A 53,393-nucleotide genomic window follows, 5' to 3' on the forward strand; every position below is an offset into this window, starting at 1 on the left:
CGCTTTTCTTCTCTTCGCCATGCGACAAAGAGGACGTATCCGGTCTTAGCTTTCGTTTCCGAAGGTTATCCCGGTCTTGAGGGCAGGTTGCCTACGTGTTACTCACCCGTCCGCCGCTAAGCCGTTCCCGAAGGAACAACTCCGCTCGACTTGCATGTATTAGGCACGCCGCCAGCGTTCGTCCTGAGCCAGGATCAAACTCTCCATAAAAGTTACTCTATAGATCGTTCTCTTAAGCTCATTACTTAACACTTGCGTGTTGTTTGTGCGTCCTCCGAGCTGAAGCCCGAATTCTGCGTCCTATCCACTCGTTGTTCAGTTTTCAAAGGGCACTTATGCGATCGTCGCTCCCGTCTCAAGTTGAGTCAGAATCAAGCGCCGACTTTTATAATATACCACAGCCCGTTACTGCTTTGCAAGTCTTTTTTTCGAAGATTTGCGTTTTGACCGTGATGGCCGCCTTCACCAGAAAGCTTAGCCGTGAAAGGGCGAGACTTAATGTACCACAGGGCTTGTCCGGAAGTCAAGACTTTATCGCTATTTTCTTTAGGAACGGACCTTGCTTCTGGCATATCGCGAGATTTCCTGGGGCGAAGCGAGCCTGGCGTACATGCGGAAGATCACTTTGTACCGTCCTTCCACCGCCGTTCGAATTTCCCGATTCAACTGATCGTCCTTCAGGTCATACATCATTTCGTCCATTTCCTTGCGGAGCATGTACTCCAATTCGCGGCATTCTCTCTCGTTGAACAAAAAACCGAGCATAACCCGACTGTCCCCTTCCGCCCTAATGATAACGCAGGTGAGGCTGCCTTATAGTTATGCTCAAGATTGGCAAATTTTATGAGCCCCGCTGCGAACATTTCACGAGGACAGGAACGTTTCCAGCGCCGTGCCTGCCAGGAGCAGCACAAACAAGACGCCCATGAGAGGGATCAGCACACGAACATACTGAATCAGGTTTGTTTTAACCCGCGCCCTGCCCTTGGCACTCAGGAAGCTGAGGAGCCCGTCCAACAGCAGGAATCCGAAACGGATGCCATAAGCGGAGGCGAGAACCATCGCCGGCCACTCAAAGATGCCGCTCGGCAACAGCTGGGCAATATAAGATAGCACAGATCCGTTGGCCGCTTCCTGAACGCCCGAGTACCCGATGGCCATACCGTTCATCATGAGAAAATAAATCGGTACGATCCCCAGGACGACTCCGCCGTAGAGAACCGACGCGAGCGCGCTCAGATTATTGAGCAGGAGAAGTGTGAAAAGGCCAAGGTGATAGCTGGGCCATTGTTCCGCCGATTTGGTCAGATCGGTCATGCTTTCCAGGGTAGTCCGCATGACTTCCTCATACCGGTTGGTACACCCCAGAAGGATTCCAAGCGCAAACACCGCTGCCGCTACCACTAGGTATTTGCGCATCCCCTTCAAATGCTGATAAAGCCGCCGCAATCCCACGTCATGCTCGCTTCCTTTCGTTTCTTATGCTGGTCTATGGAGATCACTGTCATATCCGCCGGGTACAAGCATACACTTGGACTACAAGCGAACCGCCCGCCGGGCTTTAGGAGGTAGAACCTATGAACGGGTTTTATGTATGGAACGGCCGCAAAATCAAACAAGCTTTGGTGATTGCCGTGGCGCTTCTGTTCGGTGCCGGAATCATTTACGCGGAAAAGGAAAACTTAACGGTATTCGCCCAGAAGCAACCCCTCGCCGTCTATAACGTCAAGACGGACCAAAAAGCCGTCGCCCTCACCTTTGACGTCAGTTGGGGAGACAAGCTGCCCGATCCGATCATCGATTTGCTGAAGGACAAGGGAGTGGATCAAGCCACCTTCTTCCTGTCCTCCCCCTGGGCCAAGACTCATCCCAAGGTGGTCGATAAGCTGGTGAAGGACGGCTACGAAATCGGCAGCCATGGCCACAAGCACCTCAATTACACCACGCTCAGCGAAGATGAAATCCGCAACCAGTTGCAGACGGCTCATGCCATTTTGACCGACGTCACCAAGAAACAACCGGAGCTGCTTCGCCTGCCCAACGGCGATTTCGACAAACGGGTGCTGAAGATTGCCGATGAGCTGGGCTATACCGTCATTCAATGGGATACCGATTCCCAGGACTGGATGGATAAAAGTGCGGACGCCATCGTCAACCGGGTCGTAAGCCGCGTTCATCCGGGAGATATCGTGCTGCTCCATGCCAGCGATTCCGCCAAGCAAAATCTGGAGGCCCTGCCGGCCATTATCGACCAACTCCGAGCCAAAGGATATGAATTCGTATCCGTGTCCGGTCTGATTCATCAAGCGGACTTGAAGGAGGAGCCCGTTCAGGACCACGCGTCCAAGTCGCTGCCCGCCGCTTCACCGTCCGCTTCTCCCACCGCTTCCCCGGCGTCCCCGGCGAAACGGTAAGATCCTCCCCGCTGCGAGCCGGTTTGGTCGGCTCCGGCGGGCTTTTTTTGCCTTCGGCGGCCTCTTGCTAATTGTACCAACGTTCTCAGAAAAAAGCGATCCAATCCCGTGGTGAAAGCCCGCCGCCCGGCCCATACTACGGGTACGGCAAACGGACGAAAGGAGCGCAGACTTTCATGTTGGGCATATCGAAAAAAGCGACAACCGCCATGCTGACGCTGCTCCTTGCCAGCGGCTGCACCGCCCCTGCCCAATCTTCCTCGGATCAGGGGCAGAGCTACAAGGACACGAAGACCATGGTAATGGATATCCTCAAGAGCGACGAAGCCATGCAACAGCTTCAGCAGTCTTCCGGAAAAAGCTCCAGTATGCGGCTGCTTGCCTCCCAGCAAGGGGGACAAATCCAGGAAACCGTGAAGAACGTGCTGACCGGGTCCGACGGAGTTAAACTGCTTCAGGAAACCTTTACCGATCCGGCGTTTGCGGCCGACTTCGCCAAGGCGCTGCAGGAGAACAACAAACAAATTCAAAAAGACTTGATGAAGGATCCCGAATACCAAAAGCAGGTCGTCCAACTGATGAATGACCCGGAATACACCAAGATCGTCGAAAATGTCCTGAAAGGACAGAGCTTCCGCCTCACCATGATGACGGTAGTCAAGGAATCGCTCTCCTCCCCCCTGTTCCGTGCGGAAATGGTTAAACTGATGGGAGAAGCGATCGAGCAGGAAACGAAACCGAAGAACGTGAAGGATCTCAAGGCGCAGGATCAGGAAGGACAGAAGAAATCCGAACAGAGCAAGGGCGGGGAGGATAACAATCAACAAGGGCAAGGCCAGGGCCAAGGCGGCTCGAGCAGCTAAAAAAACTAAAAAACAGGACCCTTCCGCTCTTGGGGAAAGGTCCTGTTTTGAGGTTAAGCTTCCAGTTTGTTTGTCACCCGCAGAGCCAACTCCTCATACAGTCGTCCAGCCGGAGTTTCCGGCTTATACACGGAAGGAGAGTAATCGGGATCGGCGGCGGCGTTGTCCGGTGCTCCCAGCGGGATTTGGGCCAGCAGTTCGGTGTGAAGCTCCTCGGCGAGCTTGGCTCCGCCGCCTCTTCCGAACACATATTCGACTTCGCCCAATCGATTTACGTAATGCGACATGTTCTCGACGACGCCGATGATGGCATGCCCCGTTCTTGCGGCCATAGCGCCCGCTCTGGCGGCCACAAAGGCCGCTGTGGCATGCGGTGTTGTGACGATGATCTCCTGGCTTGCCGGCAGCATTTGATGCACGTCAAGAGCCACGTCGCCCGTCCCGGGAGGCAGGTCGAGCAGCATGTAATCCAGTTCTCCCCACTCCACCTCGGCGAAGAAATTTTGCAGCATTTTGCCGAGCATCGGTCCACGCCAAATAATCGGAGCATTGTCTTCGACAAAGAACCCCATGGAGATGACTTTGACTCCGAACCGCTCTACCGGGATGATCTTGTCGCCGGTTTCGGAGGTGCCCGGCCGCTCTTCGATACCCATCATATCGGGTACGCTGAACCCGTAGATGTCGGCATCGATAATTCCGACTTTGCGTCCCAAGCGCGCGAGCGCCGATGCCAGATTGACGGTCACCGTCGACTTGCCGACGCCGCCTTTGCCGCTTGCGACTGCGATGAACTTGGTCTTGCTGTCCTCGGCAAGCAGGGAGTTCTGCAGCGGGCTGCGTCCCGGCTTGTCCGCCTGCGGGCGTTCCGCTGCGGCATGTCCTTGCGGAGAAGCCCCGCCGTTCAGCTTCGCTTCCAGCGCCTCCCGTTCGTATTCCGTTATCGGGCGGAATCGGATGTGGGCGGAGGCCACGCCGACGGACCGCAGCGCTTCCTCCAGCTCTTGGCGGTACAAGGCGGTGTTGGCTCCCTCCTCGGTCACCACATACGTCAGATTGACACCGCTTTCTTTGACAACCACATCTCGAATCAAACCGAGCTCAACGGCCGACCGATGGTATCCGCCGTCGTAGAAGCCAGTCAGGACTTCAAGAATCTGTTCTTTGGAAATCATGCTTATGCACCTCGGATAGATAGGGATGATGCAGCAATCCCTTTTATCACCAGTATAGCATATTTATAATCCGGGATTGGAGCTCCCTTCCGGAAGGGCGGAAGCCGGAGCTTTTTCTCCCGATACGTAGCGTAAAATTCCCTGATAGACCGCTGCGGCCAGCTTTTGCTGATAACTCGGCTGGCTCAGGCTCCGCGCCTCTTCCGGATTGCTCAGGAAGCCGAGCTCCACCAATGCGCTTGGGACCTGCATCATTTTCAGCAGGTAGACGGTTTTGTCTACCCGCTTTGCCACCCGCTCGGTGTTGGCCAGGTTGCGTTTGATCTCATCCTGAATCAGAGCCGCCAAGGCGGCGTTGTCCGGATGGTTTGCCGTATAGAACGCTTGGGCTCCCGACCATTTGGGGGAGGGAATGCTGTTCATGTGCACCGTGACAAACAGGTCGATGCTCCGGGCGTTCAGCGCTTGCGCCCGTCTCACCAAATCCTCGGTCTTGCGCTTGCTGTATCCTTTGGTCCCGCTGTCCGCCAAATCTTTATCGGTCTCCCGGGTCATGACGACGAGCGCTCCCGCCTGCTGGAGATAGTCCCTCAAGTATAAGGCGACGGCGAGGTTCACGTCCTTCTCTACGACCCCGCTGTCGCTGATCGCCCCCCCGTCGGGTCCGCCGTGGCCCGCATCGATGGCAATGACTTTCCCGGACATAGGGAGGCTCCAGGAGGAGGTTGTGGGAGTGGCAGGCAGCTGATAGCCGAATACCAGGACCATCAAAAAAAGCAAAACAAGAGATGCCGCGATCTTGATTTTACCGGGCAGCGTCATCCAGACGACAATTCTCTTGCGGAATATGCGCATAAAAAAGTCCACCCCATCCCCTAGATTTCACTTTCATCTTATGGGACAGGATGGATGAATATGACAAGCCGGCGTGTCTATCGCGGGGATCTAAACCACCGGCACTTCCGGCTCCTGTATGCCCTCGATCAGCACGCGCGCCACCTCGGGACGGGTAAACTCGGGCGGCGGACATTCTCCCGAACGCAAGAGAGCCCTCACCTTGGTTCCGGAAAGCGTCATGTGGCGGGATTTATCGTGCGGACACGTCTTGCTGGACGCCATATTGCCGCAGGCCGTGCAGTAGAAGCTGTGCTCGAAGAAAAGCGGGGTAATGCCGATATCCTCCGGCGGGAACTCGCGAAAGATTTCCTGGGCCTCATACGTGCCGTAATAGTCCCCCACGCCGGCGTGGTCCCGTCCGACGATGAAATGGGTGCAGCCGTAATTCTTGCGGACGAGGGCATGGAATATCGCTTCCCGAGGGCCCGCATAGCGCATGGCGGCCGGAAAGACGCTGAGCTGCACCCGGTTCGAGGGATAATAATTCTCCAGCAGAACGAGGTAGCTTCTCATTCGCACGTCTGCCGGAATATCGTCGGACTTGGTCTCGCCCACAAGCGGATTGAGAAATAAGCCATCCACGATCTCTAGCGCGCTCTTCTGGATATACTCGTGGGCCCGGTGGACCGGATTGCGGGTCTGGAAGCCGACGATGGTCTTCCATCCCTTCTCCTCGAAAATCCGCCGCGTCTCCGCAGGATCCTGATAAAACTCGCCGAACCGGTCCGGCTGCTTGCGGTTCAATACCCAAACAGGCCCTCCCGCATAGACCGACGAGCGTGAGCGCAGTTTTTTGACACCCGGATGAGCGTCATCCGTCGTTTTGAATACCTTTTCCGCTTCGTTGGCATGATCAGCCGTGTATAGCGATGTCAGCTCCATGACCGCATAGATGACCCGGTCCTCGGCGCCCTGCAGGGCGACACGATCTCCCGGTTTCAGTCTTTTCGCCTGAAGAGGATCGACCGGCAGCGTAACCGGAATGCTCCAAACCAGGCCGTTCTCGAGCCTCATGCGTTCCACGACCGAGCGGTAGTCCGCTTCGTTGAGAAATCCGGTTAACGGGGAAAATCCCCCGACCGCGATTAAATCCAGATCGGATATCGTCCAGCTATCGATCGGGATCACCGGCAATTCGGAAGCCTCGTCGAGCAAATGTTGGCGTTCCGGGCCTTCCGCCAGGCGGTTGACCAGCGTGCCCCCGTGGGCTTTGATGGTTTCGGGCATGTCAATCCTCCGCTCTATCGCTTAAATTATTTGTGCAGGCCGCACTCGGTCTTCTCGAAGCCGGACCAACGCCCCGCGCGGGGATCTTCGCCGGCCAACACTTGGCGGGTGCATTTCTCGCAGCCGATGCTGGGGTAATTCCGGTCGTGAAGCGGGTTGTAATACAGGTTGTGCTCACGGATATAAGCCCAGACATCCTCGGCGGTCCAATCGGCCAGCGGGTTGAATTTGACGAGTCCGAACTTGGTGTCGTATTCGACCTTGCGGGCATTCGCTCGGGTGGGCGCCTGGTCGCGGCGGATTCCGGTGATCCAGGCCTCGTAACGGCTTAAGATGTCCGCAAGCGGGCTCACTTTACGGATGTTACAGCAAGCGTTGGGATCAACCGTCCACAAGTTGTCCCCAAACTGCTCCGCTTGTTCATCCAATGTCAATTTGGGCAGGACTCGTATAAAGGTTTTACCATATAGCTCTTCCAGCCGATCCCTCGTCTCATAGGTTTCGGCAAAATGCAGGTTGGTGTCCAGGTAGAACACATCTGCATCAGGCTTGACCTTATGGAGCAGGTCCACAAGAACCACATCTTCGGCTCCGAAGCTGCAGGCAAGAGTTAAGCGGGGAAAGCTCTGTACCGCTGCCCGGATGACATCCTCCGCCGTTTGCGAATCAAGCGTCTGTGCCGCCTGCGTGATCCAAGCTTCCTTTTCAAGCAGATTCATACCCTGCCCTCCTATTTCACACTATTCTTATGTGTTTTAACGATTTACTTTATTATAGAATGGCACAACGATTTGTCAACTGTTCCCGGCGCATCTCCTCCCGTTTATCATGATATTCCGCTTGCACTGTCCCGGGTGACGGAAGGAGTGCAAAAACAATAAAGACCCTCAAGTCCTAAGGACTGAGGGCCTTTCTCAAGGGTATACCGAATAACGCGCTGGTTGGATCGGTATTTATTTCACATCCGGCTTGAAGATAAAGGTCCCGTCCAACAAGGATTCCCATTGCTCGAGCACTTGCCAGTCGTCTTCGCCGTTCTCTGCTTCCGTTGCGAAGCTATAACGGGATCGAAGCGTTTTCACAAATTCCGTCCGGTCCATTTCCCGGAAATCCTGTTCCATGTTGAACCACCCCCGTTCCCTATATGCTCACTAGCAGTATATGTAGGGGAGTTGGTTCTCAAACGGCGCTGCGCCCGCCAATTATGATCAATTTGGAACAATTGCAGTCAAGGGGTGCCCAAAAGGTGGTTGTTCTCTTCACAGGATAATTCCCATGTGCGAACTTCGTACGTCTCCGTACCCGACGCAACAAACGGATCGCGCTTGGCGATCTCTTCCGCCTCCTCTCGCGATTCCGCTTGGACGATTACCATTCCGCCGGCATAATCCAAAAAAGGGCCGCATAAAACCAGCTTTCCCGCCTGGTCCAGCTTGCGCAGATGCGCCACATGCGCCTGAATCAAGTCCTGGGTAAACTTTCGGCCTTCGTTCATGTTGAGCAGGATGACATACCTTGTGAATTGGTCCGTTTCCGCCATCGGTCTATTCCTCCTTGGTTCCTTCCTGAATTCTTCCAGAGTCTATTCCCCGTTCTCCCGTGAATTCCTCCTCCCTGGAATGAAAAAAGCCTTCGACCCAGACGGGCCGAAGGCTTGATGTATCCCTTGCGGGAAGTGACGATTAACGCTTCGAGAACTGCGGAGCGCGGCGAGCGGCCTTGAGGCCATACTTCTTACGTTCCTTCATCCGCGGGTCGCGGGTCAGGAAGCCGGCTTTCTTCAAGGAACCGCGGAATTCCGGGTCGGCCTTGAGCAGGGCGCGGGAAATGCCGTGACGGATGGCTCCGGCTTGGCCGGACATGCCGCCGCCATGGGTAATGACCAACACGTCATACTTCGACGCAGTTTCGGTCAGGTTCAGCGGTTGCTTGACAATCAGCTTCAACGTTTCCAGACCGAAGTACTCGTTCAGGTCCCGCTTATTGATTACGATGCGTCCTTCACCCGGTACAAGGCGCACACGCGCTACCGAATGCTTGCGACGACCGGTTCCATAGTATTGCACTTGTGCCATGAAACTGTCCTCCCTTTATTATCCGCGAAGTTCCCAGACTTCAGGATTTTGTGCTTGATGCGGATGCTCGGATCCGGCATACACTTTAAGCTTCGTTTTCAGAGCATCTCCGAGGCGGTTCTTCGGAAGCATGCCATGAACGGCGAGTTCGATCATACGCTCGGGCTTGTTCTTCAGCATGTCCTGAGCGGAAGTCACTTTCAAACCGCCGGGATAAAGAGAGTGGCGGTAGTACATTTTCTTTTGAAGTTTTTTGCCGGTCAGTACGACCTTGTCGGCATTGATGATGATGACAAAATCCCCGGTGTCGACGTGCGGAGTGAACTCCGGTTTGTGCTTGCCGCGGATGATGCTCGCTGCTTCGCTCGCCATACGCCCCAAGGTCTTGCCTTCTGCATCAATCACGTACCATTTGCGCTCAACTTCGTTCGGTTTCGCCATATATGTGGTACTCATTTGCGTATCCTCCTAAACTTCGTTAAAGACCCGGCAACGGGTCCTTGCGGTTCGTAAAGATGAGCGGTAATTCCAACTCGGGGCCGTGGGAAGCCAGTCGAAACACCAATGATTATCATACTATACGTCCGACTATTAATCAAGCCCGGTTTGAAAAAACTCGTACTCCACGTTCCACAGCGTCAAACCGTGGGCCACGGCCGTTGGACCGGCCAGCTCGCGGTTTCTTCCCTTCAGGATAGCGTCGATCCCCAGCGGGTCCCGCTTCCCTTCTCCCACCTCGAGCACCGTTCCCGCGATGATGCGAACCATGTTGTACAGAAATCCGTTGCCGGTCACCTCCAGGTGGATCACACCTGCGTCGCCATCGTCCGGATCTTGATAGGGCTCATAGAGGAGCCTCGTCCCGAATATGGTGCGCACGTGTGATTCAACCGGTGTTCCCACGGAACAGAAGGATGTGAAATCATGCTCTCCGACGAAAGCAGCCAGCGCCGTCCTCATCGTGTCTACCGCCAGCTGGCGGGGATGATGAAAGCGGGTCGTCCGGTGAAAGACATCCGGAAACTTGGACCGCTGAATGGAGTACCGGTAGGTCTTTCGCTTGGCCGAGCGCCTCGCGTGGAACGACTCAGGAACCTCCCGGGCCGACCGCACGACGATATCGTTCGGCAGACGCGAATTGAGAGCCAAGCACCACCGCTCTACCGGCACCCGCGAGTCGGTCAGGAAGTTGAACACCTGCCCGCGAGCGTGAACGCCTGCATCCGTGCGTCCCGATCCGGTGATCTTGGTTCTCTCGCCGGTTAACTGCCAAATTCCGGCCTCCAGCTTATCCTGAACGGTGTTGCCGTCCGGCTGGGTCTGGAAGCCGTTATAGCCCGTTCCGTCATAGCTCACCAGCATGGCGATGTTGCGCATGGGCTTCACCTCGAAATCCGGAACAAAAAAAGGGCTTCAGCAGAATCCGGAGATTCTGTCCACCCTTTCCCGTTGTTCGACTTAGGCTTCGTCCTTCACCAGTTCCAGGTAGACCATGGGCGCAGCGTCTCCGCGGCGAGGTCCCAGCTTGAGGATCCGGGTGTATCCGCCTTGCCGGGTGGAATAGCGCTCTGCCAGTTCCGTGAACAGCTTCTGAATGGCGTCCTGGTCGCCGGCGGATTCGCGGCGAACGAAGGCTGCAACTTGACGGCGAGCGTGCAGGTCTCCCCGTTTTGCCAGGGTGATCAGCTTCTCGGCGATGGAGCGCAGTTCTTTCGCTTTCGCTTCCGTCGTCTGGATGCGTTCGTAAATGAACAGATCGGTCACAAGATCGCGGAACAATGCTTTGCGCGCGCTTGCGTCACGACCCAATTTTTGATATGCCATGAGGTTCCCTCCTCCTCTACGTACTGATTATTCTTCGCTGCGAAGGCTGAGTCCGAGCTCGTCGAGCTTCTCTTGAACTTCCTCCAGGGACTTGCGTCCCAGGTTCCGCACCTTCATCATGTCTTCTTCGGTCTTCGTGATCAGCTCCTGGACGGTGTTGATCCCGGCCCGCTTCAGACAGTTGTAGGAGCGAACGGACAGATCGAGCTCTTCGATGGTCATTTCGAGGACCTTTTCTTTCTTGTCCTCTTCCTTTTCCACCATGATCTCGGCATCCTTCGCTTCGTCGGTCAGACCGACGAACAGATACAGATGCTCGGTGAGAATTTTCGCGCCGAGGCTTACCGCTTCTTCCGGACGAATGCTCCCGTCGGTCCAAACTTCCAGCGTGAGCTTGTCGTAGTTGGTCACTTGACCGACCCGGGTATTTTCCACGGTGTAGTTGACGCGCGTAATCGGCGTGTAAATGGAATCGATCGGGATCACGCCAATCGGTTGGTCATCCCGCTTGTTCTTGTCCGCCTGCACGTAACCGCGGCCCCTGTTGGCATGAATCCTCATGTGCACACGGGCGTCCGGGGAAAGCGTTGCGATATGAAGGTCCGGGTTCAGGATTTCCACGTCGCTGTCGGCACGGATGTCGCCGGCAGTAACGCGGCCTTCGCCTTCGGCGTCGATCTCCAGAATCTTTTCCTCGTCGGAATGAATCTTGAGCGACAGTCCCTTGAGGTTAAGGATTATTTCCGTAACGTCCTCCATGACTCCCGGAATCGTCGAGAATTCGTGAAGAACCCCGTCGATCTGCACGGAAGAAACAGCGGCGCCCGGAAGCGAAGAAAGCAGGATGCGGCGCAGGGAGTTTCCCAACGTGGTGCCATAGCCGCGCTCCAGCGGTTCTACGACGAATTTGCCGTAGTTGCCTTCTTCGTTCACCGTTACGGTTTCTATTTTCGGCTTTTCGATTTCTATCATGAAACTGAACCCTCCTTCGAAACGTCGTTTCCTCGGGATTACTAACGGATAATAACCGGGTAGTATGCCCATCCTTCTCCAGTTTGAACCGGAAACCGGATAAATATACTACCGAGCGATCCTTGGGTTACACGCGACGACGTTTCGGAGGACGGCAGCCGTTGTGGGGAATCGGGGTGACGTCCTTGATCAGGTTCACTTCAAGGCCAGCGGCTTGCAGAGAACGGATAGCGGCTTCGCGGCCGGATCCCGGTCCCTTAACCATGACTTCAACAGACTTCATGCCATGCTCCATGGCGGCCTTGGCTGCGGATTCCGCGGCCATCTGCGCAGCGAACGGGGTGCTCTTCCGGGAGCCCTTGAAGCCCATGTTGCCGGAGCTTGCCCAGGAGATCGCGTTGCCGTGCGGGTCGGTGATGGTGACGATGGTGTTGTTGAAGGTAGAACGGATATGAGCAACGCCGGATTCAATGTTCTTCCGGTCGCGGCGTTTGGTACGGGCGATCTTTGCTTTCGGTTTAGCCATTAGTGGTTTCCCCCCTTATTATTTCTTCTTATTCGCTACGGTACGACGCGGACCTTTACGCGTACGAGCGTTGGTCTTCGTGCGCTGCCCCCGAACGGGCAGGCCGCGGCGGTGGCGAACACCGCGATAGCAACCGATTTCGACCAAGCGCTTGATATTCAGCGAGATCTCACGGCGCAGATCGCCTTCCACCTTCAGATTCTTGTCGATCGCATCGCGCAGACGGCTAACTTCGTCTTCCGTCAGGTCGCGTACGCGGGTATCGGGGTTTACTTCGGTCATGGCAAGAATCTTTTGCGACGTGGTTTTGCCGATACCGAAGATGTAGGTCAGGGCAATTTCCACACGTTTGTCACGGGGTAAGTCTACTCCAGAAATACGAGCCATTCTAGGCTACACCTCCTTGTTATCCTTGTTTTTGTTTGTGCTTCGGGTTTTCGCAGATGACCATGACGTTGCCTTTGCGCTTGATGACCTTGCACTTTTCGCAAATCGGCTTGACCGAAGGTCTGACTTTCATGGGTATGCCTCCTCTTCAAGCTTTTCGGCGCAGCTTCGCCTGCGGGAAAGCTTATTCGTAGTTACGTATGCTTCCCGGCAAGGGAAAGCCCGTCGAACCGTCCGCTTGGACCAGCGGCTATGGGATACTTCCATACAGGAAGGGATGGTTGCAGCTTATTTGTAGCGGTAGGTAATCCGGCCGCGCGTCAAATCGTAAGGCGACAGCTCGACCGTCACCTTGTCGCCGGGCAGAATGCGGATGAAGTGCATCCGGATTTTGCCGGAGACGTGGGCCAGAATCTTATGCCCGTTCTCAAGCTCTACGCGGAACATGGCGTTCGGCAAAGGCTCGATGACGGTGCCTTCGACTTCAATCACATCATCTTTGGCCACTTTCATTCTCCTCTCTCATACGCTTCGCGCTGAAGGTCCGCTTTCTTCCGGAAGGAAAGAATGGCGTGCCTCAGCTTTCCGTTGGTAACACGTCCCGTCTCGTTCAGGCTGTCCGCCACTTCCCGGCTAACCTCGTCGAGGAGCTCGAGATGGAGGACATTCTTCTTCTTGGGCTGGTCAAACTTGCGTTTGTCGCCGTCCGCCACCCAAACGAAGCGGGCATCTTCGATGCCGATAATGACAGCAATCTGTTCCAGGCCGCGGCCCCGCAGGATTCGCACGAGCTGGCCGATCTGAGCCTTGCCCATTTTGTCTGTCACCCGGCTTTCGTCAGGATCTCATACCCGTCCGCCGTAATGGCGATGGTGTGCTCGAAGTGAGCGCAGAGAGATCCGTCCACCGTAACCACCGTCCAATTGTCCGCAAGCGTCCGAACGTAGCGTTCGCCTGCGTTCACCATCGGTTCGATCGCCAGCACCATTCCCGGCTTCAGCCGCGGTCCCCGGTCGGCTGGGCCGAAGTTGGGGATCTGCGGTTCCTCGTGCAGCTCCGTTCCGACTCCGTGTCCGACGTATTCGCGGACGATGGAAAAGCCGGCGCTTTCCGCATAGGTCTGAATCGCATGGGAGATGGTGAACAGCCGCGCGTCCGGCTTCGCTTCCGCGAGTCCGGCGAACAAGGCGCCTTCGGTGACTTCAAGAAGACGTTTCGCCTCGGGTGAAACCTCTCCGACCGGATAGGTCCAGGCCGAGTCGCCGTGGTAGCCTTTGTACTGCGCGCCGATATCGATGCTGATGATATCGCCCGTGAGGAGCGTACGGTCGCTGGGGAAGCCGTGTACCAATTCATTGTTGACGGAAGCGCAGATGCTGGCAGGAAAACCGTTGTAGCCTTTAAATGATGGTACTGCTCCCTGACTTCGGATGTACTCTTCCGCGATCCGGTCAAGCTCCCGGGTGGTTATACCCGGTTTAACCGCTTGGGCCAGGAGACGGTGAGTCTCTCCGACGATGCGGCCCGCCTCGCGCATCCATTCAAGCTCTGCTTCGGTTTTGCAGATGATCATTCCGCCTGCCCCCGCAGGATCGAATGAATCTCCTCCGTCACCGCGTTGATATCCTGTTCGCCGTTCAGCTTGCGCAGCTTGCCCTTCGCCTGATAATAGTCGAGGAGGGGAGCGGTCTTGTTGATGTACTCGTCAAGCCGGGTACCCACCTTCTCCACGGTATCATCGGCGCGTTGGTACAGCTCGCCGCCGCATTTGTCGCAGACGCCCTCCTTGGCGGGAGGGTTGAACAGAATGTGATACGTCGCCCCGCAGGAGCGGCAGATCCGCCGGCCGGTGATCCGGGCGAGCAGCTTGTCGCGGTCGACATGAAGGTCGATCACATGGTCGATTTCTCTTCCCATGGCCGTCAGCATGCCGTCCAGCGCTTCGGCTTGCGAGATCGTCCGGGGAAAGCCATCGAGGAGAAATCCGTTCTCACAGTCTTTCTCCTGCAGCCGTTCGCGGACGATTCCGTTCGTGATCTCATCGGGAACCAGCAGCCCTTGGTCCACGTAACGCTTGGCTTCCAGGCCCAGCGCCGTTCCCTGCTTCATGGCCGCCCGGAAAGCGTCGCCGGTCGAGATGTGCGGAATGCGGTAGTTCTCCACGATCCGCTCCGCCTGCGTCCCTTTGCCCGCTCCCGGGGGTCCCATAAATACGATGTTCACGTGTATGCCACCTCCCCGTGGGTGTTTGGCAAAACCCGGTTCGTGCTTACTTATTGATGAAGCCCTTGTAATGGCGTTTGATCAGTTGGCTTTCGATCGTCTTCATCGTTTCGAGGGCGACCCCGATCAAGATGAGAAGCGACGTACCGCCGATCTTCAGGCTGGCCGGTAAGCCGACGAGGTCCGTAAAGATCAGAGGAAGCACCGAGATCGCGGCCAGGAACAAGGCTCCGGCGAGCGTCAGCCGCGTCATGACCCGCGTCAGGTAAACCTGCGTGGTCTTGCCGGGGCGGATGCCCGGGATATAGCCGCCATTCTTCCGCATGTTCTCCGCCATTTGCTGCGGGTTCATCTGAACGAACGTGTAGAAGAACGTAAAGCCGAGGATCAAGAGGACGTACAGCGTGATGCCGATGCCGGCCGGCTCTTGAATCGTAATGTTGTGCTGGATCCAGTTGGCCCATGCCTTGCCGCTCCAGAACTGGGCAATGGTTGCCGGGAACATGAGCAGCGAGACAGCGAAGATAACCGGGATAACGCCAGCGGCGTTGACCTTCATCGGGATGTGCGTCGATTGACCGCCGTACATCTTCCGACCCACCACGCGTTTTGCATATTGAACCGGGATCTTGCGTACGCCCTGCTGGACGTAGATGACGCCGGCTACAATGGCGATGACCACGATGACGAGCACGATAAACTTCACGATGTTCAGGAACAGCTTGTCGCCGGCGTCGATGAACATCTGCTGGGTCAGCTGACGCAGACCCGTCGGAATGTTGGCGACGATGCCGGCAAAGATCAGAATCGAAATCCCGTTGCCGACTCCCTTCTCGGTGATCTGCTCACCGAGCCACATCAGGAACGCAGTACCTGCCGTCAAAACGAGGGCGATCAGCGCATAGGTGGAGAACTTCGGATCGATAACGACCTGAGCCGCTCCGCCGGTACGCAGCAGGTTGTTGAAGCTGATCGCGGTGCCGAAGCCTTGGATCAGACCCAGGACGATCGTGCCGTACCGGGTAAACTGAGCCAGTTTCCGCCGACCGCTCTCTCCTTCCTTGGCCCACTCCGCGAACTTCGGAATGACATCCATGGAAAGGAGCTGAACGATGATCGACGCGGTGATGTAAGGCATAATCCCCATCGCAAAAATGGAGAAGCGGAACAGAGCTCCGCCCGAAAAAGTGTTCATCAGGCCGAAGACGCTGCTGCCCTGTTCGTCCAGAGCTTTCAGCGCTTCGGAATTGATGTTTGGTGTTGGAATAAAGTTTCCGATCCGATAGACGATCAAACAAAGAAGAGTAAAAATGATCTTTTTGCGGAGATCTTCTACCTTCATAATGTTGGACAATGTTTTGAACATTAGATCACCTCGGATTGACCGCCGGCAGCTTGGATTTTCTCGACTGCGGAAGCAGAGAACTTATTCGCTTTGACCGTCAGCTTCACGGTCAATTCACCATTGCCCAGAATCTTGATTCCGTCCTTCGGGTTTTTGACCAAGCCGGTTTCCAACAGCAACTCGGGGGTTACCACGGTTTCCGCTTCAAACGCGTTCAGGTCGGCCAGGTTGATCACGGCGTATTCCACGCGGTTGATGTTCTTGAAGCCGCGCTTCGGAAGACGACGGTACAACGGGTTTTGTCCACCTTCGAAGCCGGGACGAACACCACCGCCAGAACGAGCTTTTTGGCCTTTATGACCTTTGCCCGCCGTTTTGCCGGTACCGCTGCCGAGACCGCGGCCGATGCGCTTGCTGACATGGGTCGAACCCGGAGCCGGGGAAAGTTCATGGATTTTCATCGCTCAAGCACCTCCTTGTATGTCTTTTCTATACCAGCCTGATCCCAGGCTTTGCTGCGACTTAAGCTTCGACTTCGATGCATTCAACCAAGTGCTTCACTTGTGCGACCATGCCGCGAATAGCCGGATTGTCCTGCTGCAGCACCGTTTGGTGCATTTTGTTGAGACCCAGCGTCTTAACGGTGATGCGCTGCTTCTCCGGACGTCCGATCAAGCTCTTCACGAGGGTGATTTGCAGTTGCTTTGCCATGGTTAACCCTCCTTAACCCATCAACTCTTCAACGGTTTTACCGCGAAGCTTGGCGACTTCTTCTGCCCGTTTCAGGCGCTGCAAGCCTTCCAACGTAGCGTTGACCATGTTGATCGAGTTGGAAGAGCCGAGCGACTTCGTCAAAATATCGCCTACGCCGGCCAGTTCCAGAACGGCACGAACCGGGCCGCCCGCGATTACGCCGGTACCTTCGGAAGCCGGCTTCAAGAGAACGCGGCCTGCGCCGAAGCGACCGGTGACCAGGTGAGGAATCGTCGTTCCGACGATCGGGACATGGATCAAGTTCTTCTTGGCGTCTTCGATGCCCTTCTTGATCGCATCGCCGACTTCGGAAGCTTTGCCGATCCCGGCGCCAACCCAGCCGTTGCCGTCGCCGACGACAACCAGTGCGCTGAAGCTGAAGCGGCGTCCGCCTTTGACTACTTTCGCTACACGGTTAATGTGTACGGTTTTGTCTTTCAATTCAAGTGTATTCGGATCTACGCGCAAGTCCTTAACCTCCTTATTGACAAAATGGATCAGAATTCGAGTCCGCCTTCGCGGGCTGCGTCGGCCAGAGCCTTGATGCGTCCATGGTACAGGTATCCGCCGCGGTCAAATACGACCTTTTCGACTCCTTGCTCTTTGGCACGCTTGGCAATCAGGTTGCCGACTTGCACAGCAGCTTCTATGTTGCCGCCGTTTGCGACATTCTGCAGTTCTTTATCTTGAGTCGACGCCGCTGCCAGGGTCTTGCCGTTGACATCGTCGATGATCTGAGCGTACATGTGCTTGGAAGACCGGTAAATGCTCAGGCGGGGACGTTCCACCGTTCCCTGGATTTTCTTACGCACACGCAGGTGCCGTTTCAAGCGAGCTTCGTTCTTATCGCCTTTGGTGATCATGGGGAACACTCACTCCTTTCAGCTTATCTTGGACACGGTCTTTGCCGTATCAGGCTGCTTCCTTACGGATTGTCGGCTTACTTCTTCTTACCGGCTTTGCCTTCCTTGCGGATGATCCGTTCTCCTTCATACTTGATGCCTTTGCCCTTGTAGGGTTCGGGTTCGCGTACGGAGCGGACTTTGGCAGCCGTTGCGCCGACGAGTTCCTTGTCGATGCCGCGGACGATGATCTTGTTCTGAGCCGGAACTTCAAACTCGATGCCGTCTTCCGGGGTGATTTCAACCGGGTGGGAGTAGCCGACGTTCAAGACCAGCTTGTTGCCGTTCTTGTTGGCACGGTAGCCGACGCCGACGAGCTCGAGGGATTTGCTGAATCCTTCGGTAACTCCGCTCACCATATTTGCAACCACGCTCCGGGTCGTTCCGTGCAGGGAACGGTGCAGCTTGTTGTCGGAAGGACGCTCAACGGTGATGACGTTCTCTTCCAGGTTAACCTTCATATCTTTATGCAGTTCGCGGGACAAGGTGCCTTTCGGACCTTTGACCGTGATCAGCGTGTTGTCGAACGATACGGCAACACCGCTGGGGACTGCGATAGGTTTACGACCAATACGGGACATGTTTACACCTCCATTCGTTCACGTTAGCCGATTACCAAACGTAGCAGAGAACCTCTCCGCCTGCTTTGGATTGACGAGCTTCTTTATCCGTCATGACGCCCTTGGACGTCGAGATGATCGCGATGCCCAGTCCACCCAGTACGCGGGGGATCTCCTGGCTTTTCGCATAGACGCGCAGGCCCGGCTTGCTGATTCTCTTCAGACCGGTAATGACGCGTTCGTTGTTCGAACCGTATTTCAGGAACAGGCGGATGATGCCGTGCTTGCTGTCCTGAACATATTCCGCGTCACGGATGAAGCCTTCCCGTTTCAGAATCTCGGCGATTTCGCGTTTGATCTTCGAAGCGGGGATTTCCACGGTTTCGTGACGGACGATATTGGCATTGCGGATGCGCGTAAGCATATCGGCAATAGGATCAGACATTACCATGTAGCGAACCTCCTTCCCGTAAGCGGGGTGATTACCAGCTGGCTTTCTTTACGCCAGGGATCTGGCCTTTGTATGCTAATTCACGGAAACAAATCCGGCAAATCTTGAATTTGCGCAGGACGGAATGGGGACGCCCGCAGCGTTCGCAACGGGTGTACGCCTGGACCTTGAACTTCGGAGCGCGTTGCTGCTTGATCTTCATCGAAGTTTTTGCCACTAGATTACACCTCCATAGTAGAAATTACTTGGCGAACGGCATGCCGAGCTGCGTGAGCAGTTCACGGGACTCTTCGTCCGTCTTGGCGGTCGTGACGATGACAACGTCCATACCGCGGATCTTATCAACCTTGTCATATTCGATTTCCGGGAAAATCAATTGTTCCTTGAGACCCAGCGTGTAGTTTCCGCGGCCGTCAAAAGCCTTGGAAGAAACACCGCGGAAGTCGCGAACGCGGGGAAGGGCCACATTGAACAATTTGTCCAGGAAGTAGTACATACGATCGCCACGGAGCGTGACTTTCACACCGATCGGCATGCCTTCGCGAAGCTTGAAGCCGGCGATGGATTTCTTGGCGCGGGTGATGACCGGTTTTTGACCGGCGATCAGCTGCAGATCCTGAAGCGCGGAGTCAAGCACTTTGGAGTTGGCAACTGCGTCGCCTACGCCCATGTTGATAACCACTTTCTCCAGCTTCGGAACTTGCATAACCGTCGTATACTCGAACTTCTGCATCAGAGCAGGAGTGATCTCGTTGAGGAAACGATCTTTCATTCTTGCCGTCATGGTAAAGGGTCCTCCTTTCTTGCGGTTTCTTATTCGATAACTTCTCCGGAGCGCTTGGCTACGCGGACTTTCTGGCCGTTTTCGAGAACTTTATAGCCAACGCGGGTCGGCTTGCCGCTCTTCGGATCAGCCAGCATAACATTGGACACGTGGATCGGGGCTTCCTGGTGAAGGATTCCGCCCTGCGGGTTCTTCTGGGTCGGCTTGGCGTGTTTCTTCACCATGTTGACTCCTTCGACCAGCACGCGGTTCTCACGGGGATAAGCGGCGAGGACGCGGCCCTTCTTGCCTTTATCTTTACCGGTAATGACAAATACCGTGTCGTCTTTTTTCACATGAAGCTTGTTGCTGTGCGATTCCAGCTTCTTCTTTGCTTTCGGCATCTCTGGTTACACCTCCTAGTGGCGGATAAAAGGTCCCTGTCTTAGATAACTTCCGGAGCCAGGGATACGATCTTCATGAAATCGCGGTCGCGGAGCTCGCGGGCAACCGGTCCAAAAATACGGGTTCCGCGGGGGCTCTTGTCGTCCTTGATGACGACGGCTGCGTTTTCGTCGAAGGAAATATAGGAGCCGTCTTTCCGGCGAGCACCGAACTTCGTACGGACGATAACAGCCTTCACTACATCGCCCTTCTTGACAACGCCGCCTGGTGTTGCTTCTTTGACGGAGCAGATAATCGTATCACCGATATGTCCAACGCGACGACCGGTTCCGCCCAGCACGCGAATGCACATCAGCTGCTTTGCGCCCGAGTTGTCGGCGACATTCAAACGGGATAAAGGTTGAATCATGGGGATACCCTCCTTTCGGCTTCGTTAGGCCCTTAGATGATAACGGCTTTCTCTACGATTTCGACCAGTCTCCAGCTCTTGTCCTTGGACAGCGGGCGGGTTTCCATGATCTTCACCGTATCGCCGATCTTGGCCTCATTCTGTTCATCATGAGCCTTGAACTTCTTCGTATATTTAATCCGCTTGTGGTACAAGCTGTGCTTTTTGTAGGTTTCAACGGCCACGACGATGGTTTTGTCCATCTTGTCGCTGACGACCTTACCGATTTGAACCTTGCGTTCGTTGCGTTCTGCCATGCTTCATCCTCCTCTCTGAACTTGGACCGGATTAACCGATGCCGAGTTCCCTTTCGCGCAAAATGGTTTTGGCCCGTGCGATTTCCTTGCGCACGTTGCGGATTTGAGTCGGGTTATCCAATTGGCCGGTGGCCAGCTGGAAACGGAGGTTGAACAGCTCTTCCTTGAACCCGGCCATCTTTTGCTCGATTTCGGCCGAGGTCAGGTTGCGGAGATCGCTAGCCTTCATTCTGCTTCACCACCCAGTTCTTCACGTTTTACAAACTTCGTCTTGATGGGCAGTTTGTGAGCGGCGAGACGCATCGCTTCACGGGCAATCTCTTCGCTTACGCCTGCCAATTCGAACAGGATCTTGCCGGGTTTAACAACGGCAACCCACTTCTCCACGTTACCTTTACCGGAACCCATGCGGACTTCAAGGGGCTTCTGGGTAATCGGCTTGGAGGGGAAAATCTTGATCCAAACTTTACCGCCGCGCTTGATGTAGCGGGTCATGGCAATACGAGCGGCTTCGATCTGGCGGTTGGTTACCCAAGCCGGTTCCAGAGCTTTCAAGCCGTATTCACCGAAGGATACTTCGGTTCCGCCCTTGGCGTTACCCTTCATCGTACCACGGTGCTCCTTGCGGTGCTTGACGCGTTTAGGTACCAACATGATTAGTTTCCTCCTTCCCGAACAGCTTTCTTCTTCGCCGTAGGAAGAACCTCGCCGCGGTAGATCCAGACTTTTACGCCGATCCGACCGTAGGTGGTATGAGCTTCAGCGGTGCCGTAGTCGATGTCCGCACGCAGCGTGTGCAGCGGTACCGTGCCTTCGCTGTAGCCTTCAGTACGGGCGATTTCCGCTCCGCCCAGACGGCCGCTTACCGAGGTCTTGATTCCTTTGGCTCCCGAACGGATCGTGCGCTGGATCGCTTGCTTCATCGCGCGGCGGAACGATACGCGACGTTCCAACTGCTGAGCGATGCTTTCGGCGACGAGGATCGCGTCGAGCTCGGGGTTCTTGATTTCGGTGATGTTGATGTGAACCTTCTTGTTCGTCAGCTTGGACAGGTGCGTGCGGATGTTCTCCACTTCCGAGCCGCCCTTGCCGATGACCATACCCGGCTTCGCCGTATGGATGGTTACGTTGACGCGGTTAGCCGCGCGTTCGATATCGATATGGGAAACGGAAGAATCCTTCAGCTTTCCCTTCAGGTATTCACGAATCTTGACGTCTTCCATCAGCAGCGTGCCGTAATCCTTGCCGGCGTACCATTTGGATTCCCAGTCACGGATAATGCCGATACGAAGTCCGATCGGGTTTACTTTTTGACCCACACGTTTTCCCTCCTTATTTTTCGGATACCACCAAAGTGATGTGGCTCGTGCGTTTATTGATGCGGCTTGCGCGACCCATGGCGCGCTCCCGGAACCGTTTCATCGTCGGGCCCTGGTTGACATAGGCCTGGGAGATGACCAGTTTGTTCGGATCAAGCGAGTAGTTGTGCTCCGCGTTGGCGATTGCCGAGTTCAGAAGCTTCTCGAGAATCGGGGATGCGGCGCGCGGCGTGTTGCGCAGAATGGCGATCGCTTCGCCCACTTCCTTGCCGCGGATCAGGTCGATGACCAGCTGCGCCTTGCGGGGAGCGATGCGAATGAACTTCGCATTTGCAGTTGCTTGCATGGGGTAAACCTCCTCTCATACCGTTGAAGTCGATGTGTTCGGCGTCGGTAAAACCGGTCTGAAGAAAGACCGGTTTTTAGCGCTTGCCGGTCTTCTTGTCGTCGCCCGCGTGTCCTTTGTACGTACGCGTCGGGGCAAACTCGCCGAGCTTGTGTCCTACCATGTCTTCCGTAACATACACGGGAACATGCTTTCTTCCGTCGTACACCGCGAACGTATGTCCGATGAACTGCGGAAAAATCGTAGAACGGCGCGACCAAGTCTTGATGACCACTTTACGGGTGGTGGTATCACCGGCCTGTTCGACTTTCTTAAGCAGGTAGCTGTCCACAAAAGGTCCTTTTTTCAAGCTGCGTCCCATTGAAGATCCTCCCTTCCATAAGCCTTATCTCGTACGATCTTACTTCGTGCGGCGACGAACAATGTACTTGTTGGAAGCCTTGTTCTTCTTGCGGGTCTTGTAGCCGAGGGTCGGTTTGCCCCAAGGAGACAAAGGCGATTTGCGGCCGATCGGAGCGCGGCCTTCGCCGCCGCCGTGCGGGTGGTCAACCGGGTTCATGACGACACCGCGGACTTCCGGACGCTTGTTCATGTGACGGGCACGGCCAGCTTTACCGATCTTGACGAGCTCATGGTCGCCGTTGCCGACCGAACCAATCGTCGCGCGGCAAACCTTCAGCACGCGGCGAACTTCGCCGGAGGACAGGCGGATCGTAACATATTCTTCTTCTTTACCGAGCAACTGAGCTTCGGTGCCGGCTGCGCGAACCAGCTGGCCGCCTTTGCCGGGTTTCAGCTCGATGTTGTGGATAACGGTACCGACCGGAATGTTTTCCAACGGCATGGCGTTGCCCACTTTGATGTCGGAGCCTGCACCGGACGTGATAACGTCATCGACTTTAAGGCCCTTCGGGGCGATGATGTAACGCTTTTCCCCGTCGACATAATGAATCAAAGCGATATTGGCCGAGCGGTTCGGGTCATACTCGATCGTAGCAACGCGACCGGGTATTCCATCTTTGTTCCGCTTGAAATCGATGATACGGTATTTGCGCTTCGCGCCGCCGCCTTGATGGCGTACCGTGATCTTGCCTTGGTTGTTGCGGCCGGCCTTCTTGCTCAAGGGCGCAAGCAAGGATTTCTCCGGTACGTTCGTGGTGATCTCTTCAAACGTCGAGACGGACATCGAACGACGAGCCGGCGAAGTCGGTTTGTATTTTTTTACGGGCACTTGGATTCCCTCCTTACTCGAAAGATGGTGGTCTTACACGGTTTCGAAGAATTCGAGTTCCTTGCTGTCCGGGGAGAGGGCCACGACGGCTTTCTTCCACTCCGGACGGAAACCGGAATAACGGCCGTAGCGCTTCGGCTTAGCCGGCATGCGGAGCGTGTTCACGCTGACAACCTTCACTTTGAAGATCGCTTCAACCGCCTGCTTGATTTCGGTCTTGTTGGCGCGGATGTCCACTTCGAAGACATACTTCTTCAGGGCCATCAGGTCGCTGGTACGTTCGGTAATGACCGGGCGCTTGATTACATCGCGGGGATCCTTCATTACGCCAGCACCTCCTGTACTTTCTCGACCGCTTCCTTGGTGATGATCAGCTTGTCGTGCAGCATGACGTCGAGGACGTTAATGCCGGTTGCGCTGACGAACTTGACGCCCGGAATGTTGCGGGCGGACAGAGCGACGTTCTCGTTGAATTCCCCGGTGACGACCAGCGCGCGGCGGTCAGCCTTCAAGTTCTTCAGCAACGAAACGATTTCCTTCGTCTTCGGTGCGTTCAGGGTCAGCTGATCCAGAACGAGAATGTTGTTGTCGATCACTTTAGAAGACAGTGCGGATTTGATTGCAAGACGGCGAACCTTCTTCGGCAGCTTGTAGGAATAGCTGCGGGGAGTCGGTCCGAATACAATACCGCCGCCCTTCCATTGGGGAGCGCGGATGGAGCCTTGACGGGCACGGCCGGTTCCCTTCTGTTTCCACGGCTTGCGTCCGCCGCCGCGTACTTCGGAACGACCCTTGGTGCTGTGCGTGCCGGCGCGCAGGGAAGCCTGCTGCATGACGACAGCCGAATGGAGCACGTGTACGTTCGGCTCGATGCCGAATACGGATTCGGACAGTTCGATTTCTCCCACTTCCGACCCGCTGACGTTGTAAACTGCTACTTTAGGCATGATGATCCTCCTTTCCGCTTTCTTACTTTTTGACTGTCAATTTGACAGAGACGTAGCTATTTTTAGGACCCGGAATGGAGCCCTTAACGAGCAGAACATTGCGTTCCGTATCGACCTTCACAACCTGCAGGTTCTGCAGCGTGACGGTTTCGACGCCCATGTGTCCCGGAAGGTGCTTGCCCTTCGGTACGCGGTTCGCTTGGATCGAACCCATGGAGCCCGGACCGCGGTGATAGCGGGAACCGTGAGCCATCGGGCCCGTGTGTTGTCCCCAACGCTTGATGTTACCTTGGAACCCTTTACCCTTGGAAGTGCCCGTGACATCAACGAATTCGCCTTCGGAGAACACGTCGGCCTTCAGTTCCTGGCCAACTTCATAATCAGACAAAGTTACTCCGCGGAATTCCTTAATGTAGCGCTTAGGGGCCGCGCCCGCTTTCTTCGCATGGCCCAGCTCAGGTTTGATGGCGTTCTTCTTCTTATCGTCAAAGCCGAGCTGGATCGCTTCGTAGCCGTCGTTCTCCAGGTCTTTCTTCTGAAGGACTACGCAGGGACCGGCCAGAATGACGGTTACCGGAATAACCGTGCCATCGGCAGCAAAAACTTGAGTCATGCCCAGTTTTTTACCTAAGATACCTTTTGTCATGTTGACACCTCGTTTCATTCACATGTGGATAATTCGTTTCTACTATTAAAGCTTGATCTCAATGTCCACACCGGACGGCAGGTCCAAACGCATGAGAGCGTCGACCGTTTGCGGGGTCGGGTTGACAATGTCGATCAAGCGCTTATGTGTGCGCATTTCGAATTGTTCCCGCGAATCCTTGTACTTGTGTACCGCACGAAGAATCGTGATGACCTGTTTTTCGGTCGGCAGCGGAATCGGTCCCGATACACCTGCACCGGTACGTTTTGCCGTTTCAACGATTTTCTCTGCGGACTGGTCAAGAATCCTGTGATCGTATGCCTTCAAGCGGATACGAATCTTTTGCTTTGCCATATGAGTCCCTCCTTCTATCGCCCAATTTTGTAATCGGACATACTCCGCGGAAATTCTCCGATCGCCCTGCCAATGGCAAAGGGGCCGGGTGTATCGGCAACCTCCCGCATCATCGCAACGTCACAGACCAACGTTCACTATTATATAACAACGCCCAGATAAAAAGCAAGAAAAAGATATAACATTTTCACTCCAACTTAAAAAGGAGCTTCTGTCCAGGACAGAAGCTCCTTTTTGACAAAGTCGGATGCTTATTTGGAGATGGAAACGACGGATCCGGCGCCAACCGTGCGGCCGCCTTCGCGGATCGTGAACTTCGTTCCTTCTTCGATAGCAACCGGAGCGATCAGCTCGACGGTAACGGTGATATTATCGCCAGGCATAACCATTTCGGTGCCTTCCGGCAGTTGGATAACGCCGGTTACGTCAGTCGTCCGGAAGAAGAACTGCGGACGGTAGCCCGTGAAGAACGGCTTGTGACGGCCGCCTTCTTCCTTGGTCAGAACGTAGACGGAAGCGGTGAAGTTCGTGTGAGGCTTAACGGAACCCGTCTTCGCCAGAACCTGTCCGCGTTCGATGTCCTTGCGGTCAACGCCGCGAAGCAGTGCGCCGATGTTGTCGCCGGCTTGAGCGGAGTCAAGCAGCTTGCGGAACATTTCAACGCCCGTTACGACGGTCTTGCGGGTTTCTTCAGCGATACCGACGATTTCAACTTCGTCGCCAACCTTGACCGTACCGCGCTCAACACGGCCGGTAGCAACCGTACCACGACCGGTGATCGTGAACACGTCTTCGACCGGCATCAGGAAGGGCTTGTCGGTCTGACGTTCCGGCAACGGGATGTAAGCTTCGATTTCGTTGAACAGTTCAACGATCTTCTCAGCCCACGGACCGTCCGGGTTCTGCAGAGCTTCGCGAGCGGAACCGCGGATGATCGGCGTGTCGTCGCCCGGGAATTCGTATTCGCTAAGCAGGTCACGGATTTCCATTTCAACCAGTTCGAGCAGCTCTTCGTCTTCTACCATGTCGCACTTGTTCATGAAGACAACGATGTAAGCTACACCTACCTGGCGAGAAAGCAGGATGTGTTCGCGGGTCTGCGGCATCGGGCCGTCAGCAGCGGATACAACCAGGATAGCTCCGTCCATCTGAGCAGCGCCGGTGATCATGTTCTTGACATAGTCGGCGTGTCCCGGGCAGTCAACGTGAGCGTAGTGACGGCTGGCCGTTTCATATTCAACGTGAGCCGTGGAGATCGTGATGCCGCGTTCGCGTTCTTCCGGAGCTTTGTCGATCTGGTCGAAAGCTACGGCTGCGCCGCCGTATTTCTTGGAGAGAACGGTGGTGATCGCTGCCGTCAGAGTCGTTTTACCATGGTCGACGTGACCGATGGTACCGATGTTCATATGCGGCTTCGTGCGTTCGTATTTAGCTTTAGCCATTGAAACGATTCCTCCTTAATTTAACTGATTATGATGGTTATGCACCTTTGTGCTTGGCCACGATTTCTTCGGAAATGGACTTCGGCACTTCTTCGTAATGGGAGATTTCCATCGAGTAAACGCCGCGTCCTTGCGTCCGAGAACGCAGAGTCGTGGAGTAACCGAACATTTCGGACAGCGGTACCTTCGCACGGATGATCTGGGCGCCGTGACGGGCGTCCATCCCTTCAATGCGTCCGCGGCGGGAGTTCAGGTCGCCCATAACGTCGCCCATGTACTCTTCCGGAACGGTAACTTCCACTTTCATGATCGGCTCGAGCAGGACAGGGTTGCACTTGTCCTTGGCGGCTTTGAGTGCCATGGAGCCGGCAATCTTAAACGCCATTTCGTTCGAGTCGACGTCGTGGTACGATCCGTCGAAGATCGTTGCTTTGATATCGACAAGCGGGAAGCCGGCCAGAACGCCGTTCTTCATCGATTCTTCGATACCGGCCTGAACCGGAGCAATGTATTCGCGCGGAACGACGCCGCCGACGATCTTGTTCTCGAAGAGGAAGCCTTCGCCCGCTTCGCGCGGTTCGAACTCGATCCAGACGTGGCCGTATTGGCCGCGGCCGCCGGACTGACGAACGAATTTGCCTTCCACCTTGGCCGAGGAGCGGAACGTTTCGCGGTAAGCAACCTGGGGCTTGCCCACGTTGGTCTCTACCTTGAATTCACGCAGCATGCGGTCGACGATGATTTCGAGGTGGAGTTCGCCCATCCCCTGGATAATCGTCTGGTTGGTTTCTTCATCCGTGTAGTACCGGAACGTCGGATCCTCTTCCGCCAGCTTGGAGAGGGCGATGCCCATCTTGTCCTGGTCGGCTTTGGTCTTCGGTTCCACGGCGATGGAGATAACCGGATCCGGGAAGTTCATGGATTCCAGGATAACCGGGTGTTTCTCGTCGCACAGGGTATCCCCGGTGGTCGTGTCCTTCAAGCCGACGGCAGCCGCAATATCGCCAGCGTAAACTTCCTGGATTTCTTGACGGCTGTTGGCGTGCATCTGAAGAATACGGCCGATGCGTTCGCGCTTGTTCTTCGTAGCATTCAGGACATAGGAACCGGAGTTCAAGATCCCCGAATAGACACGGAAGAACGTCAGGCGGCCCACATACGGGTCCGTAGCGATTTTGAAGGCAAGCGCAGAAAAGGGTTGGTCGTCCGCGGATTTACGGGCGACTTCCGTGCCGTCTTCCAGATGACCCCGGATATCCGGAACGTCGATCGGAGCGGGCAGGTAGTCGACGACGGCGTCCAGCATCGGCTGAACTCCCTTGTTGCGGTAAGACGAGCCGCAGATAACCGGGAAGATCTTCACTTCGCAGGTACCCTTGCGGAGGGCCGCTTTGATTTCCGGAATGGAAATCTCTTCGCCTTCCAGGTACTTCATCGTGAGCTCTTCATCCAGCTCGGCGACTTTCTCGACGAGCTCCAAACGCAGCTCGGCGGCTTTGTCTTTCATATCGGCCGGGATTTCAACGGTGTCGTAATCTTTCCCAAGGTCGTCGTGATAGACGTGAGCCACATTTTCGACCAGGTCGATGATTCCGACAAAGCCGCTCTCGGCTCCGATCGGAAGTTGAATCGGCACGGCATTCGCTCCGAGCTTCTCGCGCATTTGCTGCACGGCTCCGAGGAAGTCGGCACCGATGATGTCCATCTTGTTGACGTAAGCGATGCGGGGTACTCCATAGCGGTCGGCTTGGCGCCATACCGTCTCGGATTGCGGTTCAACGCCTTCTTTGGCACTGAACACACCCACTGCTCCATCCAGAACGCGCAGGGAGCGTTCAACTTCAACGGTGAAGTCAACGTGTCCCGGGGTGTCGATGATATTGATGCGGTGTCCCTTCCACTGAGCAGTGGTCGCGGCAGACGTAATCGTAATGCCGCGCTCTTGTTCCTGCTCCATCCAGTCCATCGTGGCGGCACCTTCGTGCACTTCCCCGATCTTGTGGGTACGGCCGGTGTAGAACAAAATCCGTTCCGTCGTGGTGGTCTTCCCGGCATCAATATGAGCCATGATCCCGATGTTACGCGTATCTTTCAAGGAGAACTCTCTTGCCATAGGGTATTCTCCTTTCGTTTAACCCGGTTGTACCGGAGGGTTTACCAGCGGTAGTGGGCGAACGCTTTATTGGCTTCCGCCATCTTGTGCGTGTCTTCGCGTTTCTTGACGGAAGCGCCGGTGTTGTTGCTGGCGTCGATGATCTCGGCGGCCAGACGTTCTTCCATCGTCTTCTCCCCGCGGAGGCGAGAGTAGTTCACCAACCAGCGGAGTCCGAGGGTGGTGCGGCGTTCCGGACGAACTTCTACCGGAACCTGGTAGTTGGAGCCGCCGACGCGGCGAGCTTTGACTTCCAGAACCGGCATGATGTTCTTGATGGCGGCTTCGAATACTTCCATCGGATCCTTACCGGTGCGTTCTTGGATCGTCGTGAACGCATTGTACAGGATCTTCTGGGCGGTTCCCCGCTTGCCGTCGATCATGATGCGGTTGATCAGACGGGTGACCAGTTTGCTGTTGTATATGGGATCAGGCAGCACGTCTCTGCGTGTGACAGGACCTTTGCGCGGCATAGTTATCCCCCTTTCTTACGGAATCATTCACTTCGGATTCGGCCGTCTTACTTCTTGGCGGCTTTGGGACGTTTCGCTCCGTATTTGGAACGGGCTTGTTTGCGGTTGTTGACACCAGCGGTATCAAGCGCACCGCGAACGATGTGATAACGAACACCAGGCAAGTCCTTGACACGACCGCCGCGAACCAGCACGACGCTGTGCTCCTGCAGGTTGTGTCCGATCCCCGGGATATATGCGGTCACTTCGATCCGATTGGAGAGACGTACACGAGCGTACTTGCGGAGAGCAGAGTTCGGTTTTTTCGGCGTCATCGTACCGACACGAGTGCAGACACCACGCTTTTGCGGTGCGCTCAGGTCGGTTTCTTCCCTCTTCAGTGCGTTGAAGCCAATTTGCAGAGCCGGCGACTTGGACTTGACCACCTTGGCTTTGCGGCCCTTACGAACCAATTGATTGATTGTCGGCATTTCAGCACCCCCTTCCAGTCATTCTTGAAACCTCGTATTGCAAGCCCACAGATCCAGGTGAGTCGCAAACGGACAAAGGAAACGTTTTTGCCGCCGGCTTCCCGGCAACAAAAACGGAAAGGTCCTTTATTCGGTTGCAACTGCCGCCACGGCGGCTCCCACTTCGATTCCGCAAGCTTTTCCAAGCTGCTTCATGGAATCGACATAAGTAACTTTCACTCCGCGTTTGGCGCAGAGGTTGACTACTTTTCCGGTGAGACGCGGATCCGCATCTTTGGCAACGAAGACCTCAGTCGCTTCTCCAAGCTCGATCATTCTTGTTGCCTGCTTTGTACCAATCCGAATCTTTGAAGCCTGTTTCACTTTATCATAAGACATAAAAATCATATCCTCCAAAGCACAGGAAAAACATTCGATTTTGGCACACTCCGACATAATATCATTTCACCGAAACCGTGTCAAGAAAAGTTCGAACTCTCCACACGGAGAATTGAACTTTTCTTGACTTCGGCAAGGAGTTATCCCCTTGTGGATCGGTTTACTGCACTTCCACCGCGTCGGCTTGCTCTGCGGCTTGCGCTTCCTGTTCGGTCTCTTCCGGCTCGCCGATGAAGCCGTTGGCATCGCTCAGACGGATGCTGCGGTAACGGGACATCCCGGTACCGGCCGGAATCAACTTGCCGATAATAACATTTTCCTTCAGGCCGAGCAGCTGGTCCACCTTGCCCTTGATCGCGGCATCGGTAAGAACGCGGGTCGTCTCTTGGAAGGAGGCCGCCGAAAGGAAGGAATCCGTCTCGAGCGAAGCCTTGGTAATCCCGAGCAGTACCGGTTTGGCTACCGCCGGCTCATCGCCGTTCAGGAGCGCCTCCAGGTTGGCCGCTTCGTATTCGTGCATGTCGACGAAGGAACCCGGCAGCAGCGTCGTGTGGCCCGCATCGATGACGCGGATCTTGCGCAGCATCTGGCGGATCATGACTTCGACGTGCTTGTCGTTGATTTCAACGCCCTGGTTCCGGTAAACGCGCTGAACTTCCTGGAGGATATAGTTCTGCACGCCGCGGATGCCCTTGATGCGAAGCATATCCTTCGGGTCGATCGAGCCTTCGGTCAATTCGTCGCCGGCTTCCACCTGCTGGTCCTTGAACACGCGGATGCGGGAGCCGTAGGTGACGGAGTAGACCTTGGACTCGGCTTCGCCCTGGATTTCGATCTCGCGGCGATCCTTCGCTTCGCGGATATCCTTGACGACGCCGTCGATTTCGGAAATGATCGCCTGCCCCTTCGGATTCCGGGCTTCGAACAATTCCTGAATACGCGGCAGACCTTGCGTGATGTCATCGCCGGCGACGCCGCCGGTGTGGAACGTACGCATCGTCAGCTGGGTTCCCGGTTCGCCGATGGACTGGGCAGCGATGATGCCGACCGCTTCGCCGATCTCGACGTGGTCGCCCGTTGCCAGATTGCGGCCATAGCACTTCTTGCAGACGCCATGGCGGGCGCGGCAGCTGAGTACGGAGCGAATCTGCACCTTCTCGATGCCGGCCTTGATGATCTCGTCGGCAATCTGCGGCTCGATCAGGTCGTTGCGGCGGACGATGATCTCGCCCGTCTGCGGGTGCTTGACGGTCTCGAAGGCGTAGCGGCCTTCGATCCGGTCGTACAGGTCCTCGATGACTTCCTTGCCGTCTTGAATCCGGCTTACGGAGAAGCCCTTGTCCGTACCGCAGTCGTCTTCGCGAACGATAACGTCCTGCGCGACGTCGACGAGGCGGCGGGTCAGGTAACCGGAGTCGGCGGTACGAAGCGCCGTATCGGCCAGACCCTTACGGGCACCGTGCGTCGAGATGAAGTACTCGAGTACCGTCAGGCCTTCGCGGAAGTTCGAGATGATCGGCAGCTCGTAGATGCGTCCGGTCGGCGTGGCCATCAGGCCGCGCATGCCGCCGAGCTGGGTGATCTGCGATTTGTTACCGCGCGCTTTGGATTCGACCATCATGTTGATGGAGTTGAACTTGTCGAGCGACTTCATCAGGATGTCGGTCAGTTCGTCCTTGGTGCGGCTCCAGATGGCGATGACGCGGGTATAGCGTTCTTCGTCGGTGATCAGACCGCGGCGGTACTGGTTGGTGACCGTGGCGACCTTCTCATTGGATTCGGCGATGATCTGCGCCTTGTTCGGCGGGATCGTCACGTCCGAGACGGCGATGGAGATCCCCGCTTTGGTCGAATACGTGAAGCCGTTCTGCTTGATCCGGTCGAGAATGACCGACGTTTCCGTCGTCCTGTAGCGGCGGAAGCATTCGGCGATGATCGAACCGAGGTATTCCTTGCCGACGCCCTTCGGTTCCGGAGCGTTCTTGATCCGCTCCTGGATATCGGCGCCCTTCTCGAACACGAAGTGCTTATCGGAGATGCCGTTCAGCAGGTTCTCCTTCGTCGCTTCGTTGATATACGGGAAATCGTCCGGGTAGATTTCGTTGAAGATGATCTTCCCAATCGTCGTGATCAGCATAGCGTTCTGTTGTTCCGGGGTGAAGCTCGTCTTGTGCAGAATGCGGGCCGGAACGGCCACAACCGCATGCAGGGAAGCGATGCCCCGTTGGTACAGGGAGATGGCTTCGTGGATCGATCCGATCACGGCGCCCGTGCCTGCGGCGTTCTTATCGGCGACCGTCAGGTAGAAGCTGCCGAGAACCATGTCCTGGGAAGGCGTGACGACCGGCTTGCCGTCCTTCGGGTTCAGGATGTTGCCGGAGGCGAGCATGAGCAGCCGGGCTTCCGCCTGGGCTTCGGCCGACAGCGGAACGTGAACGGCCATCTGGTCGCCGTCGAAGTCGGCGTTGTACGCCGTACAAACGAGCGGATGCAGCTTGATGGCCTTGCCTTCGACGAGGATCGGCTCGAACGCCTGAATCCCCAGACGGTGAAGCGTGGGGGCACGGTTCAGGAGAACCGGATGCTCCTTGATGACCTCTTCCAGAACGTCCCATACCTCGGCGCTGCTGCGCTCGACTTTGCGCTTCGCGCTCTTGATGTTGTGGGCGAGGCCCTTGTTGACGAGCTCCTTCATGACGAACGGCTTGAACAGCTCGAGCGCCATTTCCTTCGGAAGACCGCATTGGTACATCTTCAGGTTCGGGCCGACGACGATAACGGAACGGCCGGAGTAGTCGACGCGCTTGCCGAGCAGGTTCTGACGGAAGCGGCCCTGCTTGCCCTTCAGCATATGGGACAGCGACTTGAGCGGACGGTTGCCGGGACCCGTCACCGGGCGGCCGCGGCGGCCGTTGTCGATCAAGGCGTCGACAGCTTCCTGCAGCATGCGCTTTTCGTTCTGGACGATGATGTCCGGCGCGCCCAGATCGAGCAGCCGCTTCAGGCGGTTGTTGCGGTTGATGACGCGGCGGTACAGGTCGTTCAGGTCGGAGGTGGCGAAGCGGCCGCCGTCCAGCTGAACCATCGGACGAAGCTCCGGCGGAATGACCGGCAGCACGTCCAGGACCATCCAGTCGGGCTTGTTCTTCGAGTTACGGAACGCCTCGATGACTTCCAGGCGCTTGATGGCGCGATTGCGGCGCTGGCCCTGGGCCGTACGCAGCTCTTCCTTCAGCATCTCCAGCTCGCGGTCGAGATCGATGTCCTGCAAAAGCTTCTTGACGGCTTCCGCACCCATGCCGGCCTGGAACGCATAGCCGTATTTTTCGCGGTAGCTGCGGTATTCCTTCTCGGACAGCAGCTGTTTCTTCTCCAGCGGCGTGTCTCCCGGGTCGGTCACTACATAGGAGGCAAAGTAGATGACTTCCTCGAGCGAACGGGGAGACATGTCGAGAGCGAGGCCCATGCGGCTCGGGATGCCCTTGAAATACCAAATATGCGAAACCGGAGCGGCCAGCTCAATGTGGCCCATGCGCTCGCGGCGAACCTTCTGGCGGGTGACTTCGACGCCGCAGCGGTCGCAGACGACGCCTTTATAGCGGACACGCTTGTATTTGCCGCAATGGCATTCCCAGTCTTTGGTCGGCCCGAAAATCTTTTCGCAGAACAGGCCTTCCTTTTCCGGCTTCAGCGTGCGGTAATTGATCGTTTCCGGTTTTTTGACTTCGCCGCGGGACCAGGAGCGGATTTTCTCCGGCGAGGCGAGGCCGATTTTCATGTACTCAAAATTGTTTACGTCGATCAAGGAGCAACCCTCCTCAAGATTGAAAAGCATTGGGAAACGGAAATGACACGGCGGCTTGCCGAAGGCCCCGGCTTCGGCAGGCGAATTCCGGGGCGCATCTTCGAGCAAGCGATCCATTATGCGACAGTCCGATTAGGACTGCAATCTGTGACAACCGGGAGTTATTCGACGCCGTATTCTGCGCCTTCGAGGTTGAGGTTCAGCTTATCTCCGCTGACGTCGTCCTCGTCGTCGAGCTCTTTCATTTCGATCTCCTCTTCGTTCTCGGAGAGGATCTTGACATCCATGCCAAGACTTTGCAGTTCCTTGATGAGAACCTTGAAGGATTCGGGCACGCCCGGCTCCGGCACGTTCTCGCCTTTGACGATGGATTCGTAGGTCTTGACGCGGCCGACCACATCGTCGGACTTCACGGTCAGGATTTCCTGCAGCGTGTAAGCCGCGCCGTAGGCTTCCAGCGCCCATACTTCCATTTCCCCGAAGCGCTGACCGCCGAACTGGGCTTTACCGCCCAGAGGCTGCTGCGTAACGAGCGAGTACGGACCGGTCGAACGGGCGTGGATCTTGTCGTCGACCATGTGAGCCAGCTTGATCATGTACATGACGCCGACGGTGACTTCTCGTTCAAACTCTTCGCCGGTGCGTCCGTCATACAGCTTGGTCTTACCGTTGCGCTGCATGCCGGCTTCGACCATGGTATCGAAAACGTCATTCTCGTGCGCGCCGTCGAAGACGGGAGTCGCTACGTGAATGCCGAGGCTGCGGGCCGCCATACCGAGGTGGACTTCCAGCACCTGACCGATGTTCATACGAGACGGAACGCCGAGCGGGTTCAGCACGACCTGGACAGGCGTGCCGTCCGGCATGAAGGGCATGTCTTCTTCCGGCAGAATCCGGGCGACAACCCCCTTGTTGCCGTGGCGTCCGGCCATCTTGTCGCCTTCGGAGATCTTACGCTTCTGGGCGATGTAGACGCGAACCAACTGGTTGACTCCGGGCGGCAACTCGTCGCCGTTCTCGCGGGTGAACACCTTCACGTCGACGACGATGCCGTCGGTGCCGTGGGGCACATGCAGCGAGGTATCGCGCACTTCGCGCGCCTTCTCGCCGAAGATGGCGTGCAGCAGGCGCTCTTCCGCCGTGAGCTCGGTCACGCCCTTCGGGGTAACCTTGCCGACGAGGATATCGCCTGCGGCGATCTCGGCGCCGACGCGGATGATGCCGCGCTCGTCGAGGTTCTTCAGCGCTTCTTCGCCGACGTTCGGGATGTCGCGGGTGATTTCTTCCGGTCCGAGCTTGGTGTCGCGGGCTTCGGACTCGTATTCCTCGATATGAATCGAGGTGTAGACATCTTCCTTGACCAGCTTCTCGGATAGCAGAATGGCATCCTCGTAGTTGTAACCTTCCCACGTCATGAAGGCGACGACTACGTTGCGGCCGAGCGCAAGTTCGCCCTGTTCGGTGGAAGGTCCGTCGGCGAGGATGTCGCCGGCCTGGACGATCTCGCCGCGGAAGACGAGCGGGCGCTGGTTGATGCAGGTGCCTTGGTTAGAGCGCTCGAACTTGTGCAGCTTGTATTTGTCCAGGTTGCCGGTGACGAGCTTGCCGTCGACGGTTTCCTGGCGGCGTACCCAGATTTCGTTCGCAGAGGCCCGTTCGATCACGCCGCCGTGCTTGGCGACGATGCAGACGCCGGAGTCCTTTGCGGACTTGTGCTCCATGCCCGTTCCGACGAACGGAGAGCGGGGCACGAGCAGCGGCACCGCTTGGCGCTGCATGTTGGAGCCCATCAGCGCGCGGTTGGAGTCGTCGTTTTCCAAGAAGGGAATCAGCGCGGTTGCGACCGAAACGACCTGCTTCGGCGAAACGTCCATGTAATCGACGCGTTCGCGCGGCAGCGTCAGGATCTCGTCCTTGAACCGGACGATGACACTCTCATCCTGGAAGCTGTTTTCTTCCGTCAGCACGGCGTTCGCCTGGGCAACGACGTAGTTGTCTTCCTCGTCGGCCGTCAGGTAATCGATATGCTCGGTGACGACGCCGGTCTTCGGATCGACACGGCGGTAGGGAGCTTCGATAAAGCCGTACTCGTTGATGCGGGCGAAGGTCGACAGCGAGTTGATCAACCCGATGTTCGGACCTTCCGGCGTCTCGATCGGGCACATCCGGCCGTAGTGGGACGGGTGAACGTCGCGCACTTCCATGCCGGCCCGTTCGCGGGTCAGACCGCCCGGACCGAGGGCGGACAAGCGGCGCTTGTGCGTCAATTCGGCCAGCGGATTAGTCTGGTCCATGAACTGCGACAGCTGGGAGCTGCCGAAGAACTCTTTAATCGAGGCGATGACCGGACGGATGTTGATCAGCGCCTGCGGCGTGATGACATTGGCGTCCTGAATCGACATGCGCTCGCGAACCACGCGCTCCATGCGGGACAGCCCGATGCGGAACTGGTTCTGCAGAAGTTCGCCCACGGAACGCAGACGGCGGTTGCCGAGGTGGTCGATGTCGTCGATGTTTCCGATGCCGTGCAGCAGGTTAATAAAGTAGTTAATGGACGCGATGATATCCGCCGGCGTGATGTGCTTGACGGACTTGTCGATGATCCCGTTGGAGATGACCTTGATGACCTTGCCGTCTTCCTGAGGCGAGTAGACGTTAACCACCTGCAGCGGAATGTCATCCGTATCGGACACGCCTCCGGCGACCGGGAATGCCTTGCCGTTCAGGTTCTGCTCCAGATGCGGCAGAATCTGATCCAGGAGGCGGCGGTCAAGCATCTGACCGGCTTCGGCCAGAATCTCGCCCGTTTCCGGATCGATCAGCGTCTCGGCCAGCCGTTGGTTGAACAAACGGTTCTTGATATGCAGCTTCTTGTTGATTTTATAGCGGCCGACATTGGCCAGATCATAGCGCTTTGGATCGAAGAAGCGCGCTACGAGCAGGCTCTTCGCATTGTCCAGCGTGGGCGGTTCGCCCGGACGCAGACGCTCGTAGATTTCGATCAAAGCTTTTTCGGTAGAGTCGGTGTTGTCCTTATCCAGGGTGTTGCGAATAAACTCGTCGTCCCCCAGAAGATCGAGGATTTCCGCATCCGAGCCGAAGCCCAATGCGCGCAGCAGCACCGTCACCGGAATCTTGCGCGTGCGGTCGATCCGTACATAGATGATATCCTTCGCGTCCGTCTCCAGCTCCAGCCAGGCGCCGCGGTTCGGAATCACCGTTGCCGTAAAGGTCTTTTTCGCATTTTTATCGGTTTTCGTGCTGAAATAGACGCTGGGGGAACGAACGAGCTGACTGACGATAACGCGTTCTGCGCCGTTGATAATAAAGGTGCCGGTCTCCGTCATAAGCGGGAAATCGCCCATGAAGACTTCCTGCTCCTTGACTTCCCCGGTCTCCTTATTGATCAGGCGGACTTTAACCCGAAGAGGAGCCGCATAGGTGACATCGCGTTCCTTGGAATCGTCGACCGTATACTTGGGTTCACCGAGGCTGTAATCGATAAACTCCAAGACCAGATTGCCCGTAAAGTCCTGAATTGGGGAAATATCCTGGAACATTTCCCGCAGGCCTTCATCCAGAAACCATTGATAGGATTTCTGTTGAATTTCAATCAGGTTCGGGACTTCCAAGACTTCGTTGATCCGCGCGTAACTTCTGCGTGTGCGTCGTCCGAATTGTACAAGATGACCTGCCAACTTTTCTTCACCCCTTGTGTCTACTCAATGAAACGATCGGCTATTCGAAAATTCGTTTCCGCGTTCCCGGGAAGCGCCCTTTCGAACAGCGATAAAACAAGAAAAAGCTTCACGGATGAAGCCTTCCGCGACTTCACCTGCCGGTATCCGGGGCACAAGTCTTCCTTCGATGTGCGGCCGAAAGACTTCCGAATTCCCGCACAAGCGGGCCGCCGAAAGAGAAACGTATCGACAGACCGTCGGCGAAACGCCTCAAGCCCAACGATAACAAAACGGCCGAGTCTCCTACTTAAGTAGATATTGCCCAAAAAACGATTATTATACGCCGTTTGGACAAACTTTATGCGCAAGCCTCCTTTGCCCGATTCATTACGCCGGCCGGCTGCAATCAGAGCAACGAAAAAGTCTTGACATTTTAGTCAACTAAAGACATGGAGCCCATTTTATACTGACATTTAATTATGATACCACAAAACAAATAGAGAGTCAACCAAAAAGATGACTCCCTCTCGGGCCTGCTAGACTTTGTTACTTCACGCAAACAATGACCCGGTACCCTTTGTCCTTTTCCGCTTCGCGGACCGAGGAAAACAGCGTTTCCAGCTTGGCGACGGCGGATGGCGCGCCTTGCTTTTTCTGAATCACGACCCACAGCTTGCCGCCGGGAACCAGGCATTCCGCCGCCTCCTCGAAGATGGCGTGGACGGTCTCTTTTCCGGCCCGGATGGGAGGGTTGGTCAGGATGCAGTCAAAGCTCTGCCCGCGTACGGCGGCCAGCTTGTCGCTGACGAACGCCTCGACGTTATGCGCTCCGTTTCGCTGTGCATTCTCCCGGGCCAGTTCTACGGCCCGTTCATTGACGTCGAGCAGGGTGACGGTGCAGGCGGGGGCCAGCTTCGCCGCGGTGATGCCGATCGGCCCATAGCCGCAGCCGACGTCGAGCACGCGACCGGCAGCCGGAATCTCCATCGAACGGATCAACGCTTTGCTGCCGTAGTCGACGCCGCCCTTGGAGAATACGCCCGCGTCGGTCCCAAACGCCAGGTCCATGCCGCGCAGCGTCTCCGCAACCGTCCGCATGTCGTGCTTAACGGTCGGCTTGTTCGTATAATAATGCTCGCTCATGCGGTCTCTCCTGCCTCTTCCGTGATGGGAGAAAAACCCCCTTGAAGGCAACCTTCAAGGGGGTTTGGTCAAAGGGTTAACCTTACTTGACTTCGACGGTTGCGCCGGCTTCGGTCAGCTTGGTCTTGATGGCTTCGGCATCGTCCTTCGATACCTTTTCCTTGATCGGCTTCGGAGCGCCGTCGACCAGGTCCTTGGCTTCCTTCAGGCCGAGGCCGGTGATTTCGCGGACAACCTTGATCACGTTGATCTTGGATGCGCCAGCGTTCATCAGGATAACGTCGAATTCGGTTTGTTCTTCGACTTCGGCTGCAGCTGCGCCGCCGCCTACCATAGCTACCGGAGCAGCTGCGGTTACGCCGAATTCTTCTTCGATGGCTTTCACGAGATCGTTCAGTTCCAGAACGGTCATGCCTTTGATGGCTTCAAGGATTTGCTCTTTGCTCATGATGGAACCTCCATAAAAATGTATTTGGGCTTCGTACGAAGCGGTTGGTCTTGCGGTTATGCGCTATACGGCGTGTGCCGGAAGCTTACGCTTCCTGAGCGCCGCCTTCTTGCTTCTCGGATACGGCCTTGACTGCGAGCGCGAAGTTGCGCATCGGAGCCTGCAGCACGGAAAGCAGCATGGACAGAAGTCCTTCGCGGGAAGGAAGATCCGCCAATGCCTTGATCTGGTCGAAGCCGACGACCTTGCCTTCGACGACGCCGCCCTTTACGCTCAGCTTGTCGTTCTTCTTGGCGAAGTCGGACAGGATCTTGGCCGGTGCTACCGCGTCTTCTTTGCTGAACGCGATGGCGGTCGGTCCCGTCAGGTATTGGTCAAGCTCGGACAGCTCGGCTTCCGCCGTAGCGCGGCGAACCACGGTGTTCTTCAACACTTCGAATTCCACGCCGGCTCCACGCAGCTGCTTGCGGAGCTCGGTGACCTGCGCCACGTTCAAACCGCGGTAGTCCACCACAACGGTCGTGGTGCTTTCCTTCAGCTTGCCGGACACTTCCGAAACCTGCTGTTGTTTGCTTTCCAGAACTTTTGCGTTTGCCATCGTTACACCTCCTGTTACATTCATTCTGCCTGGAGAACGTTTGGCCCGATCGTAAATGAAAGGACCTTCGCGCTTCCGCACGAAGGTCCGTTAATCCGATGCTCATCATGAACAGTCGAACTGTATTCGAACGCCTCGGGAGGAAATTAAGCCCGGCGAGCGGGCACCTACTGTCTACGGCAGACTATTCGATTCCAAAAACCTTATCCAGCTTAGCAGACGGAGCAAGCCCTGTCAAGCTTAGCGGAAGGATTGCAAATTCAGCTTAACGCTCGGTCCCATGGTGGACGCAACCGCAGCACCCTTCAGGTATACACCCTTAGCGGCGGCAGGCTTCGAACGAACCAGGGCGTCGATCAGCGAGCGTAGGTTGTCGACCAGCTGTTGTTCCGAGAAGGACGCCTTGCCGATCGGGGCATGAATCTGACCCGCGCGGTCCAGACGGTACTCGATCTTACCAGCCTTGATTTCCTGCACAGCCTTCGTTACGTCAAACGTAACGGTACCGGCTTTCGGGTTAGGCATAAGGCCCTTGCCCCCGAGCAGACGGCCCAGTTTACCGACTTCGCTCATCATGTCCGGCGTAGCTACGCAGACGTCGAAGTCGAACCAGCCCTGCTGAATCTTGTTGATCATGTCCTGATCGCCGACAAAGTCAGCGCCGGCTTGTTCCGCTTCTTTGGCCTTGTCGCCCTTCGCGAACACGAGCACGCGCTTCGTTTTACCGGTTCCGTGCGGCAGTACGACGACGCCGCGGACGGCTTGGTCTTGTTTCTTCGGGTCAACGCCGAGACGCACTGCCACTTCGACGGTTTCGTCGAACTTGGCCGTCGCGTTCTTCTTGACCGCGGTCACTGCATCGAGAAGCTCGTAGAGAGCATCCTGATCGATGGTCTTGACCGCTTCAGCATATTTCTTACCATGCTTCGGCACGTCTTGTTCCTCCTTTGTGGTGTTAACGGAATATCCTCCCACATACGGCTCCTGGGGAGCCGATATCCAAATGGTAAACGGAATGTCTCCGCGAACGGAGAACGAATCGGTTTCGGGAAGCTTGCATTTGGATGACTGCTGCGAACGCGCGGACGATTAGTCGGCGATCGTGATGCCCATGCTGCGGGCGGTACCTTCGACCATGCGCATTGCGGCTTCAACCGACGCTGCGTTCAGGTCTTCCATCTTTTGCTCGGCGATTTCGCGAACCTTGTCGCGCTTAACCGTAGCGACTTTCTTCTTGTTCGGTTCGCCGGAGCCTTTCTGGATGCCGGCAGCGACGCGAAGAAGAACAGCGGCGGGCGGAGTCTTCGTAACGAACGTGAAGGAACGGTCTTCGAACACGCTGATGACGACCGGGATAACCAGGCCGGCTTGATCGGCGGTACGAGCGTTGAATTCCTTACAGAACGCCATGATGTTCACACCTGCTTGACCGAGGGCCGGACCGATAGGCGGAGCCGGATTCGCTTTCCCTGCGGGAACTTGCAGTTTGACCATTTTGATAACTTTCTTAGCCATGAGGGACACCTCCTTGCTGGAATGTGGTCGAACGGGATAAACCCTCCCACCTAAGGCAAACGGCCGGTTTCACACGGCGGACGAATCCGCCGGCGTCATAGCCGGTAACCGCGGGGCCGGACCGAAGAATCGGCCGGCATCCATGCTTCGTCCGGGGGACGAGCGTTCGCGAAACTCCAAGAGGACGGCATACCGGTGCCAACAGAGCCCGGCGTGTCCTATAATTTCTCGACCTGGGTAAAATCCAGCTCCAGAGGAGTTTCCCGCCCAAACATGTTCACGTGCACCTTCAGCTTGTTCTTGTCGAAGAGAATCTCTTCGACCGAGCCCACGAAGTCGGCGAACGGTCCAACCTTCACGCGAACGGTTTCCTTGAGTTCAAAGTCGATCCTCGGTTTCGGCTCTTCAATGCCCATATGGCGCAGAATTGCCTCAACTTCCTCGGCCAATAGCGGAGTCGGCTTGGAACCTGAACCGGTGGAGCCCACAAATCCGGTAACGCCCGGCGTGTTGCGGACCACGTACCAGGAATCGTCGGTCTGGATCATTTCCACGAGAACATAGCCCGGATAGACCTTGCGCATGACGGTCTTCTTCTTGCCGTCCTTGCTCACCACTTCCTCTTCCATCGGAACGAGGACACGGAAGATCTTGTCCGTCATGTTCATGGACTCGACACGTCTCTCCAAGTTGGCCTTTACTTTGTTCTCATACCCGGAGTAGGTATGGACAACATACCATCGTTTCTCCATGATTGTCTCCTTGCGTCACTCTTATTTAGTGACCAATCTCACGATCTCGGAAATGATCAGATCCAAGACCGTAAAGTAGATTCCCACGAAAATGACCGTGGTGATAACCACGATCGTGTAGCTGGTCAATTCCTTGCGGCCCGGCCATTTGACCTTGCGCAGTTCCGCCCAACTTTCCGCGAAGAAGGAGAACGTGGAGCTGAATCCTTGCTTCATTCTGGCTACGAATCCCACAACAGCACCTCCGTATTACCTTAACGGGTCTCGCGATGAAGCTGATGAGAATTGCAGAATTTGCAATATTTCTTCTTCTCCAAGCGGTCAGGGTTGTTACGCTTGTTCTTGTTGGACGTGTAGTTTCTTTGTTTGCAGCTCGTACAAGCCAACGTGATAATAACCCGCATGGATCACACCTCCCGAGACAACCTGAATTAAAGAACCCCGATTGTCCTGAGCAGACTCCGACAAATAGGGTTACCTAAAATAATTTAGCACACCGTCAAGCCTCTGTCAAGAAAAAGGTTCTCGTTTGGGAAACTCGCAGCCCCTTGCATCGCTAGGAAAAGAGAACCTGCGCGGACAAGTTCTCTTTTTCAGTATGGTCCGGTTTGCCGCCGCCCAAACCCGCTCCCCGGCGTATTCGGCAAAAAAGCGCCCATCCCTCGCGGGAGGAGCGCTCCGATTTTCGTAGGTTAGGGCAAATCCCGGGCTTCCAGGTATTTCTCCAGCTTGCGTTTAACCCGCTGCAGGGCATTGTCGATCGACTTCACGTGGCGGTCCAGGTCGACTGCGATTTCTTGATACGAACGGCCGTCGAGGTACAGCATGAGCACGCGGCGCTCCAGGTCGCTCAAAATCTCGCCCATCTTGTCCTCCAGGCCGGAAAACTCCTCCTGGTTGATGATCAGCTCCTCCGGGTCCGTCACCTTCGGACCGCAGATCACGTCGAGCAGGGTCCGGTCGGATTCCTCGTCGTAGATGGGCTTGTCCAAGGAAACGTAGGAGTTCAGCGGGATGTGCTTCTGACGGGTGGCGGTCTTGATCGCCGTGATGATCTGACGGGTGATGCACAGCTCCGCGAACGCCTTGAAGGAAGCGAGCTTGTCCCCGCGGAAATCCCGGATCGATTTGTACAGGCCAATCATGCCCTCCTGCACGATATCCTCCCGGTCCGCCCCGATCAGGAAATAGGAGCGGGCTTTGGCGCGGACGAAGTTCTTATATTTGTTGATCAGGTGCTCCAGCGCTTCGCCGCTACCTGCTCGAACCGCCTCGACATTGTCCTCATCGGATATAAGGGCATAGTCCTGCTTTCTTAACTCATTGAGGTCAATACCCACGAAAATCCCTCCGGATTGGCCTGTCAGGCAGCGAATGCAATTCGCAGAAAAATGGGAAAATAAGCAAACATATGAAACAAGTATACCCGATGTATCCGATTATCGTCAACCTGCATCCGGTTCCCAAACGGCCGACGGGACGCGGAGCGGCGCGCCTTTTACTCCCTGCGCCACCTTTCCAGTTTCTCCCGCTGCTCGTCGCTCAGCCGGCTGTCGAAGGTATTTCCTCCCCGCTTCGACTCCTCTTCCAGCCTCTTGCGGACTTCCTTGCGGCTCTCTTTGACCTTCGTCAGCAGTTCACGCGCCGGCAGCCGCAGCGCGCCGCGGCCGAACACCACGTGCTGCTCCGCCATGTCGGAGGTGGCCACATAGACCTGACGGCGGCGCCCCGTAAAGTCGGAGACGAGCCGCTCGATCAGCTCATCGGCCGTCTCCTTCTCCTTGGTGTAGACCACCTGCAGCCGGCTCTGCTCGTACTTCCCCCCGGTCCCCGGCACCTGATGGGCGTCGAACACCAGGTAGACGTTAAGTCCGGAAAAGGCCTGGTAGTCGGACAGGATGTCGATCAGCCGGTCGCGGGCGTCCTCCAGCCGGATGTCGCGCAGACGGGCGAGCTCCGGCCAGGCGCCGATGATGTTATAGCCGTCGACGATCAGATAGTCCTTCATCGCGGGCCTACTTGACGATCCGGCGCTGGCGTACGACCTCGTACATGAACAAGGAAGCGGCGACCGAGGCGTTCAGCGAGTTGATGCTGCCGAACATGGGCAGCTTGACGAGAAAATCGCACTTTTCCCGGATCAAGCGGCCCATCCCCTTGTTTTCGTTGCCGATGACGAGGGCGAGCGGCATGCGAAAATCGGTGCCATAGATGTCCTGCTCCGCACTGCCGTCGGTTCCCGCCACCCAGATGCCCTTCTCCTTGAGCTCATCGATGGTCTGGGCGAGGTTGGTCACCTTGGCTACGGGCACATATTCGATGGCTCCGGCCGAGGTCTTCGATACGGTCGCCGTCAACCCGACCGAGCGGCGCTTCGGGATCACGACGCCGTGCACGCCGGTGCATTCCGCCGTACGGAGAATGGAACCGAGGTTATGCGGGTCTTCGATCTCGTCGAGCAGGAGGAGAAACGGCGGCTCCCCGCTCTCGGCGGCGGTCCGCAGAATGTCGTCGAGCTCGGCGTATTCGTAAGCCGCCACCTGGGCGACCACCCCTTGATGCTGCACGCTCCCGGCCATCTGGTCGAGCTTGCGCTTGTCGGCCGTCTGCGTGACGATGCCGAGCGCCTTCGCCTCCGCGGCAATGGGCACGACGAGGTGCTTCTGCGCACCCTCGGCGAACCAGATCTTGTGAATGGGTCGCCCCGAGCGCAGCGCCTCCAGGACGGAGTGCTTGCCGGCCAAATATTCTTCCATGGTCCTTCTTCCTCTCTGTCGTTGCTTAGCCGATGATATCGGGATATGGGGTCACGCTGATCATCAGAAGATCGTGCAGCCGTTCGTGCTGCTGCCGGTAATACAAGTAGCCGATCAGGCATTCGAAGGCGGTGCTGTGCCGGTAGACCAGAACGTCCGTATTCTTCGGCACGGTGCCGCTCTTGGCATTGCGTCCCCGCCGCACTACCTCTTGCTCCTCCTCGCTGAGCAGCGGCAGCCATCGTTCGAGCGCCCGGGCCTGGGCCTTCGCGGATACGAACTTGCTCGCCTCCCGGTGCAGATGATGGGGGCGGTGATTGGGCTGCGCGATGACATACTGCCGGACGAACAAATCGTAGATGGTGTCGCCGATGTAGGCCAGCGCGAGCGGATTCATCAGCTTGGGGTCCTTGGCAGGCGGAATAAACAACGGTTGGGTTTCCATAGGAGGCCGCTTCATTTCCGCCGCCAGCGGACGCCCTGGGCCGTATCTTCCAGGAGAATCCCCCGCCCGGCAAGCTCGTCGCGGATTTCGTCGGCCCGGCCGAAGTTGCGCGACCGGCGCGCTTCCTGCCGCTCTTCGATCAGCCGCTCGATCTCGGCGTCCTCGCCGGTATCGGCCGCATTCATCAACAGCCCCAGCACCGCGTCCATCCGTTCGAACGCCCGTTTCAGCGCCTGAAGCACGTCGATCGAGGCATGGTCGACAAGCAGGTATTTGTTCGTGGCGGCCGTCAGATCGAACAGGGCCGTGATGGCATCGGGCGTGTTGAAATCGTCGTCCATCCGCTCGCCGAACCGTTTCAGGGCGAGCGCCGATTCCCGCAGGGCTTCCGCCTCCGCCGTCTCCGCGCCCCGTTCCTCGTCCGCAAGGCCGGCGGTCTGCAAGGCCTCGGCTAGCTGCGCGTCGAGCTTCTCGGCCGTGAACGGCTGCCACCCGGTCTTCGCCTCCGTCAGGATACGCAGCCGATGGATGAGGTTGCCGTAGCTGTTGTTGATCCGCTCGATTCCCGCTTCCCCCTGGCGAAGCGATTCGTCGCCAAAGTTGATCGGGCTGCGGTAATGGGCTGAGAGAATGACGAAACGAACCGCCTCTGGCTTGGCCGATTGCAGAATGTTGTGGACGGTCAAGCCGTTGCCGAGCGATTTCGACATTTTTTCACCGGCGATGTTGAGGTAGCGGTTATGCATCCAGTAGCGGGCGAGCGGCTTGCCGGTCAGCGCCTCGGACTGGGCGGCCTCGCACTCGTGGTGCGGGAATTCCAGATCCTCGCCTCCGCCGTGGATATCGATGGTCTCGCCGAGGTACTTGGCCGCCATCGCCGAGCATTCGATATGCCAGCCCGGACGGCCCTCGCCCCAGGGGCTGGGCCAACGGATCTCGCCCGGCTTCGCCGCTTTCCACAGCACGAAGTCATGCGGGCTTTCCTTGCGCTCGTCCACGTCGATGCGGATGCCGTGCTGCAGCTCGTCGAGGTTTTTGTGGGACAGCTGGCCGTACTTGGGGAACGCCTTGGTGCGGAAAAAGACATCGCCGCCGCTTTCGTACGCCGCCCCCTTTTCCACCAGTCCGGCAATAAACGCCACAATTTCGTCGATGTTCTCCGTCACCCGCGGATGGAGGGCCTTCTCCGCCCCGAGCGCCCGGGCATCCTGCAAATAGGCGTCGATAAACGTATTGGCAAGCTCCGGCACGGGAACCCCCCGTTCCAGGGAGCGCTTGATCAGCTTGTCGTCCACGTCGGTGAAATTGACGACATAGTTCACTTCATAGCCGACATATTCCAGGTAACGGCGAACCGTATCGAAGAAGATCAGCGGGCGCGAGTTGCCGATATGGATGTAGTCGTAGACGGTCGGTCCGCAGACGTACATGCTTACTTTGCCCGGCTCGATCGGACGGAACTCCTCCTTGGTCCGGCTCAGGGTGTTGTAGATTTGTAAGGTCATCGTTTTGGCTCCTCTGTGTATTCGAGTACCTCGCACGGCTTCCGCCTCTCCAGGGAAAGCACCGCCTTCAGTTCATCAATCTGCTCCTGCAGGGAGCGAAACATCTCGCTCGAAGGGTCCGGCAGGTCGCCGTGATTCAGTTTATTCACCCGCATCCCGTCGCGACGCACAATGCGGCCCGGATTTCCGACCACGGTACAGTTGGCGGGAACCTCCTGAAGAACGACCGCGTTCGCGCCGATGCGCGAATTGTCTCCCACTTTAAACGAGCCGAGCACCTTGGCGCCCGAGCCCACCACCACATTGCTGCCGATCGTGGGATGGCGCTTTCCCTTCTCCTTCCCCGTCCCGCCCAGGGTAACCCCTTGAAACAGCACCACGTCGTCGCCGATCTCGCAGGTTTCCCCGATGACGACCCCCATGCCGTGGTCGATGAACAGCCGGCTGCCGATGACCGCGCCGGGATGAATCTCGATGCCGGTCATGAAGCGGCCGAACTGCGAGATGGCCCGGGCGAGAAAGAAGCAGCGGCATGTATAGAACCAATGGGCGATCCGGTGAAGCCAGATCGCATGGAGACCGGAATAGGTAAGCATGACTTCGATCGCGGACCGGGCTGCCGGATCGTTGTCGAAAACGGCCGAGATATCCGCACGAATGCGCTGAAACATGAAACAACCCCCTGCAATCCCCAGATTGACGGTATTCGCCCTCTCTCAAACGATGAAAAAACGCCTCCACAGCCTTGCGGCTGCAGAGACGTTGATCACGCGGTTCCACTCTGCTTGAAGACTTGTCCGTCGGGCACCGTAAGCCCGAATACCGTCTTCCCCTTGGCGTCCGTATCGGGGACGTAACCGGCGGGATCTACGGTGAACCATTCGATCCCGCTGCTCCCGGGTGCATTTCCCGGCCGGGGGAAGGAACGACTCGCAGCCGGGATGCCCGAAGCGGGCATCCGGTCGTTCTCTCTGCAGCTTCCCTTGCGGCGGTACTTATCCGGTCATAGCGTTCGCATCATGTCGGAATTTCTTCCGAATTTGTAATCAGTATATCCCACTGCACCGGCTTATGACAACAAGGCGGCGATCCGGGAGACGGTTTTTTCGCGGCCGAGCAGGGAGATCGTCTCGTTCAGGTCCGGACCGTGCATCTGCCCGGTGACGGCGACACGAATCGTCATAAACAGCTGCATGCCCTTGTAGCCGGTGGACTTCTGCACGCTCTTCAGCATGGCTTTCACCGTCTCCGGCGCCAGCTCGCCGCCTTCGGCCGCCTGCAGCTCGTTCAGCATCCCGCCGAGCACGACCGGGACGTGTTCGCCGGCCAGCACCGCTTTCGCTTCTTCGTCCGTCTGAACGGCGTCCTCGAAGAACAGCCGGCTCTGCTCGACGATGTCGGCTCCGCAGGTCAGCTTGTCCTGGAACAGGCGGATCAGCCGCTCCGCCCAGGCGCGTTGCGCTTCGTCCAGCTCTTCGGGCAAGTGTCCCGCTTCCTGCAGAATCGGCAGGCAGAGGGCTACGATCCGCTCCGGATCGGCGTTCTTGATGTACTGGCTGTTCATCCACGCCAGCTTATGGGTGTCGAACATCGCCGGGCTTTGCGACAGGCGTTCGGGGTTGAAGGCCGCAATCAGCTCGTCCTTGGTAAAAATTTCGTTCTCCCCTTCCGGCGACCAGCCGAGCAGGGCGATGAAGTTCATCAGCGTCTCGGGAAGGTAGCCCAGCTTGTCGTACTGGGAGATGAATTGGACGATCGATTCGTCGCGCTTGCTCAGCTTCTTGCGGTTCTCGCCGACGATCAAGGTCATATGCCCGAAGACGGGCGGCTGCCAGCCGTACGCTTCGTAGATCATAAGCTGCCGGGGCGTGTTGGAGATATGCTCCTCGCCGCGCAGCACATGGGAGATCTTCATCAGATAGTCGTCGATGACGACGGCGTAGTTATAGGTCGGGATGCCGTCCTTCTTGACGATGACGAAATCGCCGATCTCCTCCGTCGTGAAGGTAATCGGCCCTTTGACCATATCGTCGAAGGAATAGGAGCGGCCCTCGGGAACGAGAAACCGCACGCTCGGCACGCGCCCTTCGGCTTCCAGTGAGGCGCGCTGATCCGCCGTCAGATGACGGCATTTGCCCGAGTAGCGCGGCGTCTCGCCCTTTTCCTTCTGCTCCTCGCGCTCGCTTGCCAATTCTTCCTCGGTACAGTAGCACGGGTACGCCAGGCCGCGGTCGAGCAGCTCCTGCCAGTGGCGCTTATATATGTCGAGGCGTTCCGTCTGCCGGTAAGGGCCGTACGGGCCGCCGATGTCCACGCTCTCGTCCCATTCGATGCCGAGCCATTTCAGGTAATGCAGCTGGCTCTCCTCGCCGCCGGCCACATTGCGCTTCAGGTCGGTATCTTCAATTCGGATGATGAACTGGCCGCCGGCATGGCGGGCAAACAGATAATTGAACAGGGCCGTCCGGGTATTGCCGATGTGCAGGTGCCCGGTTGGGCTCGGCGCGTAGCGGACGCGGACTTGTTCCGTCATGGTCGTTCCTCCGTTCGTTCTGGAAAACAAGATTACATGCTATGATAGCACATTCGCAAAAAGACAAACAACTGCCTGCGCGGCGATTCCTTCCTCGCGTCCCGGAAAGCCGAGCTTCTCGGTGGTCGTCGCCTTCACGTTGATCTGGCCCGGCTCTGCGCCGAGCGCCTCCGCCAGAATCTCCGCCATGCGCGGAATGTACGGGGCCATCTTCGGCCGCTGCGCGATGATTGTCGCGTCGAGATTCCCGAGCCTGTAGCCTCGTTCTTCGGCCAGGGCCCAGACATGCTTCAGGAGAAGCAGGCTGTCCGCATCCTTGAAAGCCGCATCCGTATCGGGAAAATGCTTGCCGATGTCGCCGAGCGCAAGCGCGCCGAGCACGGCGTCGGCCACGGCGTGCAGCAGCACGTCGGCGTCGGAATGGCCGAGGAGGCCCTTCTCGAACGGAATGTCCACTCCCCCGATGATGCACTTGCGCCCTTCGGCAAACGCGTGAACGTCAAAACCTTGTCCGATCCGTATCATGGTCGTGTCCCTTCCCGCCGTCTCCCGGCGGGCGAGATAGGACTCCGCCCACTCCAGGTCCTCCGGCGTGGTGATTTTGATATTGTCGTAGCTGCCTTCCACCAGTTGCACCGGAGCGCCCAGCCGTTCGACCAGGCTGGCATCGTCCGTGCCGGTGAACGCCTGCCGCGCCGCCGCCTCGTGAGCGGCTTCCAGCAGGCTGCGGCGAAAGGCCTGCGGCGTCTGCACCGCCCAAAGCGTGCTGCGCTCGGGCGTGCCGGTGACGCGCCGCCCGGCGTCCGCCGTCTTGATGGTATCCTTCACGGGAACGGCGAGCACCGCCGCGCCGGTTTCGCACGCGGCGTCCAGGCAAGCCGCGATCTCGGGCTCCGCCGCGAACGGCCGGACGGCGTCGTGCACCAGCACGTACGCCAGCTCCTCCGGCAGGGCGGCAAGTCCCCGGCGGACGGAGTCCTGCCGCTCAACACCGCCTGCGACGATGGCGGCAACCTTGCTCAACCCGCAATCGTGCACGATCCGGCGGCAGCGCTCCAGGTCTTCCTGCCCGGTGACCAGCACGACGCTCGCCACCTGCGGCAGCCGTTCGAACCGCTCCAGCGTGTGCGCCAGGATCGGCTTGCCGGCGAGCGGCAAAAACTGCTTGCTGACGGAGCTTCTCATGCGCGAGCCCTTGCCCGCCGCCACGATCACCGCTCCGAAGGCTATTGTCGGATTCTTCATTCCAGCTTCCATCCCTTGCATCGCTATGCCCCGCTACGAAAAAAAACAGCCGGATGACGGCGGGCATCTCCATGCCCCCGCCCCGCCGGCTGTTTCTATCATAATCGTTTTACTGCGCTTTTTCCAACAATTTAGGCTTGGCGAAGATCATCCGGCCGGCCGACGTCTGCAGCACGCTCGTCACCATGACCTCCATGGTCGTTCCGATGTAATCGCGGCCGCCTTCGACCACGATCATCGTGCCGTCATCCAAGTACGCCACGCCTTGGCCGTGCTCCTTGCCGTCCTTGATGACCTGGACGACGATCTCCTCGCCCGGCAGCACCACCGGCTTCACCGCGTTGGCCAGGTCGTTGATGTTGAGCACCGAGACGCCCTGCAGCTCGCAGACCTTGTTCAGGTTGAAATCGTTGGTCAGCACCTTGCCGCCCAGCACTTTGGCCAAGCGAACCAGCTTGCTGTCCACCTCGGCGATTTCCTCGAAATCGCCTTCGTAGATTTCCACCTTTACGTCCAGTTCCTTTTGGATTTTGTTCAGAATGTCGAGCCCGCGGCGGCCGCGATTGCGCTTCAGCAGATCGGACGAATCGGCGATATGCTGGAGCTCCTCCAGGATAAAGCCCGGTATCACCAGCGTCCCTTCAATGAATCCGGTCTTGCAAATATCGGCGATTCGGCCGTCAATGATGACACTGGTGTCGAGGATCTTGCGCTCCTCCCATGCATCGCCGGCTTCATCCGGCTCGGTTCGCCGCCCTTCCTTAAGCGCCTTCCACAGCTCGCCCCCCTTGGAGCGGGCCAGCCGTCCGCCATACCCCACCGCGAACACGGTGAGCGCGAGCGCAAGCACCGGGCTGCCCCCGGCCAGCGCGGTCATCAGCGGGTAGAGCAAGGCCGAGAAGACGAGCCCCGCCGTTACCCCGGCCCCCAGCATGAGCAGCTCCGGAGCCTGCATGTGTTTCAGGGCCGCTTCCGCACGCTGCAGGGTCCGCATCAGCCATTCTCCGCTAAGTACGGCGGCCAGCAGGAACACGAGCGCGACGACGCCGGTGCTAAGCAGATCCCGGCCCCCGTCCGACAGCCGATCGAAGCCCATTCCCCCCATCCGGGCGAGCAGCCTACCTACGTCAAACCGGTTCTGATAACCGACAAAAAAGCCCACGAGCAAGGCAACTGCTTGAATTCCTTTTTTCATTCTCCATCACCTCCGTTAAGACTGATCTTCCCCGGAATTCCTTCCTGTTTCTGGTAGGGATCTCCGTGTTAACCAGTATGGTCGAAAGCAAGGGGGTCTAAACCTTCCGGCGCCGCGCCTTCCCGAGTTCGCCGCGGATTTGCAAATTGAATTGTACTGAACGTTCCGATATAATGGCCTTAAGTGCTTATGAGCCTATCCATAGTTGGGGTGAAGAGAGAATGAGTTCGCTTAGCCTAACCCAGTTTCAGAATCAGGTATCGGATCTCCTGCTTCGCCACCGCAGCCTGCTCGATGTCTTATCCAAAACGACCCAATCGAACGCGGCGGTCAGCCGTACCGTTACCAAGGCCGTAACCGAATGCGGCTGTGTCCAGGTTCATGCCGGCAAGCAGCATTATTCCACGGAAATGACCATCGAGGATGCGAAGAAGCTGCTCGACACTCACCTCTCAGGCGAACTGTGCGAGAACTGCACCGAAGCGGTCTCCGCCGAGCTCGGCCGCAATCTGTTCTACCTCGCTTCGCTGTGCAACCTGCTCGGCATCGACATGCAGCAGGTGGTCGAGGACGAATCGAAGCGCTGCTCCACGCTCGGCTTCTTCAACATGTCCTGACCAAGCTGCCTTTTCTCAGCGTCCATCCCATTCCATAACGAACGAAAAGACCGTCGGGGTTTCCCGGCGGTCTTGTTGCATGGATCGATAAGTTGTCCAGCTCGGCAACCCCAAGGACGTCTCGTTAACGCTTGCGTTTAAAGCCCATGAACGTTCCATAAAGGGCATAGACGACCAGCGGCACGAAGATGAGCCGCGACAAGTAGTTGGGGAACGCGATGACTGTGATCAGCGCCACCGCCACGCAGAGCAGAGCGACGAGCGCGGCTTTCTTGGTGAGGCGGACCTTCTTGAAGCTGGGGTATTTGACCCGGCTAATCATGAGGAACGAGAGCAAGAGCGATGCCGGAATCAGAATATAGGAGCTCAGTTCCTGGTGAAACAGAGCCAGGGTACAGAGAATCACGCCGGCGGCCGGAATCGGCAGTCCGATGAAGAAGCCGGGAATCCCTTCGATGACGTTGAAGCGGGCGAGCCGCAGAGCGCCGCAGATGGGAAAAATAGCGGTGGTTATCCAGGCCATCGGCGGATAGACCGACTCGTAGGCTACCACGTACATAATAAACGCCGGAGCCACGCCGAAGGAAATGACGTCGGAGAGGGAATCCAGCTCTTTGCCGAATTCGCTCTGTACGTTCAGAGCCCGGGCCAGTCGGCCGTCGATGCCGTCCATCAACATGGAGATGATCACGATGATGGAAGCCAGATTGGCGTTGTCGATCTTCGGAAAGACCGGGGTGTCGTTCAACACCAGAATGATCGCGATGATGCCGAAGAACAAGTTTAATACGGTAAACATATTGGGAACCGATTTGCGCAGCATGGGGCCCACCTTTTCATCCGCCGCTCTCAACCGGCAGAAGGTAATCTACAAAATTGTAGTCAATTCAGATTTGTCTGTCAATGAATACCTGTTCCTGGAAGCGGCGAA

At 57.0% G+C, this 53,393-nt stretch carries 72 protein-coding genes, 1 rRNA gene, 1 pseudogene and 1 other annotated feature (1 of these 75 running past the window's edge); of the genes and pseudogenes, 3 read left to right on the forward strand and 71 right to left on the reverse strand.

Annotated elements, in window-relative coordinates; genetic code table 11:
- The 3 genes from ACSEXS_RS21385 to ACSEXS_RS21395 all read right to left on the reverse strand — a co-directional run.
- A 16S ribosomal RNA gene (locus ACSEXS_RS21385) occupies positions 1-210 on the reverse strand; the annotation flags it as partial.
- A gap of 336 nt (positions 211-546) precedes the next feature.
- Entirely contained in the window at positions 547-765 is a 219-nt protein-coding gene (locus ACSEXS_RS21390) for a hypothetical protein (protein WP_438435283.1), read from the reverse strand.
- A gap of 99 nt (positions 766-864) precedes the next feature.
- Positions 865-1,455, reverse strand: coding sequence for a stage II sporulation protein M (locus tag ACSEXS_RS21395; RefSeq protein ID WP_438435284.1), 591 nt, complete (start codon positions 1,453-1,455; stop codon positions 865-867).
- Positions 1,456-1,577: 122 nt separating this feature from the next.
- Here ACSEXS_RS21395 and pdaB point away from each other — a divergent pair, with 122 nt between their 5' ends.
- Both pdaB and gerD read left to right on the forward strand, forming a co-directional pair.
- On the forward strand, positions 1,578-2,414 hold the full coding sequence (gene pdaB / locus ACSEXS_RS21400) for a polysaccharide deacetylase family sporulation protein PdaB (protein ID WP_438435285.1): 837 nt from the start codon (positions 1,578-1,580) through the stop codon (positions 2,412-2,414).
- A gap of 176 nt (positions 2,415-2,590) precedes the next feature.
- Entirely contained in the window at positions 2,591-3,277 is a 687-nt protein-coding gene (gene gerD, locus ACSEXS_RS21405) for a spore germination lipoprotein GerD (protein ID WP_438435286.1), read from the forward strand.
- 53 nt (positions 3,278-3,330) lie between these two features.
- Here gerD and salA read toward each other — a convergent pair whose 3' ends face one another.
- From salA to ACSEXS_RS21735, 66 genes and pseudogenes are all read right to left on the reverse strand, one after another.
- Positions 3,331-4,452, reverse strand: a complete 1,122-nt coding sequence (gene salA, locus ACSEXS_RS21410; protein ID WP_438435287.1) for an iron-sulfur carrier protein/transcriptional regulator SalA — start codon at positions 4,450-4,452, stop codon at positions 3,331-3,333.
- 63 nt (positions 4,453-4,515) lie between these two features.
- Positions 4,516-5,307, reverse strand: a complete 792-nt coding sequence (gene cwlD, locus ACSEXS_RS21415) for an N-acetylmuramoyl-L-alanine amidase CwlD (protein ID WP_438435288.1) — start codon at positions 5,305-5,307, stop codon at positions 4,516-4,518.
- Positions 5,308-5,397: 90 nt separating this feature from the next.
- Positions 5,398-6,576, reverse strand: a complete 1,179-nt coding sequence (gene sat / locus ACSEXS_RS21420) for a sulfate adenylyltransferase (protein WP_438435289.1) — start codon at positions 6,574-6,576, stop codon at positions 5,398-5,400.
- Between the two features lie 26 nt (positions 6,577-6,602).
- Positions 6,603-7,295, reverse strand: a complete 693-nt coding sequence (locus ACSEXS_RS21425; RefSeq protein WP_438435290.1) for a phosphoadenylyl-sulfate reductase — start codon at positions 7,293-7,295, stop codon at positions 6,603-6,605.
- Positions 7,296-7,529: 234 nt separating this feature from the next.
- A complete protein-coding gene (locus ACSEXS_RS21430; protein ID WP_438435291.1) occupies positions 7,530-7,697 on the reverse strand; it encodes a hypothetical protein in 168 nt (55 codons plus the stop codon).
- A gap of 107 nt (positions 7,698-7,804) precedes the next feature.
- Positions 7,805-8,116, reverse strand: coding sequence for a YciI family protein (locus ACSEXS_RS21435; protein ID WP_438435292.1), 312 nt, complete (start codon positions 8,114-8,116; stop codon positions 7,805-7,807).
- A gap of 142 nt (positions 8,117-8,258) precedes the next feature.
- Positions 8,259-8,651: a 30S ribosomal protein S9 gene (gene rpsI, locus ACSEXS_RS21440; RefSeq protein WP_438435293.1), complete on the reverse strand. Its 393-nt coding sequence runs from the start codon at positions 8,649-8,651 to the stop codon at positions 8,259-8,261.
- An 18-nt stretch (positions 8,652-8,669) separates the two neighbouring features.
- Positions 8,670-9,107 (reverse strand): 50S ribosomal protein L13, encoded by a 438-nt coding sequence (gene rplM / locus ACSEXS_RS21445; RefSeq protein WP_438435294.1) that lies wholly within the window; start codon positions 9,105-9,107, stop codon positions 8,670-8,672.
- 135 nt (positions 9,108-9,242) lie between these two features.
- Positions 9,243-10,028 carry a tRNA pseudouridine(38-40) synthase TruA gene (truA, locus tag ACSEXS_RS21450; RefSeq protein WP_438435295.1) on the reverse strand — a complete coding sequence of 262 codons (786 nt, stop codon included), beginning with the start codon at positions 10,026-10,028 and terminating at the stop codon, positions 9,243-9,245.
- A gap of 81 nt (positions 10,029-10,109) precedes the next feature.
- Positions 10,110-10,475: a 50S ribosomal protein L17 gene (gene rplQ, locus ACSEXS_RS21455; protein ID WP_438435296.1), complete on the reverse strand. Its 366-nt coding sequence runs from the start codon at positions 10,473-10,475 to the stop codon at positions 10,110-10,112.
- Positions 10,476-10,502: 27 nt separating this feature from the next.
- Positions 10,503-11,447, reverse strand: a complete 945-nt coding sequence (locus tag ACSEXS_RS21460) for a DNA-directed RNA polymerase subunit alpha (protein WP_438435297.1) — start codon at positions 11,445-11,447, stop codon at positions 10,503-10,505.
- 127 nt (positions 11,448-11,574) lie between these two features.
- Complete coding sequence (gene rpsK, locus ACSEXS_RS21465) at positions 11,575-11,973, reverse strand: 30S ribosomal protein S11 (RefSeq protein ID WP_058300218.1); 399 nt, start codon at positions 11,971-11,973, stop codon at positions 11,575-11,577.
- 18 nt (positions 11,974-11,991) lie between these two features.
- Complete coding sequence (gene rpsM / locus ACSEXS_RS21470; RefSeq protein WP_438435298.1) at positions 11,992-12,360, reverse strand: 30S ribosomal protein S13; 369 nt, start codon at positions 12,358-12,360, stop codon at positions 11,992-11,994.
- A gap of 19 nt (positions 12,361-12,379) precedes the next feature.
- Complete coding sequence (rpmJ, locus tag ACSEXS_RS21475; RefSeq protein ID WP_023388342.1) at positions 12,380-12,493, reverse strand: 50S ribosomal protein L36; 114 nt, start codon at positions 12,491-12,493, stop codon at positions 12,380-12,382.
- Positions 12,494-12,648: 155 nt separating this feature from the next.
- Positions 12,649-12,867 (reverse strand): translation initiation factor IF-1, encoded by a 219-nt coding sequence (infA, locus tag ACSEXS_RS21480; RefSeq protein ID WP_023558720.1) that lies wholly within the window; start codon positions 12,865-12,867, stop codon positions 12,649-12,651.
- Positions 12,868-12,869: 2 nt separating this feature from the next.
- Positions 12,870-13,175 (reverse strand): hypothetical protein, encoded by a 306-nt coding sequence (locus tag ACSEXS_RS21485; RefSeq protein WP_438435299.1) that lies wholly within the window; start codon positions 13,173-13,175, stop codon positions 12,870-12,872.
- Between the two features lie 8 nt (positions 13,176-13,183).
- Complete coding sequence (gene map, locus ACSEXS_RS21490) at positions 13,184-13,933, reverse strand: type I methionyl aminopeptidase (protein ID WP_438435300.1); 750 nt, start codon at positions 13,931-13,933, stop codon at positions 13,184-13,186.
- Positions 13,930-14,583 (reverse strand): adenylate kinase, encoded by a 654-nt coding sequence (locus ACSEXS_RS21495; protein WP_438435301.1) that lies wholly within the window; start codon positions 14,581-14,583, stop codon positions 13,930-13,932. The genes map and ACSEXS_RS21495 overlap by 4 nt, the downstream gene beginning before the upstream one ends.
- Positions 14,584-14,629: 46 nt before the next feature.
- Positions 14,630-15,949 (reverse strand): preprotein translocase subunit SecY, encoded by a 1,320-nt coding sequence (gene secY, locus ACSEXS_RS21500; RefSeq protein ID WP_438435302.1) that lies wholly within the window; start codon positions 15,947-15,949, stop codon positions 14,630-14,632.
- Positions 15,949-16,389 (reverse strand): 50S ribosomal protein L15, encoded by a 441-nt coding sequence (gene rplO / locus ACSEXS_RS21505; protein ID WP_438435303.1) that lies wholly within the window; start codon positions 16,387-16,389, stop codon positions 15,949-15,951. Before rplO ends, secY begins: the two co-directional genes overlap by 1 nt.
- A 61-nt stretch (positions 16,390-16,450) precedes the next feature.
- Positions 16,451-16,639, reverse strand: coding sequence for a 50S ribosomal protein L30 (rpmD, locus tag ACSEXS_RS21510; protein ID WP_438435304.1), 189 nt, complete (start codon positions 16,637-16,639; stop codon positions 16,451-16,453).
- 12 nt (positions 16,640-16,651) lie between these two features.
- Complete coding sequence (gene rpsE, locus ACSEXS_RS21515; RefSeq protein WP_438435305.1) at positions 16,652-17,149, reverse strand: 30S ribosomal protein S5; 498 nt, start codon at positions 17,147-17,149, stop codon at positions 16,652-16,654.
- Positions 17,150-17,178: 29 nt separating this feature from the next.
- Positions 17,179-17,544 carry a 50S ribosomal protein L18 gene (gene rplR, locus ACSEXS_RS21520; protein WP_438435306.1) on the reverse strand — a complete coding sequence of 122 codons (366 nt, stop codon included), beginning with the start codon at positions 17,542-17,544 and terminating at the stop codon, positions 17,179-17,181.
- Between the two features lie 77 nt (positions 17,545-17,621).
- Complete coding sequence (gene rplF, locus ACSEXS_RS21525) at positions 17,622-18,164, reverse strand: 50S ribosomal protein L6 (RefSeq protein ID WP_438435307.1); 543 nt, start codon at positions 18,162-18,164, stop codon at positions 17,622-17,624.
- A 31-nt stretch (positions 18,165-18,195) separates the two neighbouring features.
- Positions 18,196-18,594 carry a 30S ribosomal protein S8 gene (rpsH, locus tag ACSEXS_RS21530; RefSeq protein WP_438435308.1) on the reverse strand — a complete coding sequence of 133 codons (399 nt, stop codon included), beginning with the start codon at positions 18,592-18,594 and terminating at the stop codon, positions 18,196-18,198.
- A 31-nt stretch (positions 18,595-18,625) separates the two neighbouring features.
- Positions 18,626-18,811, reverse strand: a complete 186-nt coding sequence (locus ACSEXS_RS21535; protein ID WP_113022649.1) for a type Z 30S ribosomal protein S14 — start codon at positions 18,809-18,811, stop codon at positions 18,626-18,628.
- 24 nt (positions 18,812-18,835) lie between these two features.
- The gene (rplE, locus tag ACSEXS_RS21540; RefSeq protein ID WP_438435309.1) at positions 18,836-19,378 is read right to left on the reverse strand and encodes a 50S ribosomal protein L5; all 543 of its coding nucleotides are present in this window, start codon (positions 19,376-19,378) and stop codon (positions 18,836-18,838) included.
- A gap of 29 nt (positions 19,379-19,407) precedes the next feature.
- Positions 19,408-19,761: a 50S ribosomal protein L24 gene (gene rplX, locus ACSEXS_RS21545; protein WP_438435310.1), complete on the reverse strand. Its 354-nt coding sequence runs from the start codon at positions 19,759-19,761 to the stop codon at positions 19,408-19,410.
- Between the two features lie 41 nt (positions 19,762-19,802).
- Entirely contained in the window at positions 19,803-20,171 is a 369-nt protein-coding gene (rplN, locus tag ACSEXS_RS21550) for a 50S ribosomal protein L14 (RefSeq protein ID WP_058300204.1), read from the reverse strand.
- Positions 20,172-20,203: 32 nt separating this feature from the next.
- Positions 20,204-20,467: a 30S ribosomal protein S17 gene (gene rpsQ, locus ACSEXS_RS21555; RefSeq protein ID WP_438435311.1), complete on the reverse strand. Its 264-nt coding sequence runs from the start codon at positions 20,465-20,467 to the stop codon at positions 20,204-20,206.
- 31 nt (positions 20,468-20,498) lie between these two features.
- The gene (rpmC, locus tag ACSEXS_RS21560; protein WP_438435312.1) at positions 20,499-20,696 is read right to left on the reverse strand and encodes a 50S ribosomal protein L29; all 198 of its coding nucleotides are present in this window, start codon (positions 20,694-20,696) and stop codon (positions 20,499-20,501) included.
- Positions 20,693-21,121, reverse strand: coding sequence for a 50S ribosomal protein L16 (gene rplP / locus ACSEXS_RS21565; protein ID WP_058300201.1), 429 nt, complete (start codon positions 21,119-21,121; stop codon positions 20,693-20,695). Before rplP ends, rpmC begins: the two co-directional genes overlap by 4 nt.
- Before the next feature lie 2 nt (positions 21,122-21,123).
- Positions 21,124-21,786 carry a 30S ribosomal protein S3 gene (gene rpsC, locus ACSEXS_RS21570; protein WP_438435313.1) on the reverse strand — a complete coding sequence of 221 codons (663 nt, stop codon included), beginning with the start codon at positions 21,784-21,786 and terminating at the stop codon, positions 21,124-21,126.
- A gap of 13 nt (positions 21,787-21,799) precedes the next feature.
- Positions 21,800-22,132 carry a 50S ribosomal protein L22 gene (gene rplV / locus ACSEXS_RS21575; RefSeq protein WP_438435314.1) on the reverse strand — a complete coding sequence of 111 codons (333 nt, stop codon included), beginning with the start codon at positions 22,130-22,132 and terminating at the stop codon, positions 21,800-21,802.
- Between the two features lie 76 nt (positions 22,133-22,208).
- The gene (gene rpsS, locus ACSEXS_RS21580; protein WP_438435315.1) at positions 22,209-22,493 is read right to left on the reverse strand and encodes a 30S ribosomal protein S19; all 285 of its coding nucleotides are present in this window, start codon (positions 22,491-22,493) and stop codon (positions 22,209-22,211) included.
- A 39-nt stretch (positions 22,494-22,532) separates the two neighbouring features.
- Positions 22,533-23,363, reverse strand: a complete 831-nt coding sequence (rplB, locus tag ACSEXS_RS21585) for a 50S ribosomal protein L2 (protein ID WP_438435316.1) — start codon at positions 23,361-23,363, stop codon at positions 22,533-22,535.
- A gap of 33 nt (positions 23,364-23,396) precedes the next feature.
- Positions 23,397-23,687, reverse strand: a complete 291-nt coding sequence (gene rplW, locus ACSEXS_RS21590; RefSeq protein WP_438435317.1) for a 50S ribosomal protein L23 — start codon at positions 23,685-23,687, stop codon at positions 23,397-23,399.
- Entirely contained in the window at positions 23,687-24,310 is a 624-nt protein-coding gene (gene rplD, locus ACSEXS_RS21595; RefSeq protein ID WP_438435318.1) for a 50S ribosomal protein L4, read from the reverse strand. The genes rplW and rplD overlap by 1 nt, the downstream gene beginning before the upstream one ends.
- Before the next feature lie 22 nt (positions 24,311-24,332).
- Positions 24,333-24,956 (reverse strand): 50S ribosomal protein L3, encoded by a 624-nt coding sequence (rplC, locus tag ACSEXS_RS21600; RefSeq protein ID WP_438435319.1) that lies wholly within the window; start codon positions 24,954-24,956, stop codon positions 24,333-24,335.
- A gap of 45 nt (positions 24,957-25,001) precedes the next feature.
- Positions 25,002-25,310 (reverse strand): 30S ribosomal protein S10, encoded by a 309-nt coding sequence (gene rpsJ, locus ACSEXS_RS21605; protein WP_027092000.1) that lies wholly within the window; start codon positions 25,308-25,310, stop codon positions 25,002-25,004.
- Between the two features lie 251 nt (positions 25,311-25,561).
- Entirely contained in the window at positions 25,562-26,752 is a 1,191-nt protein-coding gene (tuf, locus tag ACSEXS_RS21610) for an elongation factor Tu (protein ID WP_438435320.1), read from the reverse strand.
- A gap of 37 nt (positions 26,753-26,789) precedes the next feature.
- The gene (gene fusA / locus ACSEXS_RS21615) at positions 26,790-28,865 is read right to left on the reverse strand and encodes an elongation factor G (protein WP_438435321.1); all 2,076 of its coding nucleotides are present in this window, start codon (positions 28,863-28,865) and stop codon (positions 26,790-26,792) included.
- 41 nt (positions 28,866-28,906) lie between these two features.
- Positions 28,907-29,377 (reverse strand): 30S ribosomal protein S7, encoded by a 471-nt coding sequence (gene rpsG, locus ACSEXS_RS21620; protein WP_438435322.1) that lies wholly within the window; start codon positions 29,375-29,377, stop codon positions 28,907-28,909.
- Between the two features lie 47 nt (positions 29,378-29,424).
- Complete coding sequence (rpsL, locus tag ACSEXS_RS21625; protein ID WP_438435323.1) at positions 29,425-29,847, reverse strand: 30S ribosomal protein S12; 423 nt, start codon at positions 29,845-29,847, stop codon at positions 29,425-29,427.
- Positions 29,848-29,973: 126 nt separating this feature from the next.
- Positions 29,974-30,225, reverse strand: a complete 252-nt coding sequence (locus ACSEXS_RS21630) for a 50S ribosomal protein L7ae-like protein (protein WP_438435324.1) — start codon at positions 30,223-30,225, stop codon at positions 29,974-29,976.
- 160 nt (positions 30,226-30,385) lie between these two features.
- The gene (gene rpoC, locus ACSEXS_RS21635; RefSeq protein WP_438435325.1) at positions 30,386-34,030 is read right to left on the reverse strand and encodes a DNA-directed RNA polymerase subunit beta'; all 3,645 of its coding nucleotides are present in this window, start codon (positions 34,028-34,030) and stop codon (positions 30,386-30,388) included.
- A 161-nt stretch (positions 34,031-34,191) separates the two neighbouring features.
- Positions 34,192-37,728 carry a DNA-directed RNA polymerase subunit beta gene (gene rpoB, locus ACSEXS_RS21640; protein WP_438435326.1) on the reverse strand — a complete coding sequence of 1,179 codons (3,537 nt, stop codon included), beginning with the start codon at positions 37,726-37,728 and terminating at the stop codon, positions 34,192-34,194.
- Between the two features lie 528 nt (positions 37,729-38,256).
- A complete protein-coding gene (locus ACSEXS_RS21645) occupies positions 38,257-38,853 on the reverse strand; it encodes a class I SAM-dependent methyltransferase (RefSeq protein ID WP_438435327.1) in 597 nt (198 codons plus the stop codon).
- A gap of 82 nt (positions 38,854-38,935) precedes the next feature.
- Complete coding sequence (gene rplL / locus ACSEXS_RS21650) at positions 38,936-39,301, reverse strand: 50S ribosomal protein L7/L12 (protein WP_438435328.1); 366 nt, start codon at positions 39,299-39,301, stop codon at positions 38,936-38,938.
- An 85-nt stretch (positions 39,302-39,386) separates the two neighbouring features.
- Positions 39,387-39,899 (reverse strand): 50S ribosomal protein L10, encoded by a 513-nt coding sequence (rplJ, locus tag ACSEXS_RS21655; protein WP_438435329.1) that lies wholly within the window; start codon positions 39,897-39,899, stop codon positions 39,387-39,389.
- A 47-nt stretch (positions 39,900-39,946) separates the two neighbouring features.
- Positions 39,947-40,097 (reverse strand) — a sequence feature (ribosomal protein L10 leader region).
- 42 nt (positions 40,098-40,139) lie between these two features.
- On the reverse strand, positions 40,140-40,832 hold the full coding sequence (rplA, locus tag ACSEXS_RS21660; RefSeq protein ID WP_438435330.1) for a 50S ribosomal protein L1: 693 nt from the start codon (positions 40,830-40,832) through the stop codon (positions 40,140-40,142).
- Between the two features lie 156 nt (positions 40,833-40,988).
- The gene (rplK, locus tag ACSEXS_RS21665; protein ID WP_347773182.1) at positions 40,989-41,414 is read right to left on the reverse strand and encodes a 50S ribosomal protein L11; all 426 of its coding nucleotides are present in this window, start codon (positions 41,412-41,414) and stop codon (positions 40,989-40,991) included.
- Positions 41,415-41,632: 218 nt separating this feature from the next.
- Positions 41,633-42,166: a transcription termination/antitermination protein NusG gene (gene nusG / locus ACSEXS_RS21670; RefSeq protein WP_347773180.1), complete on the reverse strand. Its 534-nt coding sequence runs from the start codon at positions 42,164-42,166 to the stop codon at positions 41,633-41,635.
- Between the two features lie 21 nt (positions 42,167-42,187).
- On the reverse strand, positions 42,188-42,400 hold the full coding sequence (gene secE / locus ACSEXS_RS21675; RefSeq protein WP_438435331.1) for a preprotein translocase subunit SecE: 213 nt from the start codon (positions 42,398-42,400) through the stop codon (positions 42,188-42,190).
- Between the two features lie 20 nt (positions 42,401-42,420).
- The gene (gene rpmG, locus ACSEXS_RS21680) at positions 42,421-42,570 is read right to left on the reverse strand and encodes a 50S ribosomal protein L33 (RefSeq protein WP_040953140.1); all 150 of its coding nucleotides are present in this window, start codon (positions 42,568-42,570) and stop codon (positions 42,421-42,423) included.
- A gap of 288 nt (positions 42,571-42,858) precedes the next feature.
- On the reverse strand, positions 42,859-43,506 hold the full coding sequence (gene sigH / locus ACSEXS_RS21685) for an RNA polymerase sporulation sigma factor SigH (protein ID WP_438435332.1): 648 nt from the start codon (positions 43,504-43,506) through the stop codon (positions 42,859-42,861).
- A 158-nt stretch (positions 43,507-43,664) separates the two neighbouring features.
- Positions 43,665-44,174, reverse strand: coding sequence for an NYN domain-containing protein (locus ACSEXS_RS21690; RefSeq protein WP_438435333.1), 510 nt, complete (start codon positions 44,172-44,174; stop codon positions 43,665-43,667).
- 7 nt (positions 44,175-44,181) lie between these two features.
- Positions 44,182-44,922, reverse strand: a complete 741-nt coding sequence (gene rlmB, locus ACSEXS_RS21695) for a 23S rRNA (guanosine(2251)-2'-O)-methyltransferase RlmB (protein WP_438435334.1) — start codon at positions 44,920-44,922, stop codon at positions 44,182-44,184.
- Between the two features lie 25 nt (positions 44,923-44,947).
- Positions 44,948-45,367 carry a Mini-ribonuclease 3 gene (locus tag ACSEXS_RS21700; RefSeq protein WP_438435335.1) on the reverse strand — a complete coding sequence of 140 codons (420 nt, stop codon included), beginning with the start codon at positions 45,365-45,367 and terminating at the stop codon, positions 44,948-44,950.
- 11 nt (positions 45,368-45,378) lie between these two features.
- Positions 45,379-46,872, reverse strand: coding sequence for a cysteine--tRNA ligase (gene cysS, locus ACSEXS_RS21705; RefSeq protein ID WP_438435336.1), 1,494 nt, complete (start codon positions 46,870-46,872; stop codon positions 45,379-45,381).
- Entirely contained in the window at positions 46,869-47,543 is a 675-nt protein-coding gene (gene cysE, locus ACSEXS_RS21710) for a serine O-acetyltransferase (RefSeq protein ID WP_438435337.1), read from the reverse strand. The genes cysS and cysE overlap by 4 nt, the downstream gene beginning before the upstream one ends.
- 95 nt (positions 47,544-47,638) lie before the next feature.
- Positions 47,639-47,830, reverse strand: coding sequence for a hypothetical protein (locus ACSEXS_RS21715; RefSeq protein WP_438435338.1), 192 nt, complete (start codon positions 47,828-47,830; stop codon positions 47,639-47,641).
- A 111-nt stretch (positions 47,831-47,941) separates the two neighbouring features.
- Positions 47,942-49,405, reverse strand: a complete 1,464-nt coding sequence (gene gltX / locus ACSEXS_RS21720) for a glutamate--tRNA ligase (protein WP_438435339.1) — start codon at positions 49,403-49,405, stop codon at positions 47,942-47,944.
- Positions 49,406-49,444: 39 nt separating this feature from the next.
- Complete coding sequence (gene ispF, locus ACSEXS_RS21725) at positions 49,445-49,930, reverse strand: 2-C-methyl-D-erythritol 2,4-cyclodiphosphate synthase (protein WP_438435349.1); 486 nt, start codon at positions 49,928-49,930, stop codon at positions 49,445-49,447.
- Between the two features lie 42 nt (positions 49,931-49,972).
- Positions 49,973-50,671 (reverse strand): annotated as a pseudogene (ispD, locus tag ACSEXS_RS21730) (2-C-methyl-D-erythritol 4-phosphate cytidylyltransferase); the annotation flags it as partial.
- A gap of 88 nt (positions 50,672-50,759) precedes the next feature.
- Entirely contained in the window at positions 50,760-51,845 is a 1,086-nt protein-coding gene (locus ACSEXS_RS21735; RefSeq protein ID WP_438435340.1) for a PIN/TRAM domain-containing protein, read from the reverse strand.
- 221 nt (positions 51,846-52,066) lie between these two features.
- Between ACSEXS_RS21735 and ACSEXS_RS21740 the strand changes: the two genes are divergently transcribed.
- A complete protein-coding gene (locus tag ACSEXS_RS21740) occupies positions 52,067-52,462 on the forward strand; it encodes a DUF1573 domain-containing protein (RefSeq protein ID WP_438435341.1) in 396 nt (131 codons plus the stop codon).
- Between the two features lie 124 nt (positions 52,463-52,586).
- Here the strand turns inward: ACSEXS_RS21740 and pssA are convergent, their stop codons facing one another.
- Both pssA and disA read right to left on the reverse strand, forming a co-directional pair.
- Positions 52,587-53,285, reverse strand: a complete 699-nt coding sequence (gene pssA / locus ACSEXS_RS21745; protein WP_438435342.1) for a CDP-diacylglycerol--serine O-phosphatidyltransferase — start codon at positions 53,283-53,285, stop codon at positions 52,587-52,589.
- A gap of 64 nt (positions 53,286-53,349) precedes the next feature.
- Positions 53,350-53,393 carry the final stretch of a DNA integrity scanning diadenylate cyclase DisA gene (gene disA, locus ACSEXS_RS21750; RefSeq protein WP_438435343.1) on the reverse strand. 1,027 nt of this gene lie beyond the right edge of the window, so 44 of the gene's 1,071 nt are visible here — the last part of the coding sequence; its start codon lies off the right edge, out of view; the stop codon is at positions 53,350-53,352.

This window comes from Gorillibacterium terrae (genome assembly GCF_051594785.1).
Lineage (GTDB): Bacteria > Bacillota > Bacilli > Paenibacillales > NBRC-103111 > Gorillibacterium.

Bases quoted from the DNA above. Each gene is read 5' to 3' on its own strand.
- fusA (WP_438435321.1), bottom strand. From the start codon at position 28,865: ATGGCAAGAGAGTTCTCCTTGAAAGATACGCGTAACATCGGGATCATG.
- ACSEXS_RS21735 (WP_438435340.1), bottom strand. From the start codon at position 51,845: ATGAAAAAAGGAATTCAAGCAGTTGCCTTGCTCGTGGGCTTTTTTGTC.
- rpmD (WP_438435304.1), bottom strand. From the start codon at position 16,639: ATGGCAAAGCAACTGCAAATCACCCTCGTGAAGAGCTTGATCGGACGT.
- ACSEXS_RS21390 (WP_438435283.1), bottom strand. From the start codon at position 765: ATGCTCGGTTTTTTGTTCAACGAGAGAGAATGCCGCGAATTGGAGTAC.
- rpsG (WP_438435322.1), bottom strand. From the start codon at position 29,377: ATGCCGCGCAAAGGTCCTGTCACACGCAGAGACGTGCTGCCTGATCCC.
- gltX (WP_438435339.1), bottom strand. From the start codon at position 49,405: ATGACGGAACAAGTCCGCGTCCGCTACGCGCCGAGCCCAACCGGGCAC.
- rplO (WP_438435303.1), bottom strand. From the start codon at position 16,389: ATGAAAATCCATGAACTTTCCCCGGCTCCGGGTTCGACCCATGTCAGC.
- ACSEXS_RS21460 (WP_438435297.1), bottom strand. From the start codon at position 11,447: ATGATAGAAATCGAAAAGCCGAAAATAGAAACCGTAACGGTGAACGAA.
- cysE (WP_438435337.1), bottom strand. From the start codon at position 47,543: ATGTTTCAGCGCATTCGTGCGGATATCTCGGCCGTTTTCGACAACGAT.
- tuf (WP_438435320.1), bottom strand. From the start codon at position 26,752: ATGGCTAAAGCTAAATACGAACGCACGAAGCCGCATATGAACATCGGT.
- ACSEXS_RS21700 (WP_438435335.1), bottom strand. From the start codon at position 45,367: ATGGAAACCCAACCGTTGTTTATTCCGCCTGCCAAGGACCCCAAGCTG.
- rpmG (WP_040953140.1), bottom strand. From the start codon at position 42,570: ATGCGGGTTATTATCACGTTGGCTTGTACGAGCTGCAAACAAAGAAAC.
- salA (WP_438435287.1), bottom strand. From the start codon at position 4,452: ATGATTTCCAAAGAACAGATTCTTGAAGTCCTGACTGGCTTCTACGAC.
- rpsS (WP_438435315.1), bottom strand. From the start codon at position 22,493: ATGGGACGCAGCTTGAAAAAAGGACCTTTTGTGGACAGCTACCTGCTT.
- rpsM (WP_438435298.1), bottom strand. From the start codon at position 12,360: ATGGCTCGTATTTCTGGAGTAGACTTACCCCGTGACAAACGTGTGGAA.
- ACSEXS_RS21485 (WP_438435299.1), bottom strand. From the start codon at position 13,175: ATGGGCAAGGCTCAGATCGGCCAGCTCGTGCGAATCCTGCGGGGCCGC.
- ACSEXS_RS21435 (WP_438435292.1), bottom strand. From the start codon at position 8,116: ATGGCGGAAACGGACCAATTCACAAGGTATGTCATCCTGCTCAACATG.
- ACSEXS_RS21430 (WP_438435291.1), bottom strand. From the start codon at position 7,697: ATGGAACAGGATTTCCGGGAAATGGACCGGACGGAATTTGTGAAAACG.
- ACSEXS_RS21630 (WP_438435324.1), bottom strand. From the start codon at position 30,225: ATGTCTTATGATAAAGTGAAACAGGCTTCAAAGATTCGGATTGGTACA.
- rpsH (WP_438435308.1), bottom strand. From the start codon at position 18,594: ATGGTAATGTCTGATCCTATTGCCGATATGCTTACGCGCATCCGCAAT.
- rplX (WP_438435310.1), bottom strand. From the start codon at position 19,761: ATGCCGAAAGCAAAGAAGAAGCTGGAATCGCACAGCAACAAGCTTCAT.
- rplP (WP_058300201.1), bottom strand. From the start codon at position 21,121: ATGTTGGTACCTAAACGCGTCAAGCACCGCAAGGAGCACCGTGGTACG.
- ispF (WP_438435349.1), bottom strand. From the start codon at position 49,930: ATGATACGGATCGGACAAGGTTTTGACGTTCACGCGTTTGCCGAAGGG.
- rplN (WP_058300204.1), bottom strand. From the start codon at position 20,171: ATGATTCAACCTTTATCCCGTTTGAATGTCGCCGACAACTCGGGCGCA.
- rplK (WP_347773182.1), bottom strand. From the start codon at position 41,414: ATGGCTAAGAAAGTTATCAAAATGGTCAAACTGCAAGTTCCCGCAGGG.
- rplV (WP_438435314.1), bottom strand. From the start codon at position 22,132: ATGCAAGCAACTGCAAATGCGAAGTTCATTCGCATCGCTCCCCGCAAG.
- rplW (WP_438435317.1), bottom strand. From the start codon at position 23,687: ATGAAGGATCCCCGCGATGTAATCAAGCGCCCGGTCATTACCGAACGT.
- rplM (WP_438435294.1), bottom strand. From the start codon at position 9,107: ATGAGTACCACATATATGGCGAAACCGAACGAAGTTGAGCGCAAATGG.
- sat (WP_438435289.1), bottom strand. From the start codon at position 6,576: ATGCCCGAAACCATCAAAGCCCACGGGGGCACGCTGGTCAACCGCCTG.
- rpsQ (WP_438435311.1), bottom strand. From the start codon at position 20,467: ATGGCAGAACGCAACGAACGCAAGGTTCAAATCGGTAAGGTCGTCAGC.
- ACSEXS_RS21645 (WP_438435327.1), bottom strand. From the start codon at position 38,853: ATGAGCGAGCATTATTATACGAACAAGCCGACCGTTAAGCACGACATG.
- ACSEXS_RS21425 (WP_438435290.1), bottom strand. From the start codon at position 7,295: ATGAATCTGCTTGAAAAGGAAGCTTGGATCACGCAGGCGGCACAGACG.
- rpsL (WP_438435323.1), bottom strand. From the start codon at position 29,847: ATGCCGACAATCAATCAATTGGTTCGTAAGGGCCGCAAAGCCAAGGTG.
- rpsJ (WP_027092000.1), bottom strand. From the start codon at position 25,310: ATGGCAAAGCAAAAGATTCGTATCCGCTTGAAGGCATACGATCACAGG.
- ACSEXS_RS21715 (WP_438435338.1), bottom strand. From the start codon at position 47,830: ATGCCCGCTTCGGGCATCCCGGCTGCGAGTCGTTCCTTCCCCCGGCCG.
- ACSEXS_RS21690 (WP_438435333.1), bottom strand. From the start codon at position 44,174: ATGAAGGACTATCTGATCGTCGACGGCTATAACATCATCGGCGCCTGG.
- rpsI (WP_438435293.1), bottom strand. From the start codon at position 8,651: ATGGCACAAGTGCAATACTATGGAACCGGTCGTCGCAAGCATTCGGTA.
- gerD (WP_438435286.1), top strand. From the start codon at position 2,591: ATGTTGGGCATATCGAAAAAAGCGACAACCGCCATGCTGACGCTGCTC.
- rplE (WP_438435309.1), bottom strand. From the start codon at position 19,378: ATGACGGCAAGAATGAAAGATCGTTTCCTCAACGAGATCACTCCTGCT.
- rplF (WP_438435307.1), bottom strand. From the start codon at position 18,164: ATGTCCCGTATTGGTCGTAAACCTATCGCAGTCCCCAGCGGTGTTGCC.
- pdaB (WP_438435285.1), top strand. From the start codon at position 1,578: ATGAACGGGTTTTATGTATGGAACGGCCGCAAAATCAAACAAGCTTTG.
- pssA (WP_438435342.1), bottom strand. From the start codon at position 53,285: ATGCTGCGCAAATCGGTTCCCAATATGTTTACCGTATTAAACTTGTTC.
- rplR (WP_438435306.1), bottom strand. From the start codon at position 17,544: ATGATCACCAAAGGCGATAAGAACGAAGCTCGCTTGAAACGGCACCTG.
- nusG (WP_347773180.1), bottom strand. From the start codon at position 42,166: ATGGAGAAACGATGGTATGTTGTCCATACCTACTCCGGGTATGAGAAC.
- rplD (WP_438435318.1), bottom strand. From the start codon at position 24,310: ATGCCTAAAGTAGCAGTTTACAACGTCAGCGGGTCGGAAGTGGGAGAA.
- rplQ (WP_438435296.1), bottom strand. From the start codon at position 10,475: ATGGCATATCAAAAATTGGGTCGTGACGCAAGCGCGCGCAAAGCATTG.
- rpmJ (WP_023388342.1), bottom strand. From the start codon at position 12,493: ATGAAAGTCAGACCTTCGGTCAAGCCGATTTGCGAAAAGTGCAAGGTC.
- map (WP_438435300.1), bottom strand. From the start codon at position 13,933: ATGATCATCTGCAAAACCGAAGCAGAGCTTGAATGGATGCGCGAGGCG.
- rpmC (WP_438435312.1), bottom strand. From the start codon at position 20,696: ATGAAGGCTAGCGATCTCCGCAACCTGACCTCGGCCGAAATCGAGCAA.
- cysS (WP_438435336.1), bottom strand. From the start codon at position 46,872: ATGACCTTACAAATCTACAACACCCTGAGCCGGACCAAGGAGGAGTTC.
- cwlD (WP_438435288.1), bottom strand. From the start codon at position 5,307: ATGCGCATATTCCGCAAGAGAATTGTCGTCTGGATGACGCTGCCCGGT.
- rpsK (WP_058300218.1), bottom strand. From the start codon at position 11,973: ATGGCTAAACCGAAAGCAAAGATCGCCCGTACCAAACGCCGCGACCGG.
- rplJ (WP_438435329.1), bottom strand. From the start codon at position 39,899: ATGGCAAACGCAAAAGTTCTGGAAAGCAAACAACAGCAGGTTTCGGAA.
- truA (WP_438435295.1), bottom strand. From the start codon at position 10,028: ATGCGCAACATCGCCATGCTGGTGAGCTATGACGGAACGGGCTATAAC.
- ACSEXS_RS21740 (WP_438435341.1), top strand. From the start codon at position 52,067: ATGAGTTCGCTTAGCCTAACCCAGTTTCAGAATCAGGTATCGGATCTC.
- rlmB (WP_438435334.1), bottom strand. From the start codon at position 44,922: ATGGAAGAATATTTGGCCGGCAAGCACTCCGTCCTGGAGGCGCTGCGC.
- secY (WP_438435302.1), bottom strand. From the start codon at position 15,949: ATGTTCAAAACATTGTCCAACATTATGAAGGTAGAAGATCTCCGCAAA.
- rplC (WP_438435319.1), bottom strand. From the start codon at position 24,956: ATGACAAAAGGTATCTTAGGTAAAAAACTGGGCATGACTCAAGTTTTT.
- rplL (WP_438435328.1), bottom strand. From the start codon at position 39,301: ATGAGCAAAGAGCAAATCCTTGAAGCCATCAAAGGCATGACCGTTCTG.